Origin of the sequence: Mesorhizobium sp. M0854, from assembly GCF_040319815.1 — a bacterium.
GTDB lineage: Bacteria > Pseudomonadota > Alphaproteobacteria > Rhizobiales > Rhizobiaceae > Mesorhizobium.
The window spans coordinates 57,239-99,888 of the sequence record NZ_JAMYOL010000017.1 but is presented as its reverse complement, the minus strand read 5'-3'; the positions used below and the strand labels follow the sequence as shown (position 1 = coordinate 99,888).

The 42,650-nt window shown below is 61.0% G+C and carries 36 protein-coding genes and 8 pseudogenes; 7 read left to right on the top strand and 37 right to left on the bottom strand.

The window, feature by feature from the left end; translation table 11 throughout:
• Positions 1 to 277 precede the first annotated feature (277 nt).
• Positions 278 to 663: pseudogene (locus tag NKH99_RS23010) on the bottom strand (IS6 family transposase); the annotation flags it as partial.
• 417 nt (positions 664 to 1,080) lie between these two features.
• Between NKH99_RS23010 and NKH99_RS23005 the strand changes: the two are divergent.
• Together NKH99_RS23005 and NKH99_RS23000 are read left to right on the top strand one after the other, a co-directional pair.
• On the top strand, positions 1,081 to 2,376 hold the full coding sequence (locus NKH99_RS23005; RefSeq protein ID WP_353015716.1) for an ATP-grasp domain-containing protein: 1,296 nt from the start codon (positions 1,081 to 1,083) through the stop codon (positions 2,374 to 2,376).
• Positions 2,377 to 2,842: 466 nt separating this feature from the next.
• Entirely contained in the window at positions 2,843 to 3,688 is an 846-nt protein-coding gene (locus tag NKH99_RS23000; RefSeq protein WP_353015714.1) for a LuxR family transcriptional regulator, read from the top strand.
• Between the two features lie 502 nt (positions 3,689 to 4,190).
• On the opposite strand, the pseudogene NKH99_RS32790 reads toward NKH99_RS23000, so the two are convergent.
• Together NKH99_RS32790 and NKH99_RS32785 are read right to left on the bottom strand one after the other, a co-directional pair.
• Positions 4,191 to 4,321: pseudogene (locus NKH99_RS32790) on the bottom strand (DDE-type integrase/transposase/recombinase); the annotation flags it as partial.
• A gap of 4 nt (positions 4,322 to 4,325) precedes the next feature.
• A pseudogene (locus tag NKH99_RS32785) lies at positions 4,326 to 4,406 on the bottom strand (IS6 family transposase); the annotation flags it as partial.
• Between the two features lie 399 nt (positions 4,407 to 4,805).
• On the opposite strand from NKH99_RS32785, the gene NKH99_RS22990 reads away from it, so the two are divergent.
• A complete protein-coding gene (locus tag NKH99_RS22990) occupies positions 4,806 to 6,086 on the top strand; it encodes an ATP-grasp domain-containing protein (protein ID WP_353015712.1) in 1,281 nt (426 codons plus the stop codon).
• Positions 6,087 to 6,306: 220 nt separating this feature from the next.
• On the opposite strand, the gene NKH99_RS22985 is transcribed toward NKH99_RS22990, so the two are convergent.
• Positions 6,307 to 6,936: a transposase gene (locus NKH99_RS22985; RefSeq protein ID WP_353015710.1), complete on the bottom strand. Its 630-nt coding sequence runs from the start codon at positions 6,934 to 6,936 to the stop codon at positions 6,307 to 6,309.
• Entirely contained in the window at positions 6,927 to 7,130 is a 204-nt protein-coding gene (locus NKH99_RS22980) for a transposase (protein WP_353015708.1), read from the bottom strand. Before NKH99_RS22980 ends, NKH99_RS22985 begins: the two co-directional genes overlap by 10 nt.
• A gap of 327 nt (positions 7,131 to 7,457) precedes the next feature.
• On the opposite strand from NKH99_RS22980, the pseudogene NKH99_RS22975 reads away from it, so the two are divergent.
• Positions 7,458 to 7,858: pseudogene (locus tag NKH99_RS22975) on the top strand (transposase); the annotation flags it as partial.
• Between the two features lie 17 nt (positions 7,859 to 7,875).
• Here the strand turns inward: NKH99_RS22975 and NKH99_RS22970 are convergent.
• Both NKH99_RS22970 and ectB read right to left on the bottom strand, forming a co-directional pair.
• On the bottom strand, positions 7,876 to 8,718 hold the full coding sequence (locus NKH99_RS22970) for a 2OG-Fe(II)-dependent halogenase WelO5 family protein (RefSeq protein ID WP_353015705.1): 843 nt from the start codon (positions 8,716 to 8,718) through the stop codon (positions 7,876 to 7,878).
• A complete protein-coding gene (ectB, locus tag NKH99_RS22965; protein WP_353015702.1) occupies positions 8,708 to 9,967 on the bottom strand; it encodes a diaminobutyrate--2-oxoglutarate transaminase in 1,260 nt (419 codons plus the stop codon). The genes NKH99_RS22970 and ectB overlap by 11 nt, the downstream gene beginning before the upstream one ends.
• Positions 9,968 to 10,543: 576 nt before the next feature.
• Here ectB and NKH99_RS22960 point away from each other — a divergent pair.
• The 3 genes and pseudogenes from NKH99_RS22960 (at position 10,544) to NKH99_RS22950 (ending at position 11,716) form a co-directional block, all read left to right on the top strand.
• Complete coding sequence (locus tag NKH99_RS22960) at positions 10,544 to 10,711, top strand: hypothetical protein (protein ID WP_353015700.1); 168 nt, start codon at positions 10,544 to 10,546, stop codon at positions 10,709 to 10,711.
• A gap of 13 nt (positions 10,712 to 10,724) precedes the next feature.
• Positions 10,725 to 11,036 (top strand): annotated as a pseudogene (locus tag NKH99_RS22955) (IS110 family RNA-guided transposase); the annotation flags it as partial.
• A gap of 194 nt (positions 11,037 to 11,230) precedes the next feature.
• Positions 11,231 to 11,716, top strand: coding sequence for a transposase (locus NKH99_RS22950; RefSeq protein ID WP_353015697.1), 486 nt, complete (start codon positions 11,231 to 11,233; stop codon positions 11,714 to 11,716).
• 581 nt (positions 11,717 to 12,297) lie between these two features.
• Here NKH99_RS22950 and NKH99_RS22945 read toward each other — a convergent pair.
• The 30 genes and pseudogenes from NKH99_RS22945 to NKH99_RS22800 form a co-directional block, all read right to left on the bottom strand.
• A complete protein-coding gene (locus NKH99_RS22945; protein ID WP_353015695.1) occupies positions 12,298 to 13,143 on the bottom strand; it encodes a radical SAM/SPASM domain-containing protein in 846 nt (281 codons plus the stop codon).
• Positions 13,144 to 13,480: 337 nt separating this feature from the next.
• Positions 13,481 to 13,603 (bottom strand): hypothetical protein, encoded by a 123-nt coding sequence (locus NKH99_RS22940; protein WP_353015693.1) that lies wholly within the window; start codon positions 13,601 to 13,603, stop codon positions 13,481 to 13,483.
• A 29-nt stretch (positions 13,604 to 13,632) separates the two neighbouring features.
• Positions 13,633 to 14,400 (bottom strand): pyridoxal-phosphate dependent enzyme, encoded by a 768-nt coding sequence (locus NKH99_RS22935; RefSeq protein WP_353015691.1) that lies wholly within the window; start codon positions 14,398 to 14,400, stop codon positions 13,633 to 13,635.
• 418 nt (positions 14,401 to 14,818) lie between these two features.
• Positions 14,819 to 15,139 carry an exopolysaccharide production repressor protein gene (locus NKH99_RS22930; RefSeq protein ID WP_353015690.1) on the bottom strand — a complete coding sequence of 107 codons (321 nt, stop codon included), beginning with the start codon at positions 15,137 to 15,139 and terminating at the stop codon, positions 14,819 to 14,821.
• Positions 15,140 to 15,168: 29 nt separating this feature from the next.
• Positions 15,169 to 15,486: a ferredoxin III, nif-specific gene (gene fdxB, locus NKH99_RS22925; RefSeq protein ID WP_353015688.1), complete on the bottom strand. Its 318-nt coding sequence runs from the start codon at positions 15,484 to 15,486 to the stop codon at positions 15,169 to 15,171.
• Positions 15,483 to 15,686 carry a CCE_0567 family metalloprotein gene (locus NKH99_RS22920; RefSeq protein WP_352771788.1) on the bottom strand — a complete coding sequence of 68 codons (204 nt, stop codon included), beginning with the start codon at positions 15,684 to 15,686 and terminating at the stop codon, positions 15,483 to 15,485. The genes fdxB and NKH99_RS22920 overlap by 4 nt, the downstream gene beginning before the upstream one ends.
• Before the next feature lie 25 nt (positions 15,687 to 15,711).
• A pseudogene (locus NKH99_RS22915) lies at positions 15,712 to 16,181 on the bottom strand (NifX-associated nitrogen fixation protein).
• A gap of 332 nt (positions 16,182 to 16,513) precedes the next feature.
• Positions 16,514 to 17,683, bottom strand: a complete 1,170-nt coding sequence (locus tag NKH99_RS22910) for a TlpA disulfide reductase family protein (RefSeq protein WP_353015686.1) — start codon at positions 17,681 to 17,683, stop codon at positions 16,514 to 16,516.
• 1,332 nt (positions 17,684 to 19,015) lie between these two features.
• Positions 19,016 to 19,903, bottom strand: coding sequence for a universal stress protein (locus NKH99_RS22905; protein ID WP_353015683.1), 888 nt, complete (start codon positions 19,901 to 19,903; stop codon positions 19,016 to 19,018).
• 107 nt (positions 19,904 to 20,010) lie between these two features.
• Positions 20,011 to 20,796 (bottom strand): response regulator transcription factor, encoded by a 786-nt coding sequence (locus NKH99_RS22900; protein ID WP_353015681.1) that lies wholly within the window; start codon positions 20,794 to 20,796, stop codon positions 20,011 to 20,013.
• 27 nt (positions 20,797 to 20,823) lie between these two features.
• Positions 20,824 to 21,303 carry a NifX-associated nitrogen fixation protein gene (locus NKH99_RS22895; RefSeq protein WP_353015679.1) on the bottom strand — a complete coding sequence of 160 codons (480 nt, stop codon included), beginning with the start codon at positions 21,301 to 21,303 and terminating at the stop codon, positions 20,824 to 20,826.
• A 17-nt stretch (positions 21,304 to 21,320) separates the two neighbouring features.
• Positions 21,321 to 21,818: a nitrogen fixation protein NifX gene (gene nifX, locus NKH99_RS22890; RefSeq protein ID WP_352466632.1), complete on the bottom strand. Its 498-nt coding sequence runs from the start codon at positions 21,816 to 21,818 to the stop codon at positions 21,321 to 21,323.
• Positions 21,784 to 23,166 carry a nitrogenase iron-molybdenum cofactor biosynthesis protein NifN gene (nifN, locus tag NKH99_RS22885; protein WP_353015677.1) on the bottom strand — a complete coding sequence of 461 codons (1,383 nt, stop codon included), beginning with the start codon at positions 23,164 to 23,166 and terminating at the stop codon, positions 21,784 to 21,786. The genes nifX and nifN overlap by 35 nt, the downstream gene beginning before the upstream one ends.
• A gap of 8 nt (positions 23,167 to 23,174) precedes the next feature.
• A complete protein-coding gene (nifE, locus tag NKH99_RS22880) occupies positions 23,175 to 24,665 on the bottom strand; it encodes a nitrogenase iron-molybdenum cofactor biosynthesis protein NifE (RefSeq protein ID WP_353015675.1) in 1,491 nt (496 codons plus the stop codon).
• 56 nt (positions 24,666 to 24,721) lie between these two features.
• Positions 24,722 to 26,263, bottom strand: coding sequence for a nitrogenase molybdenum-iron protein subunit beta (gene nifK, locus NKH99_RS22875; RefSeq protein WP_353015673.1), 1,542 nt, complete (start codon positions 26,261 to 26,263; stop codon positions 24,722 to 24,724).
• Between the two features lie 126 nt (positions 26,264 to 26,389).
• Positions 26,390 to 27,892, bottom strand: coding sequence for a nitrogenase molybdenum-iron protein alpha chain (gene nifD, locus NKH99_RS22870; protein WP_353015671.1), 1,503 nt, complete (start codon positions 27,890 to 27,892; stop codon positions 26,390 to 26,392).
• Positions 27,893 to 27,990: 98 nt separating this feature from the next.
• A complete protein-coding gene (nifH, locus tag NKH99_RS22865; protein ID WP_352571098.1) occupies positions 27,991 to 28,884 on the bottom strand; it encodes a nitrogenase iron protein in 894 nt (297 codons plus the stop codon).
• A gap of 479 nt (positions 28,885 to 29,363) precedes the next feature.
• Positions 29,364 to 30,614: pseudogene (locus NKH99_RS22860) on the bottom strand (type II toxin-antitoxin system HipA family toxin).
• Positions 30,589 to 30,915, bottom strand: a complete 327-nt coding sequence (locus tag NKH99_RS22855; protein ID WP_352798341.1) for a helix-turn-helix domain-containing protein — start codon at positions 30,913 to 30,915, stop codon at positions 30,589 to 30,591. The pseudogene NKH99_RS22860 and the gene NKH99_RS22855 overlap by 26 nt, the downstream one beginning before the upstream one ends.
• 461 nt (positions 30,916 to 31,376) lie before the next feature.
• Positions 31,377 to 32,480, bottom strand: coding sequence for a type 2 isopentenyl-diphosphate Delta-isomerase (gene fni, locus NKH99_RS22850; protein ID WP_502900100.1), 1,104 nt, complete (start codon positions 32,478 to 32,480; stop codon positions 31,377 to 31,379).
• Positions 32,481 to 32,508: 28 nt separating this feature from the next.
• Positions 32,509 to 33,411, bottom strand: a complete 903-nt coding sequence (locus NKH99_RS22845) for a terpene synthase family protein (protein WP_353015670.1) — start codon at positions 33,409 to 33,411, stop codon at positions 32,509 to 32,511.
• A complete protein-coding gene (locus tag NKH99_RS22840; protein ID WP_353015669.1) occupies positions 33,408 to 34,958 on the bottom strand; it encodes a hypothetical protein in 1,551 nt (516 codons plus the stop codon). The genes NKH99_RS22845 and NKH99_RS22840 overlap by 4 nt, the downstream gene beginning before the upstream one ends.
• A gap of 148 nt (positions 34,959 to 35,106) precedes the next feature.
• The gene (locus NKH99_RS22835; protein ID WP_353015727.1) at positions 35,107 to 36,105 is read right to left on the bottom strand and encodes a polyprenyl synthetase family protein; all 999 of its coding nucleotides are present in this window, start codon (positions 36,103 to 36,105) and stop codon (positions 35,107 to 35,109) included.
• A 154-nt stretch (positions 36,106 to 36,259) separates the two neighbouring features.
• Positions 36,260 to 37,603 carry a cytochrome P450 gene (locus NKH99_RS22830; RefSeq protein ID WP_353015666.1) on the bottom strand — a complete coding sequence of 448 codons (1,344 nt, stop codon included), beginning with the start codon at positions 37,601 to 37,603 and terminating at the stop codon, positions 36,260 to 36,262.
• The gene (locus NKH99_RS22825) at positions 37,603 to 38,448 is read right to left on the bottom strand and encodes an SDR family oxidoreductase (protein ID WP_353015725.1); all 846 of its coding nucleotides are present in this window, start codon (positions 38,446 to 38,448) and stop codon (positions 37,603 to 37,605) included. The genes NKH99_RS22830 and NKH99_RS22825 overlap by 1 nt, the downstream gene beginning before the upstream one ends.
• Before the next feature lie 168 nt (positions 38,449 to 38,616).
• Positions 38,617 to 38,742 (bottom strand): annotated as a pseudogene (locus tag NKH99_RS32780) (ferredoxin); the annotation flags it as partial.
• A 1-nt stretch (position 38,743) separates the two neighbouring features.
• Positions 38,744 to 40,033 carry a cytochrome P450 gene (locus NKH99_RS22815; protein WP_353015664.1) on the bottom strand — a complete coding sequence of 430 codons (1,290 nt, stop codon included), beginning with the start codon at positions 40,031 to 40,033 and terminating at the stop codon, positions 38,744 to 38,746.
• Positions 40,034 to 40,126: 93 nt separating this feature from the next.
• Positions 40,127 to 41,329 carry a cytochrome P450 gene (locus NKH99_RS22810; RefSeq protein ID WP_353015661.1) on the bottom strand — a complete coding sequence of 401 codons (1,203 nt, stop codon included), beginning with the start codon at positions 41,327 to 41,329 and terminating at the stop codon, positions 40,127 to 40,129.
• A gap of 175 nt (positions 41,330 to 41,504) precedes the next feature.
• A complete protein-coding gene (locus NKH99_RS22805; protein ID WP_353015659.1) occupies positions 41,505 to 41,720 on the bottom strand; it encodes a hypothetical protein in 216 nt (71 codons plus the stop codon).
• A 389-nt stretch (positions 41,721 to 42,109) separates the two neighbouring features.
• Complete coding sequence (locus NKH99_RS22800) at positions 42,110 to 42,274, bottom strand: hypothetical protein (protein WP_352565982.1); 165 nt, start codon at positions 42,272 to 42,274, stop codon at positions 42,110 to 42,112.
• Between the last annotated feature and the right edge of the window lie 376 nt (positions 42,275 to 42,650).

The window sequence follows — 42,650 nt, the reverse complement described above, 5'->3', positions numbered from 1 at the left end:
CCGTCTCAAACCGAACCGTCGCGCGCTTCTGCGCCCTCAACTCCCGACGCCAATGCTGCACCCGAAGCTCCACCGAGCGAAGCCCAATGACGATCCCATGTTCGCTCGCCAGTTCCTCTCCCTGCATCGTTCTCGACAATGCAGGAATCGCCGAAATCTCAACCGTCATCCATGCCTCCTCTCATAACCGAGGGGGTCAGTTCTTCATTTCGTCAGGGGTTCAGTTTCTCAATTCGCCCGACACGTCGTAGGAGACGATGGCCTTCCGGTTTGTTTAACTGCCGTCAATGACGATGCGCTCCGGTCGGCCATGGCGCGCAAGCGCCTTCCGAAGAAAGCGCTTTGCTGCCGCTAGGTAAGGAGAAATTGACTTTGTCACCAACGCCGTCGATCGCATGGTACAGATAACCCCCTGGCCCCGGGACGTTGATATATAGGTCTCACCCATATGCCACCCGCCGCCGAGAGCCCGCTTGCGTCAGTTAAACCGCTTCGGCAGAAGCGCTGAGAAGTAAATGACCAGCGGTGGATTGACGAATGGTCAACGCTGACGCCGCGCTCGGCCATAATCTCCTTCAAATCCCCCAAGGCTCAGACGTAGCCAGATAGCAGCGCACGCAAAGCAGGATCACTGATCGTTTCGAAATGCCGTCCTTTGAACATGACGCAATCTCCAGAAGGCGGGGAACTCCTCATGCCCTCAACCCACTACCGGAAAGTTTGCACCGGAACCAGGAGAAGGGCTAGGTCGAGAACCAGATCGGGCTGATGCGCGAGTGCTTCTTCACGCCGGCTTCGTTTTAGCCTGTGACACCGCCTGTCAGATTAAGTCTAAATTTTTACAGGTCAAACCAGCGTCCCGGGAACATCGCACCCCTCCGACATTGGTTGAGACGCTCCGTTCACACCGCCGGCACTCAAAACGTTGCAACAGATCCTTCAAATAACTTTACAGAATCTTTGCGACCGCAAATCGCTGACGATGGTACCTTCACCGCAAAGCGTGACGCCAAGCACAGCTAAAAAGCTGCTGCCGATTCACGCTCGGATCCGCAGAGCCCGCAACGGAGGTCGATGCCAGTGGCAAGAAGAGCGCTCATCCTGGTTGAAGGTCATAGGGGTAATGGTCTGAGATACGTCCAAGCGATCCAGCGTCTTGGTCTCCAGCCAATTACCCTGTCGGCTAATCCAGCTCGCTACGACTATCTTGCGGCGGAAAGGCTTGAGGCAATCCGGGTCGATACGGACAATCTCGATGCGCTGATCCACGAATGTTCCCTGCTGCGTGCGAGCTATGACTTTGCTGGCATTACTGGCTTTACGGACGTCGACGAGTCGGTCTATGCAACAGTTGGCAAACTCTGCCAGCATTTCGATCTACCAGGACCGGACCCCGCATCGATCGAACGATGCTGCGACAAATTCAATCAGCGTCAGCTCCTCGCGGAGGCAGGCGTGCCAATACCTGCTTATCGTCTGGCAGCGAATGCGAGGGAGGTTGAAAGGTCTGCCGCGGAGATCGGCCTGCCAGTGATTCTTAAGCCAGCCGCAGGCAGCGGCAGCAGCGGTGTCCGATTGTGCCGCAACATCGATGAGTTGGCCGAACATACGACCTATCTGTTGGGCGAGAAGCACCTATGCCGGTCTTCGCCGAGGATACTGGTCGAAGAATTCGCACAAGGCCCATTCTATAGTGCTGACATAATGGGAAATGAAGTCGTTGGGATTGAGGCCGCTGACTTCGATCGCCCACCGCATTTTGTCTTTCGTGAATGCATCTTTCCGGCTCCGCTAACTGATGACGAGTACAAACACATCGCCGATGTTTCGCTGAGATGTTTGCAAGCTCTCGGCCTCGGCTGGGGGCCAACGAATATTGAATTCCGGTGGACGAAGCGTGGCCCGGTCGTCATTGAGGTGAATCCGCGTCTTCCGGGTGGGGCCAATCCCAAACTGGCTCGGCTGGCTTACGGTGTCGATCTTATCAACGAGCATATCAAGCTTGTCATCGGCGAGGAGTGGGACTTGCGCAGAAGGCAATCGCACGTTGCGGCCGCGCGGTTCCTAAATCCTGATCGCGACGGCATCCTAAATTGGATCGATGGCGACACTCGCGCGGCTGCCATACCAGGTGTCGCCGAGGTCAAAATTTATGTTGAACCCAAGACGCCGATCGTCAGAAAAGGCGATCACCGAGATACGATCGGACACGTCATCGCCGCTTCAGATAGCCAAGCTCAGACGGAGGCGATACTTCAGCGTGCCGTCGACTTAATCGCTTGGTCGATCACACCATTTTCGGCCCTTAGCGAACAGGGACAATCAGCGGCCCGCAATCTCCCCGCACCAGTGGAGGTGGCGCAAGATAAGGGATGATCGTCGCCGAAATTTGGTGCAATCGAGAGCAGGAGAGGGACGCAGGACGATGAGGGTGCTCTGGCGGTCCGTGAGGAATCTCGATCAGGCTGATTTTGGCTGAGGGATGGATGTTTTGGATGGCGAAGCCACCAACACTGCCCACTCGATGTGGGACCAGTCTGAGCGTCGACTTTTCTTGGAACAGGACGGTGGCACGTCGGTTAAGTGACGTAAGCTGGAGAACACGTACAGATATCCACATGATCAACGCAGCCAACTAACGACATTGTAAAATTTAGAAATGTACAATGTTACACGTTCAGAAGTTCTTGGCAACTTACACAACTTTATGCATTGCGGTTAAATGATGAAGCTTTGGCGATGCGGGTCCGCCGATGACCGCACGGAGAGTCTAGCACCCGCAGATCAGTGCATCAGTGTGACAGTGACAACATCCAGCCCAAATGGCTGCGGAGGAGACACTATGGAACGCCCGCGGATGACTGCGGTCTCTCAACTTCGAGGGCTGCCAACCAAAGTGTCCAACCAGTTTTCTTTGGGCCCGTCGATGCATTTCCCCGAGGCAGCCAGGGAGGCGTTTGCGGTCGAGTTCGGCCGATTTCTCGACCAGACCGTTGGCATTGCTCAATCCGAGCGGTTGTTCGACCTGTTATCTGCTTTTGCCCTGAACTTTGATTGCCCGTGGATAGCCTATGGATCCCTTGCACCCGGTCAAAGAGGTTTAAAGCTGATCCGACGCGATCCGGCGGTCATGCTGAATTGTCCTGATGGATGGCAGGAGCGCTATTTAGAAATGGGTTATGACAGGATAGACCCCATCATGAAGACGAGTCGAAAGCGAGCAGATGCCTTTCGATGGAGCGAGGTGTACAACGACGGAAGCACGACTGAAGACGAACGGCGCGTTTTCGACGAGGCCGCAACGTTCGGCTTAAGGTCAGGCATTAGCGTTCCATTGCACGGCCCCGAGGGCAGCTTTGCGATCATGAGCTTTGCTCGACCTTGGAACCGCGAATTTCAAAATCGAACAATCACATACTTGCAACTTGCCGCGTTACATTTCCATCTGAGGGTCGCGAAATTCGCGAATTCGGCTGGAATCGAGGGCGCTCCTAACCTTTCTCTAAGAGAAAAAGAGTGTATTCTGTGGACGGCGAGAGGGAAATCATCGTGGGAAATAGGAAAGATTCTAGGAATATCCCTAAATACGGTCAATTTTCATATAAAGAACGTGAAGCAAAAATTGGATGCCTCTAGCAGAACCCTCGCGGCTATAAAGGCAGTAAACTTCGGAATTATCGAGTTGTAACGAGCGTCATCAAAGAAGACAAGCCTAATTCACGGTCCGGGTGTTCCGACGAGGCAAGAGGAACGCACGTCTCAACATCGGTTGCGCTAAAGGTTTCCTTGAACCTGCGTCTTCGCGGCTTTGGCCGCATTATGGCTCCAGATCGGAAAGGTTGACGGCCAGCAGCGGTGCACACTAACACTGATACGTCCGATTGATCTGCAAAGAAATATAATTGCCTGCGATCTCCCGACGCTGTTCTTGCCGTGCCGCTTTCTTTCTCAAAATTCGCGATCGCGTAGCCGATGGTCTCCGAGAATGGAGGTCCGGCACAGGACAAGTCGCGAATGGCTCCCCGTGGATCTCGAATTGGGCGGGCATACCTCGCACAAATACTGGAGCAGAACGGTACATCGAGCAAATGTGCAGACGGCGTTCGTCATCAAGTAGGGTGAGGACAGCACACCGGTGGCTGCGCGCCTTTCGATCTCTCAGAAAATGCGCATGCCGGTAAAGGCCAGCAAGCCGCCCCGTTTGTCTGGCTGCCGTCAATGACGATGCGCTCCGGTCGGCCATAGCGCTTAAACGCCTTCCGAAGAAAGCACTTTGCTGCCGCTAGATCGTGGTGACGCCAAAGAAGAAGTCGACTGTGTCACTGTCGCAGGCGAAGACCGTAGGCCAGGTAGCCGCGCACCCAAAGCAGAATCACTGTCGTGCCGAAATGCCGTCCTTTGCGCATGACGCAATCTCCAGAAGTCGGAAAGCTCTCCTTATCCCCTCAACCTATTATCGAAAAGTATGCAAACGGAACCAGGAGAAGGGCTAAGTCGAGAACCAGGTCGGGCTGGCGCGCAAGCGCTTTTTCGCGCCCGGATTCGCTTTGGCCTATGACACCGTCTGTCAGATTAGGTTTAACCTTTACAGGTCACATTAGCGTCCCTTGAACATTGCACCCTCCGCAATTCGTCGAGACGCTCCGTGCCGCGCCGCGGGTAACAAAAACGTTGCAATAGATCCTTCAAATAACTTTACGAAATCTTTGCGCCCGCAGATCGCTGGCAATGGTAGGTCACCGCAAGGTCTGAGGTCAGGCACGACGCTCAGACCGCCGCACAGCACGCAACGGAGGTCGACGCCAATGGCAAAAAGAGCGCTTATCCTGGTTGAAGGTACAAGGGCCAATGGTCCGCGTTTCGTCAGAGCGGCTCGGCGTCTTGGTCTTCATCCAATTACCCTGTCGGCTGATCCAACTCGCTACGACTATCATGCGCCGGAAAGCATTGAGGCAATCCGGGTGGATACAGACAATCTCGATGCGCTGATCCACGAATGTTCCCGGCTGCGTGCGACCTATGACATTGCCGGCATTACGTCCCCCTGGGAGCCGGTCTATGCGACCGTTGGCAAGCTCTGCCGCTATTTCAATCTACCGGGACCGAACCCTGAATCCATTGAACGATGCTGCGACAAATTCACTCAACGTCAGCTCCTTGCGGAGGCCGGCGTTCCAATACCTGCTTATCGTCTGGCAGCGAATGCGAGGGAGGTTGAAAGCGCTGCCGCGGAGATCGGCCTGCCGGTGATTCTTAAGCCAGCCGTAGGCACCGGCAGCAGCGGTGTCCGATTGTGCCGCAACGCCGATGAGGTAGCCGAACATACGACCTATCTGTTGGGCGGGAAGCACATATGGCGGTCTTCGCCGAGGATACTGGTCGAAGAATTCGCACAAGGCCCTTATTATTGCGCCGAGATAATGGGAAATGAAGTCATTGGGATTGGTGCCGCCGAGTTCGGCCCCCTACCGCATTTCGTCGGTCGCGAGACCATCTTTCCGGCCCCACTGACTGATGACGAGCATGAACGTATCGCCGATGTTTCGCTGAGCTGTTTGCAGGCTCTCGGCCTTGGCTGGGGGCCTACATGCATTGAATTTCGGTGGACAAAGCGTGGCCCAGTCGTCATCGAAGTCAATCCGCGTCTTGCGGGTGGAACCAATCCTCGGCGGGTTCAGCTGGCTTACGGTATCGATCTCATCACCGAGCACATCAAGCTTGTCATCAGCGACAAATGCGATTTGCGCAGAAGGCATTCGCAGACTGCAATCGCGCGGCTCCTAGTTCCTGATCGCGATGGCATCCTCGACTGGATAGGTGGCGACAGTCGGGCCGCTGCCATATCAGGTGTCGCGGAGGTCAAGTTGTATGTTGAACCCAAGAGGCCGATCGTCAGGAAAGGCGATTACCGAGACTGCATCGGACATGTCATCGCCGTTTCACCCAGCTTTGCTCAGACCAAGGCCATACTCCAGCATGCTGTCGACTTAATCGATTGGTCGATCACACCATTTCCGCCCCCTGATGAGGAATGTTCTGCGGCCTTTACACCTGCACCAGCGCAGGTGGCGCCAGGTAAGAGGTGATCGTCGCTAAACACTGGTGCATCGAGAGGGATGGGTTTTTGATGGGATCGTCAGCCTGGACAAGATCAAGCCGCATTGTCCGCAAGCGGCCAACGACTATCTCACGGCGCGCGGCTATATTACGCAGCGCGTTGCACGTTGTCCCAATGCGCTGCGGAACCGAAGAATCCAGTCGCTGCGTAGTCGCCGCACTTACCCAATTCGTGAAAAGCTAGACTAGTCATGTCGAAACCCCCGTTTGAAAAGATCGCCTTGGTCGGCATCGGCCTGATCGGCTCTTCGCTGGCGGATCTGCCCATGCGCATCTGATCCCGAATTGCCCGCATGCCGACCTGGTTGGCGGCCGCGGGCGGACGAACTCCAGAGAATGGTGGATCAGGTGCACGATGCAGGTCTGCACCACGGTCTGGGGAAAGACGGCGCTGATCGCCTCGAGAAAGCCCTTCAGGCCATCGACGACGGCAATGAGGATGTCGCCGACGCCGCGGTTCTTCAATTCGTTCATGTAGACGGCTTTGTTGCGCACGAAGCCCTCGTCCCGGATTTTGACCCGGATCGCGTCGAAGAAGACGAGCGGATAGACCGCGTCGGGCGGCCTGTTCTGCCATTTCGCCACCTCCTCCAGGATCGCGTCGGTGACGGCCGAGATCAGGTCCGGCGACACGTCGATGCCGTAGAGCTCCTCACATGCCCGCGGATCTCGCGCACGCTCATCCCGCGCGCATACATGGAGATGACCTTGTCGTCGAAGTCTGCGGCGCTGGCATTTGGCGATCAGCTTCGGATCGAAGGTCCCGGCCCGGTCGCGCGGGATCGAAAGCGTCATCTTCGACGTGCCCGTCAGAACCAATTTCTTCGAATGGCCGTTGCGGCGATGGCAGCGCCGCCGGCGCGTTCGTCCTCGAGATGCTCGTCGAGTTCGGCGTCCAGAATGCGCTCCGAAAGCGCCTTCTTCAGGTCATCGAGTAGCCTGTCCTCGGCGAACACCTCGTCGGGATCGCGGCCGGCAAGCAGTTGGTCCAGAAGTTCCTTGTCGATAGCCATGTGAGATTCTCTCCTTTCCATCATCATGGCCTCAGGCACAGAATTCCTGACGGTCCCGCTCGGAACACGCGGAAAAGCCGGCTTCTTCAACAGCCCCCGAGTTCATTTCGCCCGCAACGTGCTGGCGCATGCCGGCAAGAGCGGCCGCCGCGTCGTCTCGGCCTACATCGCCACCACGCGCGCTATATCCAGTGATGCAGACGTAGCTCCGTATCACAGAGGACTACCAGCATTAGTAGGTTCGTTGTTCCCGTTATCTCGCGGGTACCGGGAAAATCGCCTTGCCGAGGCTTCGCAGCCGATGCCGAGATCGGCGCCGGCCGTCACACAGCATTGGCCGAACTGCGCAAGTTGCTGTCGTTCCCGCTCCTTGGCTTCGACACTGACAACGACAGCGTCTTCATGAACGAAAGCGTTCATGAGTATTGCTTGCGCGATAATATCGAACTCACCCGTTGCCGCATCAGGCATTTGTCGAGCAGAAGAATGGTGCGATCGTGCGTAAGATCGTTGGATACCGGCGCTTCGAGGGACTGCAGGCCGCATGGGAGCTGGCCAAGCTTTATTCATCAATGCGGTTGTTCATCAATTTCTTTCAACCGTCATTTAAGTTGAAAGAAAAGCATCGAGACGGAGCCAAGGTGATCAAGCGGCATCATCGCCCCGCGATACCCTATCAGCGGCTGCTTGACGATGCACGCACGCCGGGGGATTCGCGCCTTCGCCTCTAGGCAATGTACCAATTTCAGGTCCACCAGAGAACAAGATCTGGCCGCGCAAACCCGAAAAAGCTGTTCAGCACTAGGCGACGCTTTCCGTTGCCTGATTGACCGGTGACCCCGTGAACGAAACCGCCATCGATCAGGCCGATATCCCCCGCCCTGAGCTGGAAGTCGCGACAAGGAACGCCCTCGAGATAGGCTGCCGAATAGGGATATCCCGTGGTCTCCACACCTTGAGACTTTCGGTCGGTGACTGTCGGCTTGTGGCTCCAGAGCCGCAGATTGCCACCTTCCTCGGGCATGCTGGGATAGAAGTTGAGTGCTGCGACGGTGTTGTGCGCCACCGCAGAAAGCTCGTAATCGTTCCCAGCACATAACACTTGAGCGACGTCGTCGTGGGGGTCCAAGGAGAATGTGCCGCTGCCAGACCAGCTGAGAGCGCGACAAATATTAGCCTGACCGTGCTCCGAACGGGCCAGCCGCAATTCAATGCCCTGTTTGCGAAGCTCGCGCTTCAACGCGTCGAACAATGCTCGGACCGGATCAACCAGATTCTCAAAAAGGGCGTCCACGTACGGTCGCGCAGTTTCCGCCTCTGCGAAATAGGTGGCTGCATCCTTCCTGTAGTGGGATGCGCCGACATATTGTCCGGGGACGCCATCCTTACGCTCCTTGAGACCGGGACTGCCACTGAAGTTCGCGGTGATCTCCTCGGCTATTTCGGTGCTGAAAGCTTGCCTGATGTGCAGAGCGGTGATCTCACCTTTCAGGACTGAGATGATGTCCGCAGTGCTGATCGAGCCGGTTCGTTCTCTGATCGCAACAGGCGAGGTGGCTGGGGCTTGGGATACTTGATTAGTCTCCATTGGCTTGCTCCTTTAGTGCGTGATCAAGGATGGCGATGCCATGATCGAGTTCGTCATCGGTGATGGTTATCGGTGGGAGGACTTTGATGACGTCGCGATTTGGTCCTGAAGATTCGATCAGCAGGCCATTTTCGAAGGCGACATCGTGCACACGGCCGACAACAGCCTGTGATCGACACTTGAGACCGGCCATCAGACCGCGGCCGCGCTTTTGTTCGATGCAATTTGGAAATTTTGCAACGAGGTTATCAAGGTCTCTTTGCAGTTTGGCGGCCGTCCGCTCGACGCCAGCAGTAAACTGCCTGTCGGACCACATTTTGCACATGGCCCGTGCAGTCACAAAGGCGAGATTGTTGCCTCTGAAAGTCCCGCTATGTTCTCCGGGTTTCCATATGTCCAGGTCGGGGCGAATCAGAACAATGGAGAACGGACTACCTGAACCGCTTAGGGATTTCGAAAGGCATACGATATCGGGTTCGATTTTCGCGAATTCAAATGAGAAAAAATCGCCCGTTCGTCCCGCACCGGCCTGAATATCGTCAACGATCAAAACAACGCCGTGCTTGCGGCAAATCCGCTGAATTTCTGCCAGCCAAGCAGCAGATGCAGTGTTCATGCCGCCTTCTGCCTGGATGGTCTCCAGAATGATTGCGGCTGGCTTTTCTATGCCGCTCCCTGTGTCGCCCAATACGGTGTCGATGTAGTTCGCGGAATCGAAAGCTTGGGTAGGGTAGCCGTCGTAGGGGACACGGATCACATCGTGGCGGGCAACGCCGCCCAGTTCCCTTGTTGACGCCGAACCAGATACTGCCAGAGAGCCGAGCGACATCCCATGGAAGGCGTTTGTGAAGGCCATTACGCTCGAGCGGCCGGTATATTTTCGCGCGAGGGCCAACGCCGCTTCGTTTGCGTTTGTGCCGGTCGGCCCAGGAAATTGTATCTTATAAGAAAGGTCTCTGGGCTTCAGGATCGAATCTACAAACACCTCAATAAAGTCCCGCTTCGCCGCCGTATACATATCAAGCGACAGGAGAATGTTCTCGCCAACGAGATATTCGATTGCCGGTGCAATAATATTCGGGTTGTTGTGTCCGTAGTTGAGTGCGCCGGACCCCACAAGGAAATCGATATATGGCTTACCGGCCTCGTCCCAGATTGTCGCTCCAAGGGCCTTCGTAAAGACTGCGGGAAACGACGGCCCGTACCGACGAACGTTAGATTCATGAGCCGCAAAAACGTCGGTGTTCATTTCAGGATCCTCTGCATGTCGCGTCGCGTTCAACGAGAGAGTGATTAAATGCGTTTCGTTGGTCGCGCTTGTTCTTCAGTTTCAGTAGAAGATCGGAACGGTCCGGACGGAACTTTGGACGGTCGTGACCTCCCAGGAATGTGTTCGTAATGCCGACACGCTCCTCAAAAGGGTTCGCGACAAAAGGGAGACCGGACTCGCGCGGCAGCTCAACTGCTGCACTGACGCACTTCGGAACCTCTACCGTAGCCACGTTGCTCTGCACGGCGATATCTCTCGTCTATGCGTTGGAACGAACTCAGTTCTAGAGTTTTCGAGGAGGCGTCGATACTACGGCATTTGGTAGTTGACGCACCTGCTTGTACCCGGCGAAACGCCCTGCCAATCCTATCAAGCTCAGCGCTAGCACCGGCTCATGTGTGACAGGCGCTTCTGCCATGCAGCAGCATGCTTAAGGTGTTGCAGGCCGCTTCGGCAGCAACACGAACCATCGCCCCGGCTCGTAGATGCTATGGGGCGAGCGGCGAGGGTGTGGCATCCTTCGCTGTTTCAACCACCATCAGAAGGAGGCGTTCCATGTCGCAATCTTTTGAGACGAGCCGGTCTCTTACCGCTCTTGAACAGGATAACACGGTCATCGCCGTCATCGAAATGAGCAAGGCGAAATGGCTGATTGCCGCGCCGTACCGGGTCTCAAGCGCCAGCCCCTCAAGAAGATCGATGCTGACGCGCCAGCACTGTTGAAGCTGCTGCAGCGCTGGCGCGACGAAGCCGGCAGGCCGGGCACACGATCCAGCGGATCGCCGTCGCCTACGAGGCGGCCGGCGACGGCTTCTGGCTGGCGCGCTGGTTGCGGGCGCACGGCATCGAGGCCTATGCCATCCATCCCTCAAGCGTTCCGGTGTCGCGCGAGCACCGCCGCGCCAAGACCGATCGTCTCGACACCGAGCTTTTGATTGCGCGCTTTTCTCGGCTGGCTGCGGCGCGAGAAACGCCATTGCTCCATGGCTCCATGGCGGCGATCCCGACACTCGAAGAGGAGGACGCGCGGCGGCCGAACCGCGAGCGGGGGACCCTGGTCGGCGAGCAGACGCGGCTCATCAACCGCATCAAGGCGATCCTCGCCCGCTTCGGCGTCCGCAGCTTCCGGCTGAGCCTGCGCCAGGCGGCGGACAGGCTGGAGAGCATCCGAACGGCGGAGGGAACGCCGCTGCCGGACAACACCCGCGCCGAGCTCTACCGCTTCCTTGAGCGGCTCAACTCGTGCGCGCGCAGATCCGCGCCATCGAACAGGAGCGCCTGCGCCGGCTGGCGGCGGCTCCGGCTGCGGCGAACGGCCCGCACGCGATGGTTCGCCTGCTCGCGCGGATCATCGGCATCGGCGTCGAGACCGCCGACATGCTGGTCAACGAGATGCTGTCGCGCAAGCTGCGCGACCGCCGCGCCGTGGCGCGCTACGCCGGCCTCACGGGGTCGCCGGACGAGAGCGGCAAACGCCGCCGCGAGAAAGGGCTGGCGCGCGCCGGCAATGCCCGCGTGCGGCGCGGCATGATCCAGTTGGCCTGGCGCTTTCTCCTCTTCCAAAAGGACAGCGACCTCGCCCGATGGTTCCAGGCACGCACGACCGACGGCAGCAAAACCACGCGCAAGACAATGATCGTGGCGCTGGCGCGCAAGCTGCTGATTGCGCTGTGGCGTTTCGTCACCGCGGGCGAGGTGCCTGAGGGCGTCATCGTGCGTGCGCCGTGATGGAGGCACGTGGGAAGAGGTAGAACAAAGGCACACCCCAATTGGCAGGCCCGCAGCAGGGTCTGCCGATGACGATCCGAGGTGGCGGCAACCCGAAGCTACACATGGTCGTTCGGACCGCCGACGTAGAATGGGCCCCGCCGCCCCGGAGCTTTAGCTCGGCGGTAGCGAAGCCGCTCGCGAGCGCGCCTCAACAGCGCTGTAGAGAGCGAGCGGCGTAGCGGCGATGGTCGGCGTTCTTCGATGTAGGGACCGCTTTCGGACCGCTTCTGAAGCGTCTCGACCAACTCTGCCTGAATGAGGATCAGGGTCTCGAAAAGCCGACTCCGGAGGATATTACATTCTGTATGTGGGACCAGAGTAAGCCGGTTCTCCCGTTTTAGGCCAATAAAAGTTTACCAGACAGCTTTGTGCTGGGAGATGCGCCCGCAGGATCTGTCGAAGCCGCGTAAAAATAGGCGACTAGGCTCCACCGACCGGGGTTCACGCCAAACAGGTGGGGGAGGCGGCCCGCCTTATGCAGTCTCAAGAGGATCGACATTCGCTCCGGCCCCGCTTTCAGGCGGTTGGCCGGCCCCCAATCAGCAAGCGGACGCCTTTGCATGGGCATATTCGCACATCCTACAAAGCAGAATACCATCCGTCCCATTCATGCGGTCGACGATTTCACAAAAAACTGACCCTTCAAAGAGATCTTCGTATTTGTCGCGCAGAAGATTGCCCAATACGTGGCGCCGTTCAAAATCCATGCAGCAGAGCGTAACGTCACCGTTTGGGAGAAGAACATTCCGATACTGCCGTCCGTCAACACAGGTCAGCGCTCCGACGACTGGCTGCCGTGGTTCGACGATCTTCGGATCGACGCTTCCACCCCTGCTGCTCAGAGGCCGCGCGCGAACTAGCGCGTCGGCGGGGATTATCTCGACGATATCGGGATGGACCTCGCCCAGGACTATAAACCGAATTGAGGCAATGTCTGTGTCGACCACTTGACGAATCAAAGCGAGATAATTGTCTCCGACGAGACGGCTATTCATGTATGCGCCATCATCGAGAACATGGATCACGAATACCCTTGAGCGCAGCGCTTGCAAGCGGTGTAGATCCGGCCCCTTCATTCCTACAAGCGTCGTGAAAATCCGGATGCCATGGCCCCTGGCGTAAGCGTGCTCGACCATTTCGGTGCAATCCGGATTGAGCCAAGGCTCGGAGTACCCGGCGAAACTAATGTCGACGGAAGTGGGTACGCGCGCCAGACATCGCTTGAAATCTTCAAGACGAAGATACTTCACATGAGAAACCGCTCTTTGCCGATGGGCGAACTTGTCCTGCGGACAATAAGAACATCCGACGATGCAGCCGGTGGTCGTCGTTATTTCCAAAACCCTGCCGCCCGGGATGGCAGAGCCCAGTTCCTGTAATATCATCGGATATGCCTCCACTTTTCTGACGCTCTTTGCCAATGATTAACGTTCAAATAACAAGGTAACCTATTTATTCTGATGGAACGTTGTTTCTCCTTAAGTATTATCGAACTATGGCCATTAGGATATCTGCCTATCAACCAGATTCCAATATTTCAAGATAATACTTTTCGATTTCCTCAGCAAATATCCATCGATAAAAATTTTCCCAATGAACTCAGTCAGCTTCGCGTTGGGCGGCAATCAACCGCCGGCTCCCTCGGTTTGCTGGGCGGCCCGCGAACCAACTTTGGGCGCATCGCCGGCACGGCAGGACAGCGAAATCGCAATCTGTCGAGCGTCAGCCATTGCGGAAGGTGTAGCTGTACCCGTTGATGGCCGGCCCGCCGCCGAGATGCGCGTAGAGCACCCTCGATCCCTCTGGAAAGAAGCCTTTCTGGACGAGGTCGATCATCCCTTGCATGGATTTGCCCTCGTAGACGGGATCGGTAATTATACCTCGAGCCGCGCACACAGGCGGATGGCCTGCTTCGTTGCCTCGGACGGAAGGCCGTAACCGGGAGACGCGTACCCCTCGAGCAGCACCACGTCATCCTCGACGATTTCCATGCCAAACTTGACGAGCTTCGTAGTATCCCGGGCAATGTTTAGCACCTGCGCCTTGGCTTGGGCGGGGGTGGCGGAGGCATCGATACCGAGCACGTTGCGCTGTCGACCGTCCTTGGCGAATCCAACGAGCATGCCGGCATGCGTCGAGCCTGTGACCGTGGAAACGACGATGTAGTCGAAGCCAAACCCAAGCTGTTTCTCCTGGGCGCGCACCTCCTCCGCAAACCCGACGTACCCAAGCCCGCCATATTTGTGAACAGAGGCCCCGGCCGGTATCGCGTAGGGCCTGCCGCCCCTTGACTTGACCTCAGCGAGCGCGTTCCCAACCGCGGCGGATGCCGATATCGAAGCCCTCGTCGACAAGGCGCACCTCTGCTCCCATGATCGGCTCAAGAGAATGTTGTCGACCCCGTCGTAGAGGGCGTCCTCATGTGGTACCCAGCTCTCCTGAACCAGGAGACATTTCATGCCGATCTTGGCGGCGACCGCGGCGACAATCCGCGTGTGGTTGGACTGCACGCCGCCGATGGAGACAAGCGTATCAGCATTTGACGCGATCGCGTCGGGGATGATGTATTCGAGCTTGCGGAGCTTGTTTCCGCCGAACGCCAGACCGGAGTTGCAGTCCTCGCGTTTGGCGTAGATTTCCACCTTGCCCCCCCAGATGCTTGGAGAGGCGGTCGAGCTTCTCGATGGGCGTGGGTCCAAATGCGAGCGGATAGCGTTGGAACTTTTCCAGCATTTTCTCTCCGGCAACGATGGAGCTGAATGAGCCATTCACGATTCCTTCTGGAGGCGTCCTTGATTTGACGTCATCTGCGTTATCCGGCGCCAGGAGAGTCCCATATTTCCAGCGCCTCGCTCGTCATTGAGAGTTGCAACCGCACGCGGCGTGCGAGAGACTACCCCAATGCGTATGGCATTCAAGAACTGCATCTCCTGGATTAACTAGAATGACCGGATTGCGGTCACCATCGACTTCCGAGCACAGTATCCCACTAGTATATTCTCAATGTATATGGTTGGTCCAAAGCTGCACCAGCTTGAGCACTTACCTTGTCATGGTGCCTCAAGGCAGCAGCAGCGATATGGCCAGTATTTGATTGCTCTGGAGCAAATCTGCGGATTCATTCGTCACCTCATCAAGGTCTGGCTCGGATCCAACTTCCTTGCAACTGCCGAAATGCTCAGCCCTTTGGCCAGCTCGGCTGACGCAGCCGGACCGCCAGATCAGAAAGAGCACGCTTGCGAAATACGCCAGCTGAAGGAGCAGCGAACAAGCCAGCATCGTGACGACTACTGTGCCGACGGAATGAGAAGCGAAGTAGACAGTCAGTGCGGTGCTGCACAGCACCAGCCCCAGGACGCGACAAAAGATTCTAAAGGGCAACGCCGTTCTCCTGGTTTTGTCTCCTCAGATCATGCTTGGACCTGGTCGGCCGCAACATGGGTCTGGCAGTTCTTCGGGCAGACGCGGGCGCAGGCACCGCAGCCAATGCAGCGGCCGGCATGATCGACGACCATGATCATGCGATTGAGCTCGCCATCGAAATCGTCATCCTCGTCGTCGCAGGCGCCGAGCATTTCACCCGCGTCATCGACGCCGTAAAGATGCATGACCTCGCGCGAGCAGACTTTGAAACAGCGCCCGCAGCCGATGCAGGTCGTGCGGTCTATAGCGGTGAGATATTCCGGCATCCATCCGGAGCCGTCGCGGGTGATGAATGTGCTCGTCATCGTAACTTCTTCATTGCAGCGAGCTCTCTCTTGGCACCATCCAACTCGGCAAAAACGGCGGACGTTTCCTCAGCAACTTCCTCTATCTCCCTCCATTTTCTCGGGAGATCCTCTGCAAGGCCGCGCAATCTCATCTTGGCAACTGCCGCGCGCAGCTGAAGCTTTCGAACTTTCTTCCCCATCTCATCTAGGTTTGACATAAATCGTTCCTCGAAATCGGTTTCTTCACGCCCGTGCCACGTCGGGATAGGCTTCAATGGCTGCTGTCGCATCGTCGACCAAGTTCGTACCGGCCTCTGCGAGCTTCCTGAACGTCTCGAAGCCGAACCGGTGGATGTCTCGACAGAGCGACCAAGCGCCCGGCCGTGAAAAGCAATCGTCCGAAGCCCTCATGGGTTTCATCTCCATCGTTGGCGATATCATCGGGCCGGAGCGTTCCTCGATCCTAAGCCCGACGGCCGTGTAGAAATATTGAGCCTCCACAGCACGTCCGGATCGGGATCGCCGATGATGGGGATCGCATGGCGCTGTTTTCTGGTGATGATGAAGTCGCCCAGCAGTTCGGCGTCCGATTTGCCTTCCAGTGACCCGGAGGCATCCTGAGCACGGATCAGCCGCACGAGGCATCTGACAAAAGGCATGGCAAGGGCCGCCTCGTCCTCGTTGACAGCCGGGCTGACCGCAGCACTAGACATTTCGCCTTCTCCTCATTTCAGTCCTCTTCGTCGAAGCACGATGTCTGTTTTCTGGGATGCCTACTTCGGGCACACTTGCGCAGCCGACGCCCGGCTCGGCGCGGCTGATGCCACGCAATTGATATCCCTCTGGCCGACCTTGCACACGTCCTTGACTGCGAAGTCTTCAACGTGAATTCGCGTCGAACATCACTTCCGCCGCAATGCGGCCGGAGGCCATGAAGTTTCGAGCCCCGATCCTGCTGCAGACGATCGATCAAGTCCTGCATGGACCTCCTGCTGCGGTCACGCCAGGGAAATGGACGAATTGCCCAGTAAGCCATTTCGACCAATTACCCTTTTTTATCTTTCCTCCTCGGCCGACCGCGCTTTGGCACCTTCGGGAAATGGTTTTGCGGAGCCGCACAGAGTGCGCCGCAACAAACCTTCCCACCCCTGTACTTGGCGAGGGCCTGCAGCAAATCCGGCAGATGCTGCTCTTTCAATTCGGCCGGGATAGGCTCCGGACCGTCCAGCGACGTCAGTGCCAGTTCGACCAACTCGATCGCGCGATCATCGTTGCCGTTCTCGTGATAGTACCGGGCGACCGCGGGATAGGACCGGAACTTAGGGCTGTCGCCTTGCGGGGGATTCAGCGCCAGGATGTGTTCGGACAGCTCCTTGCCCATCGCGAAGCGCTCAGCAGGGGGAAGGCGCGAATGGTCATTCGCCGGATGGAAAAGTTGGTCTAGCGCCGAAACCATCCAGTCCTCAGAGTTTTTGTCGATCGCGTCGCGAACCAATTGGCTCATCACGGGCAAGCCGGTCCACATGTCTTGAATTTTGTGAAGCAACAGATGCGAATGAGCCAGACGGAAATTGATGTCGTCCGGCATCAAGGCGATGCCTTCTTCGATCGCCCAGAGCGCCGTCTTCCAATCTTCTAACTTCACCGCCGCCCAGAATCTGTCATCGATCGGCTTCTTCAACGCTTGTTGGCGCGCCATGGGTTCGCTTGTGGCGATCCGCTCCGTATCGGCGGCTTTCGCTTTGTCGCTGGTGCGCCAGCTGCCGTTGAGCACTTCCGGCAAAACCTCATCGAGTTCGCTTGGATGACCGATAAAGGCGATCTGGCCGTCTCGGTCGACCACGTACGAAGTCGGAATCCCGGCGGAAAAGCTGGGTTTCATCCAAAGCTTGTTCATTTCACCTGTGTGGTCGAACGCGATCCGATAGCTCAGATGCGGGCACTTTTCGGTCAACCACGCGTCCAACTTGGTGCGAGCCTCAACGGCCATTGGAGCGTCTTCATTAGCCGCGACGCCGACGACCTCAAGTCCGCTGTCCCTGTATTTTTCCTGGAGCCGCATCAGATCGAGCATCTCCGCCATGCATAGTTCGCACCAAGTTGCCCAAAATTCGACGATATAGACTTTGCCGGGCTGGAAGTTCGCAAGGGGCTCGCCACGCAGCCAGTCCTCCACTTTGATCGAAGGAGCCGGTGACCCAAGCTGCACTACCATGTTGCTCTCCAAAGCTGTTGCCAAAGGTTGGGTGACCTTATGCGCGAGCTTGTTGCCCCTTTGAGACGGTGCACGAGGGTTCAAGGAAGGGAGAGCATCGCTCGTCTTACGCATCTGCGTGCAGTCAGCCTTCACTCAGTGTTGCTGACTCTCAAATCGCAAAGGCCGTGCCAACGCGCTAAGCGCGCAGTAAATGCTTGATTCCGCGTTAAAAACCGTCCGGGTGCCCAAGATAGCCGGTTGTATTGGACGCGACATGTTTTCTGCCGCTGTCAGGTTTTCGACAAGCATCACGCGCTTCGCGTCGGCAGAAAAGCGTGACCCGGACGACTCAATATGCATTCGGGCCGAGGGACGAGGCTGATGGACATCATGACAGCGTTGGCTATCGTCAGGCCCGTCACCATCGTCCGCTTCACGCCACCGGCTTGAGCGTTTTGCCGTTCCAGTCCTTCGGGGGGTAGCGGATCTCGTCATTTGCGATTGCAGGGAGGCGCTCCATCCCGACCGAGCGCCGCCTGCGCCCTGCCCCCTTGCGCGTTGCGATTGAATTCCTAGCTGGCTTCATGGGAGTTCTTCACGACCGAAGCCGGTCCAGCTGTAGCTCGCCAATACCGCCATCGTCAGATCGCGATAATGTCGTGGCGAAAAACGCCAAGCCGAGTGCCGGCATGTGCCGGCCGTTGAACTCTCCGGTATCCTGCTTTGTGCCGATATTTTCTGTATTCCCTGTGCTCAGGCGCTACAGGGACCGCCTGGTTCGAATTTGAGCGTTGTCGGAATTTGACCAGCCCCAAAGACCGCTCGGTCGTCACGCGGGTCCGGCCGGACGGACTGAAAACACTGAAGACGCGGCCGTCCTCGCCGCTACCCGGCTACCATCCCACACGATGACAATGTGGTTGATACGATCGATTCCTGCCGAACCCGGCAAGAGCCCGACCGTCCCGACTCGAAATTGAGGGGCGTCGGCCTCAGCCCGGTCATCGCGTTGTTCAGCTCCCGGCCAGTAGTCAGGAGAGATCATGATACCGCCCGTACGATGCCGCTACGGATCGGGAACTCGGCCTGCCGCGCTGAACGACTCTCTTTGACCTGACGCCGACCTGCGAGCCGTGATCTGGTGTTGGTCTCCGCGTTATGGATCATCTCGGGCGAGCAGAACCCCGAAGCGAGACGTCCGCGATGTTCTCGGCGACGGCGATTGCAGATTGGCTCGAGGAGGCGCGCGAAACTGGGCGCGTTTGCCGCGACCTTTCTCTAACTTGGCATCCGGATAGGTGACCCAGGGGAGTAGAGCTTCGGACAGCGTCGGTGCTGCTTTGGAACCCGTCAGCGAGCCAAAAACAACGGCAATGACGGCTTCCCAACTATCCATCTCGTCACGCCGCCGAAGAGTCGCTCACGTAGCCTGCGGTTGCCATAAGCGCCCATGACTATCATGTCGGCAGACGTGTCGATTGCGTGCTGCGCGAGCACCATAGCCACCGGTTTGCCGGCGCTCGCCAGCCGGTCAACCGACACCCGAGCACCGTGCCGAGTGAGATAGGCAGCGATGTCGGCTCCCGGCTCGGCGCCGTTTCCGGTGCAGGTCGCCTCCGGATCGACTAGTGCGACACGAACTTCCTCAGCACCGGCTAGCAGATCCAGCGCTTCCCGAACCGAACGGGACGCCTCGACTCGCGAATCCCAGCCGACCAGCACGCGCCGTGGCGATAGAGTCGCCTCAGCGCCCTCCGGCACGACAAGCACCGGCTTTCCGGTATCGAACAGGCTGCCGTTGACAACAAGGGGTCCGAGGTTAATGTCGTTGAGAAGTGCGGGGCCGACGATTGTCAGGTCGTTGCAGAGCGCCCGCTGTCGCACCGCGTCACCGACGCTGGCCTGATCGCAGTTCGCAATATCGACATCATAGCACCGCCACGTGGCTCTCAGCAGTTTGTGAATTTCCCTGGATATCTTTTCCAGCTTGGCTATGTCCTGTGAAAATCTTTCGATATCCCTAAACCGTTTGTCCAGTCTGGCGATGGCCTGTGCGCGTTGTCCAGGCCACTCAGGGATGCCATCGCCGAGCAGCGGAGAAGGCATAATGAGCGGCGGAGGCGACATCACCAGTACGGAAAGATACGCGCCGACTTCGGCACACAAGCTGGCAGCTGTCCTGACATCCTGATCGGAGTGGTCAGCTCCCGTCACACTGAGTACGCTTCTGAAAGCCATTTGACTGCTTCTTTCTGAATATGTCGTACCTGCCGGCGCGTTTCGAAGCCGCAAGACTTGCCCTCAGCACGGCGGAAATGCGGAGTGGCACCACATCGGCTATCTATTCACCCGTCCGGCCACTCGAGTGAGTAGCCGGCAGACCTGACGGTACGAATGACGCTGGAGGGGGAGGCCGCCTTCAGCGCCCTTCTGAGCCGGCTGATATGGACATCCACGGTGCGTACACCGACATGAATATTGGGCGGCCAGGCCGCGCTGATCAGCTCGTCTCTGGTGAAGACCTTGCCGGGAGTCTCAAGCAAAAGCCGCAGCAGGTTGAACTCGATCGGCCCAAGGTGGACTTCGTGGCCATTACCCCGAACGCGGTGGGCATCGAGCCTTATCTCAAGGTCGCCACAGGAGATCCAGCCGCCGTTTTCAATCCCGTTCGAACCCGGCTTTGGCAGCGCCAGCTTCGTCCGTAGACAGTCGAGCAGCTTGGCCGGCGCGAAGGGCCGCACAAAGCTCTCGTCAATACCTGCCTTCAAGAGATCGAGGTGCTGGTTCTCGGCGCCGGGCGCGATCAGCGCAATTACGGGCAGGCCGCCGGTCCGGGGCTCCCCCTTGAACTGGGCGCAGATTGTGGAGCCTGTCGCGCTTGCCGGCCCGCAGTCCAGTACTACCGCCTGGAGCTCACGTTCGTCGGCCAATGCAAGTGCTTCCTTCACGCCGCCCGCCGGCTCACTCGTGAAGCCGTCCACCCCCAGAATGTGGCTGAGGAACAGATACAACTCCGCATCTTGCGAACAGATCAGGACCAATGGCTTCATCAGCGCTACCCCAAGAACCACATCGGCCTCGACCGCCTCGATTGAGAGGGCTGGCCATCGCATGTCCTCAAGGCCTGACATGATCCTCTTGATCGAAAATTGGTTCCATCACGCCCGCGCCACCTCCGGATGAGCCTCAATGGCTGCGGTGGCATCGCCGGCCAGTTTGGTACCGGCCGCGGCGAGTTTCCAGAACGTCTCGAAGCCGAACCCGTGGACGTCGCGCAGGGTCTTCGACAGAACGACCAACCGCCCGGCCGTGAGAAGCACGCGCCCGAAGCCCTCATGGCTCATCTCCATCATCGGCGATGCCATCAGGCCGGAGCGCTCCTCGATCGCAAGCCCGACGGCGGTGTAAAACATCTCGAGCCTCCACAGCACGTCCGGATCGGGATCGCCGATGATCGGGATCGCACGGCGCTGTTCCCTGGTGACGATGAAGTCGCCCAGCAGCTCGGCGTCCGATTTGCCTTCCCAAGACCCGTGGGAATCATGAGCCCGGACCAGCCGCACGAGGCATTTGACGAACGGGGTGGCAAGGGCCGCCTCGTTCTCGTTGACGGCGGAGGTAACCGTGGCATCAGACATTTCGTTTCCTCCTCATTTCAGTCCTCCTCCTCGAAGGACGGTTTCTGTTCGGCGACACCTGCCTGCGCCAGCACCTTGCGCAGCCAGGGGGGAGGACACGTCCTGAGCATCATCTGCGTGCGCAACAGCACCTCTTGGATGGTTTCGGGCTGCGGCACTTTGATCGGATGAATTTTTGCCGAAACAACCTTGGCTGCCGAAGGTCCGCCGATCGCCAGACAAAACAGGAGATGACATCCCTTCAGCGCCTCCACCTTCGGGGTGATGCGGTCATCGCCCTCAGTTGGGTGCTTCCCGCTCTCGTCCGAAACGTCATCGAAGGCCACGGCCTCGACGAGCTTCCACTCCTCGCGCATCACGTCGTAGACAGCAAAGCGCCTGGCCGAACCGAAATGGGCGTTGAGGTTCTTCATGTCCTGCGTGGCGATCGCCACCCGCAATGCGCCGGCTTGGCGTTCCGGCGTCGGTGCGTGAACCTCGTCAGTGACGAGCGAGAGGCGACGAACGGAGCTCATCTGGGATTTCTCGCTTACGGAGTGGATCAAGCGCCTCAGGCGTCGGCGCGTGCCGGTTGGCTTCAAAAATGTTGGCAACCTCGAAGATCATGTCGCGGGTCCCCTGGTAGAGGATTGTGAGCTTGTGCTGGATGCCGAGGCGGTCGAAGATCGGGAAGCCAACCCGCATGAGCGGAATGCCGAGGCGCTGCGCCGCCTGGCGGCCGTGGGAATGGGTGACGAGAAGATCAGCGCTGGCGCCAAGAGCTTCCAAATCGCCGAGATCGCCGATTTGAACCGACTGCGCCGGTACTTCCTCCAAAATTTTCGACATGTCGGTCGTGGTGACCGCCGCCGCGATTTCGGAGCCCATGCCGATGAAGAAGCTCGCGAGTTGGTAGAGTTGGTCTGGTTCAGCAGCGATCGCAATTTTCTTGCCTCCCAAGTGGAAATGTCCGTCGAGCAACGCGTCCTGCAACTGCGCCCGGCGACGGCGCACCCCAGCCGGCGCCGCCGCGCCCGAAACCGCGGACAGCAGAGAGACGAACCGGTCGGCGTCCTTCAATCCAGTCAGCGACCGGAACAGCACGTAAGGCACGCCGGTCAACCTCTGAAGCAGCTCGGCCGGGCGGCGCATATGCTCACCGATGACGATGCATTGCTCGGCCGTGCCAAGCTCGCGGATATCCTCGATGCTGGTGCCGCCGTAGGTGGTCGTGATCCAGCGGTCGGGCACCGTACCGTCGAGCGAGCCGGAGACGTCCGGCAGAATCACCGCCTTGAGTCCAAAGCTTTCAATCATTTCACGCAAATGCTCGATATCAGCCACAGTGAGGTTCCAGCCAGGCAGGATCACGATCTTCTTCGACTGCCGCGCCTGCTCGCCGGGCCGCGTAATCCTTTCGATCATCGCGGTGACAGCCTTGGCCCAGCCCTCTTCGATCGCGCCGCCGAAATCCGGTGTGTTGGCTAGCACCACCTCCGTACCCGCGAGTTCTTCCGTGCGATTCAGCCTGATATTGGCGATATCTCCTGCGCAGTCTTCGCCCCTAGTTTCCACCAGCGCCGTCGTGCAGACCCCGATCAGCGTTGGCCTTGTGCGGGCCTTGAGGTTGAGTATCGCCTCTTCCAGATGGTCTGCCCCGCCGAGGATCGTCGCCACCTCGTCCATCGCCGTTGTCTGCAAGGGGATGGCTTCCTTGAAATGCCGCACGAAGAGCACGAGCGCGAAGCTGGTGCACCCCTGGCTGCCGTGGAACAACGGCATCGCGCCGTCGACGCCAAGAAAGGCCAAGGCGGCACCCAGCGGCTGCGATGACTTCAGCGGATTGACCGCCGCCGCTTTGGTCTGGGGAAGGATGCGGACCATCGGCTTTCTCAACACTCGCCGAAATCGTCGGCCGTCGTGCCGGCGAATTCCTGGACAGCATGCAAGGTCGCGGTCTCGCTTTTCGTGCGCGGCAGTTCCTCCCTCACCGCAGGCTGGCAATCCCATGGTGCCGGCTCCCGCACCTGGCACCAGATCGGGTTGTGAACGGCGAGGTCGATCTGGCGTACGAGTTCCACCATGCCGTCATAGCCGGCATAAGGGTGTTGGCGCTCCTGGTTGATATCGAGCCAGGGTGTCTTGGCCTTCAGCGCGATGAATTGCGTGCGCCCGCCCGACAGCATGATATCGGCCTTGTGTTCTGAGAGCATGGCGTAAAGCTCGCGCGCTGCCATCTGCTCGAACATGTGGTTGTCGTCCTTGAGTATCTGCTTGATACGCTCCTTGTCTTCGACGGTCGACTTCTTGACCGAGGTGCCGACGATCTCGATGCCGATCTCCATCAGCGCATGGACGACGGACCAGGACTTCACACCGCCGGTGTTGAGCAGCACGCGCTTGCCTTCGAGCCTCGGCCGGTAGGCCGCGAGCTTCTTCCAAGCAACCGCCTCCTCCTCTGCAATCAATGCCTCGGTGCGGCCGAGGATCTCCGGATCCGCACCCTTCTTCACGAGCAGTTGAGAGATCTGTCGGAGCGCTTCCGAGGTGTCGGTGATGCCGTAGAAGGAGCCCTCGAAGAACGGGATGTCCCAGCGCTGCTCCATCTTGCGGGCGAGATTGATGAGCGCGGTCGAGCACGCCATCATAGCCGCCCGGGCGCGGTGCGCGCAGGCAATGTCGAAATAACGCGCGTCGCCCGGAATGCAGGCGCGCACCCGGATGCCGAGCCGATCCAGCAGCGGCTTCACCAGCCAGAATTCGCCCGAGAGGTTGAATTCGCCAAGAATGTTGATGTCGTAAGGGCCGGCATCGTCGGGCTCCACCGTGCCGATGACATGCTCGAGCAACGCCTCGCCGGCAAGCTTGTTGCCAAGATTCTTGGAGCCGACGAAGCCCGGCGCATTGACGGGCACCACCGGTAGACCGAACTTTTCCGCCGCGCGCTTGCAGACGGCCTCGATGTCGTCGCCGATCAGCGCGGTAACACAGGTCGGATAGACGAAGATCGCCGGCGGCCCATACGCTTCCTTGATCTCGCGGATCGCTTTGAAAAGCTTCCGCTCGCCCAGCCCCATCACCACGTCGAGTTCGGTGAGGTCGGTCGTGAAGCTCGTGCGCCACAGCGTTGGCCCGGACGAAGCCGCACCGCGGTTGTCCCAGGAATTGCCCTCGCAGGCGAGCGGCGCATGGATCAAATGCGCAACGTCGGTGATCGGCTGCAGCACGATCTTGGCGCCATCGAAGGCACAGCCGCCGGCCGCCGCCCCGGGGGTCAATGGCTTCGAACAGCCCTTTTTGCGCGCCTTGGCATCCTTGCCGCGGTTCTTCTCGCAGGAAGGCTCGTTGAAGACATCCTGGATTTTGGCTCTGAGCAAGGACATTGCGTCGGTCTCCAAAGTCCCTCGGGAAGACGAACGGCCAAAGCCGACCGTCACGCTTAGCGGGTGAGGTCATACGAATAGTCCGTCTCGCCCGTCTCGCTTGTCTCGCGATCGAGCTTGTCGAAGATCTTGTCGAGGATCGTCGTCAGTACGCGCAACCCGCCTTGGTAGCCCATGAGCGCAAAACGATGGTGATGGTGGCGGTCGAAGATCGGAAACGTCAGCCGGATCAGCGGCGTGCCGGTGTCGCGCTCCAGATACTTGCCATAGGAGTTGCCGATCAGCAGGTCCACCGGCTCGGTGAAGAGCAGCGAGCGCATCGCCCAGAGGTCCTTGCCCGCCCAGACTTGAGCATCCTTGCCGAAGGGGGACGATGCAAGCAGTTCCTTTAACTCCGTTTCCCATACCGAGGTGCCGTTAGTGGCGAGGCAATGGGTCGGCTCGCCGCCCGTCTCCATGATGAAGCGGGCCATGCCGTAGACAAAGTCCGGATCGCCGTAGATGGCGTATTTCTTACCGTGCAGCCAGGATTGGCTGTCCGCCATGGCGTCAACAAGTCGGCCGCGCTCCAGGCGGATTGCCTCGGGGATTTGCTTGCGGCAAATCGCGGAGACCTCCATCAGGAAGTCGTCGGTTGCCTGGACTCCGAGAGGGTAATGGAACGAGGCAGTCGCCTGCCCTACCCCCTCGCAATACTCCAGTGTTTTTCGGGTGTTGTAATGCTGTAGCGAAAGTGTCGCCTCGGCGTTGAGTGCCTTCCTCACGTCTTCGATCTTCGTGCCGCCGTCATACATGCGGTATTCGCCGTCCGACGGCGTGTCGAACTGATCAGAGGCGTCTTGGATGAAGGTATAGGATACGCCTATCAGATCGAGCAGGCGCTTAAGTTCCCGGTTGTTGCCAACGCAAAAGCCGTCGAAACCCGGAATGATGTTGATGATTCCCTCGGCTTCCGTTCGCTCCTCGCCTTTCCAGAAGTGCTCCAAAATGCCCTTGACCGTAACGTCATAGCCGTCGACATGGCTACCGACGAAGGCGGGCGTGTGGGCGAAGGGCACGTCGAAGTCGCGCGGGACCGAGCCTTCGTCCTTGGCGTTCTCGATGAAGCTATGCAGGTCGTCGCCAATGACCTCTGCCATACAAGTGGTCGAGACGGCGATCATCTTCGGGTCGTAGAGTTGGTACGTGTTGGCGAGCCCGTCGACCATGTTCTTCAGACCACCGAACACTGCCGCGTCCTCGGTCATCGAAGAGGAAACTGCCGAAGCAGGCTCCTTGAAATGGCGCGACAGGTGCGAGCGGTAATAGGCCACGCAGCCCTGGCTGCCGTGGACGAAGGACATGGTTCGCTCGAAGCCTGCGGCCGCGAACACCGCGCCGAGCGGCTGGCAGGCCTTGGCGGGGTTCACGACAAGCGCTTCGCGAGCAAGGTTCTTTTCGCGGTATTCCCACGTCTTGGTGAATTCGCGTTGGTCGGTAACGACCTGGTCCGGGTGCGGACATTCGAAATTCAGCCTCTTCTCGGCGAGCATCTGCCTGTATTCCGGCTCGCGGAACAGGGGAGCGTGGTCGAGAACTTTTTCAGCCGACTGCGGCATGGGTGGTTACCTCTTTCCATCTGGCCCGCCATACGGCGGCACAGGGACGTCGAAACGTTTCAGGTCTCCCGCGGACAAAGGCCACAGGGGTTCAACGGCCTCCCGGCTTCCGGGAGGCCAGGCTTCTCATTCGGCTGCGATCGCCGCCGACGGCTCGGCTTTTTTCTTCCAGGGGGCGTCGTAGAGGTTCCAGACCGGGTTGTTGATGGCCAGATCCATGTCGCGGGCGAAGATGGCGAAGCCGTCGTAGCCGTGATACGGGCCGGAATAATCCCAGGAATGCATTTGACGGAACGGTATGCCCATCTTCTGGACCGGGTACTTTTCTTTGATGCCGGAGCCAACGAGATCAGGACGGATCCCCTCGATGAACTTCTCCAGCTCGTAACCAGTCACATCGTCATAGATCAGCGTGCCCTTCTTCACGTAGTGGCCGGTGCGCTGATAATCGTCGTTATGGCCAAATTCATAGCCAGTGCCGACGATCACCATGCCCAGATCCTCATATGCCGTGACGACGTGACGGGGGCGCAGCCCGCCGACATAGAGCATCACCGTCCTGCCTTCGAGGCGCGGCCGGTACTTGGCGATGACGGCATCGACCAGCGGCCGGTATTTGGCGATGACCGCCTCGGCCTTGGCCTCGATGTCCGGCCCGAAATGCTTGGCTATCTTGCGCAGAGAGGCTTCGGTCTGGGAGGGGCCGAAGAAATTGTACTCCATCCAGGCGATGCCATACTTTTCCTCCATGTGCCGGCAGATGTAGTTCATCGACCTGTAGCAATGGATGAGATTTAGCTTCGCCTTTGGCGCACGCTCTATTTCGGCCAGCGTAGCGTCGCCCGACCAGTTGCCGACCACGCGCAGGCCCATCTCCTCGAGCAGGATGCGCGAAGCCCAGGCGTCGCCGCCGATATTATAGTCGCCGATCACATTGACATCGTACGGGCCGGCCTCGAACTCGACGTCCTTCTTCTCGAACACCCAGTCGCGGATCGCGTCGTTGGCGATGTGGTGGCCGAGGGATTGCGAAACGCCGCGGAAGCCCTCGCAGCGCACCGGCACGATTGTCTTTTCGTGCTCCTTGGCCTTGTTGCGGGACACAGCTTCGGTGTCGTCGCCAATCAGGCCGATCGGGCATTCGGATTGCACAGTCATGCCCTTGTTCAGCGGAAACAGTTCCTCGATCTCGTCGATGATCCGTTCCAGCTTCTTGTCGCCGCCGAAAACAATGTCCTTCTCCTGGAAATCGGAGGTGAACTGCATCGTCACGAACGTGTCGATGCCGGTCGTGCCGACGTAGTAGTTGCGGCGTTGCGACCAGGAATATTGCCCGCAGCCGACCGGGCCGTGCGAGATATGGACCATATCCTTGACTGGACCCCAGACCACGCCTTTCGAGCCGGCATAGGCGCAGCCGCGAATCGTCATCACTCCGGGGATGGACTTGATATTCGATTTGACCTCGCATTCGGAAAGGACCTCGCTTTCCTCGCCAGCCTCGTCGCCGCTCTTTGCGACGCTGAGGTGCTTTTTGCGGCGCTTCGCCGCCTTGTCAGGATATTGCGACAGCACCTCCTCGATAAGCTTCGCATGTAGGGCGCCGTCATTCTCGTATTCCAGGCTCATGAGACCCCTTTCAAGGTTCAGGGTGACGCCTCACCAACGAGGCGCCGTTCTTTGAAAGGCGCGCCACGTCAGGCCGCGCCACCAGTCAGTAGCGGTCGTTACTGTGCGGCCGCCTTCGCCGCTTCCTTGACCTGAAGCTCGGCAAGCATCTGCTCGTCGGTCTTCATGATGCCGAAGTCGAGCAGCATGTCCTCGAGCTCCTCCATGGTGATCGGGGTGGGGATGGTGCCCTGGCCCGAATTGTTATGGATCTTCTCGGCCAGCGCCCTGTATTCCCCGGCCTGCTTGGAGTCCGGCGCATACTGGATCACAGACATCTTCCTGAGCTCGGCGTGCTGGACGATGTTGTCGCGCGGCACGAAGTGGATGAGCTTGGAATTGAGCCTGGAAGCCAGCGCTTCGGCGAGGTCGAGCTCGCGGTCGGTTTGGCGCTCGTTGCAGATCAGGCCGCCGAGCCGCACGCCACCCGAATGAGCGTATTTCAGGATACCCTTGGCAATGTTGTTGGCGGCATAGAGCGCCATCATCTCGCCGGACATGACGATGTAGATTTCCTGAGCCTTGTTCTCGCGGATCGGCATCGCGAAACCGCCGCACACTACATCCCCGAGCACGTCGTAGGAGACATAGTCGACATCGTCATAGGCGCCGTTCTCCTCGAGGAAGTTGATCGAGGTGATCACGCCGCGACCGGCGCAGCCGACACCCGGCTCGGGGCCGCCCGACTCCACGCATTTGATGCCTTTGTAGCCGACCTTGAGCACATCCTGGAGTTCGAGGTCTTCCACCGAACCTTCCTCTGCCGCGAGGTGCAGGACCGTATCCTGCGCCTTCGCGTTCAGGATCAGGCGGGTGGAGTCGGCTTTGGGGTCGCAGCCGACGATGAGGATTCTCTGCCCGAGGTCGACAAGGGCGGCGAGGGTATTTTGGGAGGTGGTGGACTTGCCGATGCCGCCCTTGCCGTAAAAGGCGATCTGACGCAAACCTGACATGTAGCTTTCCTTCCTTCGTTCCATTCATCGCGGCTGCCGCGACACGAATGCCGGTCGGGCAGCTGTCGCCGCCTCGCACTCAAGGTCTCAAGACTCGTGCCAATTTGGCTCGTCGAATCGAAGAATAAATTTGTGGTTGTTTTTCAGGTATTTAGCTTGAAGCCGCAGAAAGGATCGTCGGAACAAGCCGTGTAGCGGACCCGACAATGGCGACACAAAGCGTCGGATCGCGATCCCCAGTCACGCATTCGTTCGAACCGCATCATTGTGTTGAGGTGGGCGAACAGCATCTCGACCCTCTTGCGTTTTTGCGGGATGCTGCAAACTCTCCTGTTCCGGCGAGCTGACGTGCTTGGTCTCGCGTGCCCTCATCGACACTGCGCGGAATCTTGCGCCACGCTGGCATACCTGCGAGCCACCGCCATCAATTCGGGGCTGCGGGCGATCATCCGCAATATCATCAACCCAAGAGGCTCGGCTCACTTATTGGCGCAGGAGTTCAGTATCGGCGTCATCGCCTTCACATGTTCGTCGATCCGCTCGAGCACTTTCGCCGCGACAACGTCGCGCTCAGGCAGATGCAGTGCTCGTTGACGAGTTCGACGGTCTCGACCACTGCCTTCAGGACTGCCGGCTCCGGAAGCCTTGCACGGTTCGCGAATGCTTTCCATCGCGGTGCTGCTAGCGCCTTGAACGAGCGCTCCCCTCCAAGCGAAAGCGCCATGGCGTCGGCGGGAATATATGGCACGGTCGACAGAACGTCGTAGATCGGTGCAAGCACCGGCTTGTCGCCGTTGCCGGGATAAATCAAAGACCAGTTCTTCAGGTGCATGTCGCCATGGCCGGTGATGACCGTCAGCACCAGGCGGCGGACGCATTCGAGAGCCGCCGTAGGCGAGACGGCTACGCCAAGGGCCAAGGCTATGTCGTGATAAGCGGCCCCCTCATTTTTGCGCGAGGATAGACACCGAAGACCTGAGCGAAATCCTCGATGTGTATCCTCTCGCCATCGGCGCCGCGATCGAAGCGTTTGACGAGAAGGACCTTGCCCTCCGACAGCGTGTTGAATTCTTCGGGAACGCCCTCAAAATCGGACTTCTCGACCAGTTCGCATTCAGGAACCTCCATGCCGATCGCTGCAGCCAGCGCCAGGTTGGCGAATTCGTTCTCGGAAACGCCCGGAAACGCCGCCGAAGGGAACTTGGCGATGTACCGGCCCTGCTCGTCGTCCATCGGCAAGGTAAGGCCACCGCCTTTTCCAGTGTTCTTCATGACCGACAGCTTCATCTGCACGCCGGCAAGTGAGAACGTGCCTTGGGCTTATCTTTTGAAGCATCCTGCGAAAGCGCTATCGCGCCGTCACTGGGCAACGCCCGTACGGCTCCCGGCAGATCGGCGCCCAGCGCCGCTAAAAGATCGAAATCATTGCCTGGCCGGACATTGCCTTGGTGGTGCTTTTCCATCGCCTCGCGCAATTTCTCCTCCGGCAGGAGGTTCGCGAAGAAAGCGGGCAAGGCGCCCGCCAGAGGCTTCGGATCTTTCCGCAACCCCCCCGTCGCTGCCCGGAACGACAGGCTGAAAACCGGAAAGCCGCCCGTCGCGCGGTAGGCCTCATCGAAGTTGAATGCATTGAAATCGCCCGGCGTCCTAACGATTGTGCCGACCTTCAGTGCGTTCAAGAGCACGTCCAGCGACGGGATCGTCTTAGGTGCGCGAAAAACTGGAGCCATGATCGTCATCGTCAGGTTGAGGAACAAAAGCGGGTCGATCGTCATCATCATTCGGACGCAATAGAGCCTGGACAGCCGGCACCATGACTTGCGGAACCATCATCATTTCCAGACCGAGTGCGCGAGCGATATTCATGAGCGTCGTCGCACGCGCCGCTGCGGCTCCCTTTTCGATGTCGCGATAGCGGGGACGGGATATACCCGCCAAATCAGCGACCTGCTCCTGCGTCATGGCAGCGGCCAGCCTCGCCTGCCTGAAAAGCCGACCGATTTCGCGCAGAATTTCCGATTCAGATGCCATCATGATACCTATACGATCTATTCCAATGCGCGATGATACGCAAAGGTATCTCATTGCTCCGGTGAGTGCGATATGAGCCCAAGGAACCGGTGCGACCTGGGAGAGCAACTCGGCGGGAATATCGATGCCCTGGCTTCGGACATAATCGACAGCGCAGCTGAGATAGACGGTAAAGCGCGTAGGCTGTTGGCGGCCCGTTCAGTTCTGGCTGTCGGAAAGGCGCCCGAAGCCGGTTGCGAAGTTCGCCCTTGATCTCCGCCGCCCGGAGCTGCACGAGCATATGCGCACCGTGAAGTGACCAGCGCATCTGCTGCTTCTTGACCATACGTTTCCCGACGACTGAGTTCACCGCCGACTCGGCGAGAGTGGTGGCGACGGCGAAGCCCAGCCCGGTAGCGCTTTCCATCCTTTCTGACTCAGTAAGACTAGGCGCCCGCCGCCACGTGCGGGCGACGCCGGCATCAACCGACGGGCAGACGCGCTGAGGGCAACAAGCGCGCCTGACGCAACGCCGCCAGATCAGCCGAGCCGGTGCAGAAGCAGGCGACGGCCAACTGGCGGATGACGATCTCGAAATGCGCGACAACCGCCTCGGTGGATACCGTAGCCGCGCGCAGCACGCCGGCCGCCTGCCCGGCGATGTCCGCGCCCAGGCGGATGGCCTTGGCCACGTCGACGCCGTCGCGGATCCCGCCCGACGCGATCAGCTTCACCGTTGGCAGCGCCCGACGTACCGCCTGCACGCTGGCCGGGGTCGGAATCCCCCAATCGGCGAACGCCATCGCCACTGCACGGTCGGCGGCATCGCGGGCGCGCTCGCCCTCCACCGCGGCCCAACTGGTGCCGCCGGCGCCGGCGACATCGATCACCGCCACGCCCGCCTCGACGAGCGCACAGGCCACAGAGGCGGACAGGCCCGAGCCCACTTCCTTCGCCACGACCGGCACGCCCACGCTGCGTGCGGCGCGAGCGATCTGCGCCAGGACGCCGCGCCAGTCGCGGTCGCCCTCCGGCTGTACTGCTTCGTGCAGCGGATTGAGATGGACGATGAGTCCATCGGCCTCCAGCGCATCCACCGCCCGGCGCGCGAGGTCCAGGCCGTCGGCCTCGCACAGTTGCGCGGCGCCGATGTTGGCCAGCAAGGGAATGTCTGGGGCCAGGCGGCGCAGCGCGCGCGTCAGCCCCTGGGAGTTGCGGGATTGCAGGCTCACGCGTTGCGAACCGACACACATGGCGATCCCCAAGGCTTGCGCTGCCTCGCTCAGATGGCGGTTAATGGCCTCGGCGCGTGGCATGCCGCCGGTCATGGAGCTGATCAGCAGCGGCGCGCGCATGGTCTTGCCCAGCAGCGAGGCGCTGAGGTCGATCTGCGTCAGGTCCAACTCGGGCAATGCGCAGTGTTCGAAACGGATGTACTCCCAGCCGGCGGCCTTGGCCGGCGCCGTTCGCCGATCCAGCACGATGTCCAGGTGGTCGTCCTTGCGCCGGCTCAAGTTGGTGTCGCTGATGCTCGCTCCATCCGTCGCATTGGGCGACGGCGTTGCGTCGGATCGGACCGACGGCAGCGGGCGCAGGCCGCCGCCTCCCGCGCGTTCAGGCCGGCGCACGCTGGGCTCCCCCCGCAGCGTCGCTGCGGTAGCGGCTGGTTGAGGTCTGGTAGTAGTGCGCGCGGATGGCCAACATGGCCTCGATCAACGGTCCCCACGGCGCGGGAAAGCGTTCTTCCGCCATCACCCGGTGCAGCATGCGCGTATGGCCGGCCAGTTCGTCGTTGAGGAACTCCAGCACAGGCATAGCCGGATAGAGCTGCAGCAGCAGGATCGCCGCGTTGTCGGCCTCGCCGGCCGATCTATCCTTTTCGCGTCCATGCAGATCGTTCTGCAAGCGCCCTATCGCGGAGATGAGCCGCAGGACCTGGCGAAACGCCGGACCCGCGCGCAAGGTCGCCATGTCCAGTCCCCACAGCAACGACAGGCAACAGAACACGTTCGTGTAGGCGATCGAATCGATGCCGTTGTGCAGGTACTCGGCGTAGGACCAGCGTTCCGCCCCTGCCGCCTGCGCGTGTCCGGCGCGCAGCGCCGCGCAGTAGCACCGGGTATCGTCGAGAAGCTGAGCATAGTCGCGACGATCGTAGGCGAGCGCGGCCAGCGAAGCGCGCAGCACAGCGCAGCCCTCGAATCCGGGGAGCGCGCACGGCACGCCCTGCCCCAACGCCTGCTCCACCGCGGCGAGCTGCTCCGGCGCGATCAGGCCAAGGTCATTGCAATCGTCGAGCCAGAACAGCAGCGCCAGTTCGCGATAGAACGCCACGATCAGCGTTTCGTCCTGCGGATCGCGGCCGGTGCGGGCGCTGGTGTCGCGCAGGCTCGGGTGGATGCGCTGCAGGATGTACTGGCCGCCCCTGACCGCTTCCACGGCATGCTCGTCGGCGAACCCGGTCAGGGAACGCCCCCAGTCCAGCACCTGCTGCAGCGCGCGTTCGGTCTGGTTCATGGCGCCGCTCCTGCTCGCTCGGCCAGGACGCGCCGCCCCCAACGAAGCGCCAGCCACAACCCGGCGAGTTCGGCCACGCGCACCACCCGGGTGGGGCAATACAGTTCCTTGCCGATCCACAGCGGCGTCTGCGGCAATGCATGCGTCGCATGGCGGGCGAGCATCCACTCCAGCGCACGCGCCACCGCCTGCGCGATGCACCGGCGCCCTGTCGGCTCTTCGCTCCCGTCCATCACGTGCAACGCGAACAGCGCATAGGCGGTTTCCTCGAATGTGGACGCGCGACCGGCGCCCCAGCCGCCGTCGTCGCGCTGCGCCTGCATGAGCGCCGCCAGCGCGCGCTCGTCGCGCCACTGGGGCTTGCCTTGCGCCAGCGCAGCGACCGCATGCGCGGTGGGATACAGCCACGAAACGTGCCATTTTTCGTTGTCCCATAGACCGTGCGGGTTGCGATTGGCCTCGACGTAGGCGCTGGTGCCGGCGGCGGGCTTTCCCAATAGTCGCAACGCATGCAGGGCATGGATGTTGGTCGACACCGAGGCATTGCGCTCGCCGGGGAAGGTGACGAACAGCTCGCCGATTTCGAAATGGCGCAACGCATCGACGGCCGGGTCGCGGCCTGCAAGGCGCAGGACGCACATCGCAACGGCGGTATCGTCCGCATCGGCCGCGAAGTGCAAGGCCGGGCCCAGACCGCGCACGCCGAGGCGGGCGTCGAGCTGCGCGACGATCACTTGCACCGCCTCGGCGAGCGCGGGATGCGCGAACAGACCGGCCAGATGCAGGGTGTACAGCGACCAGCATGGCTCGAATACATTGATCGGCCAGACGTTGGGAAAGACACCTTCGATGCCGCTGCGCGTCGCCCGCGATGCCGCCTCCAAATACGCGTCGGCGCGCCCGACCTGCGGCGTGCTCCCCTGTGTCACGGCGTGCGCACGCCACGCGGCGGTGGCCGCCGGACTGATGCCGATGCTGCCGTCGTCATCCGGGCATGCGGTGGTCGGCGACGTCCCCCAGGCCTCCCAGGAGTGCAGCAACGGATGGCCGCTCGGCAACGTCGCCACCGCCCCCAGCTTGACAAGGCACGCTTGCCGCAACGGCAACAGCGCCGGGTGGCGCGGAAACGCCACGCCGCCCAGCAAGGATGCGGCCTCGCCGCACAACTGCGGCAGTATCAGCTCCGCGCCGATCGGCGCGTCTTCCGGCACCGCATGCGCGTAGGGATCGGGCTGGCGCTCGAGGAACCGGGTTGCAGCCTGGACTGCGTCGGCAGCGCCGGGAAGAGGATCGGCACGCTGCAATGCCAGCAACGCCGCCCACGTGGGCGCATGGCGGAACAGCGGGAAGTCCGCACTTCCCCATCCGCCATCGGCCTCTTGCTGCGCGATGAGCCACGCGTATGCGTCCTGCCGACCGGTGACGTTGCCGTGGAACTGCAGAGCTCGCGCCGTGTCGTAGACGGACGGACCGACGCTGCCGCCGTCGCTCATCTCGCTCAGCAGGTGGCGCAATTCGGAAAGGATCTGTTCGGACAGCGCGTTCACGCGGGATGTTCCTTCTGCAGACGGTTGACGAGAACCAGGATCGGCAGACGCCGCGCACATCGCCGCGGACTCGGGCACAGTGCAGCATGCACCGCTGCCGCCGGCCGATCGCAGCGGCACAGGGGCAACTCCATGTGGACGGGCGTGCTCATGCGCATGGCGCGTGCTTGAACAGATACCCGTTGGCCCGCTGCAGTATCTGCGCCAACCGCTCCGCACGCGGCCCCAACGGGGCGATGGCTTCCCCGGCGTCGCGCAACAAATCCAGCGCGAACTGGCGCGCTGCCTGCAGCCCCATGATCGACGCGCAGGTCGGCTTCTGCGCCGCCGCGTCCTTGCCGGGGGTCTTGCCCAGCGTCGCGGTATCCGCTGTCGCGTCGAGAATGTCGTCGACCACCTGCAACGCCAGGCCGAAACAGGCGGTGTAGCGATCGAGCGCACAGTACAGCCCAGCGTGCGCGGCATCCTCCGCGATGGCGCATAGCGCGCCCATGCGAACGGACGCGCGCACTAGCGCTCCGCTCTTCATCCGGTGCATCGCCACGATCCTGTCCAGCTCGACGTGCTTTCCGACCAGCGACAGATCCATGGCCTGCCCGCCTGCGGCACCCTCGGCGGACACGGCCTGCGCCAGTTCGCGCACGAGCGCGATACGGTTGTCGCCCGGCGCATCGAGGCTCGCCAGGGTCAGGAAGGCGTGCGCCTGCAGCGCATCGCCGACCAGGATCGCAGTGGCTTCGCCGAACTTGACGTGCACGGTCGGAAGGCCGCGGCGAAGCACGTCGTCGTCCATCGCGGGCAGGTCGTCGTGGACCAGGGTACAGGCGTGCATCATCTCGATGGCGGCGCCGACGTCGTCGAGCATGTGCGCCGGCGTGTCGGCCAGTGCGCCGGCAGCCAGACAGAGCAAGGCGCGGGTGCGCTTCCCGCCATGCAAGGTGGCGTAGCGCATCGCCGCCATCAGCTCTGTCTCACCGTCGTCTTCGGCGCAGAGAAGACGCGCCAGCGCCTGTTCGACCCGCTTTGCGCCGTCCTGCATCCAGATCTCCGGCAGCAGCCTGCCGGATGCGCCGCGCGCCTGCGCGCCCAATCCGCCGAGCGCGGAAACGCCAGTTCGGTCGTCGTGTAGCGTGGAACCGGTCTGCATGTTGTTCATGTCCTTGTACCTGACACGAGATGGCCACGGCGAGCGCCAAGCCGCCGCGGTGTTGCCGGCGTCGCACCGAGCGCGCGCGCCGAGTGCAGCAATGCCGCGCGTCGCCGGCGCCGCTGCCTCGCCACACGGGGCGTGCGATGCCAGCTCATGAGAAGCCTATGCGGATTGCCATGGACGGATGTGCGGTCGGGTAATAGCGCCGGCCTTTTTCGACGCCGCTCAGCAACCGCGGCCGCACCCCGGCCTTGTGCATGGTCAGCGCCAAGGCGATGCAGAACTGCACCATTTCCAGCCATACCAGGTGGTAGCCGATGCAGACGTGTGGGCCGGTACCGAACTGCAGCATGTCCACCGGCCGGATCGGCTCCGTGCGTTGCAGCCACCGCGCCAGGCGGAACTGATCAGGCGCCTCGTGCAGCAGCGCCGAGGTGGAGAAATGCAGCAGCGGGATGCACAGATGGGTGCCTGCTGGAATGCGCCGTTGGCCGAGTTGCAATTCCTGCAGGGCGCGACGCGGCAGGAGCGTGGTCGCCGGATGCAGGCGCAGCGTCTCGCGGAACAGCGCCTCGGCGACCGGACACTCCGCCAGGTCCGCGTGACGGGTCGGCACCGCGCCCACGCGTTGCGCCTCCTCGACCAGGGCGTCCCACATCACAGGCTGCCGCGCCAGCTCGATCACCATCCAGGCCATCGTCGAGGCAGTGGTGTCGTGACCGGCAAGCAGCAGCAAGCGGATATTGGCGACCAGGACGTCATCGGAAAGCGCATCGTCGCTGCGGTCGAAGGCGCTCACCATGTCGTTGATCAACCCAGTGCGCGCGGCATGCGCGCGCGCGTCGCGGACGAACTGGCGCAACTGCGCGTCGATCCAGTCGCGGGCGGCGCGGCCTCGCCGCAAGGGCAGTCCGGGCAGGTCGACCGGGGGCGCGACGATCAACTGCAGCAGTTGCCGGTATTTGCGATGCCATCCCGGCAGGTCCTGCGCGGGGATTCCCATGAGGCTGAAGATGAGCTTGAGCATCAGGTCGCCGGTTTCGCGCAGGATGGTTACCTCGCCGCAGTCGCGCCACGCCTGCACCCGCGCCCAGATGACGGGCGCGAACAGGTCGCCGATGCCGGCCTCGGTCAGCCCCTTGGGCAGGAACGCCGCCTTGATCGCATCGCGCGCCTGCCGGTGCGCGCCGCCGTCCTGGGCAACCAACGTTCCGCCAAGCAATTCGGGCGCGATCTCTTCGATCAGCGCCGAGGACACGTCCTTGTGCCGGAGCAGTGCGAACGCATCCGGATGCACGCAGGTCATCAGGTGTCCGGCAGGGCCGAAATCCAGCCAGAAGTGGCTGCCCAGCGTCCGTTCCGCGCGCCGCAGCAGGCGCGGCAGGTCGCAGACGATGGCGGGAAGATGCCCGACCAGGGGGAAAGCGCCGGGCATGACCGGGATGTCGTATCGCAGCCGGTGCCGACGGTTGAGCGGGTTGAGCAGCATGTCCATCAGCAGCGCGCCGCCGCGGCCGCTTCGGCGGTGTCGCCGGCAGGCCGCGCGGTGCAGCTGTTGCCACCGTCGGCGTACGTCGGCACATGCGCCAGCATGCCGCCGTCGATGCACACGACCTGGCCAGTGATGAACGCAGCATCGTCGGAGAGCAGGAACGCCACGAGCGCGGCCACGTCCTCGGGGCGGCCGACGCGCTGCAGGAGCTGGTGCCGGCGCAGATGCCGTTGCGTGCACTCGTCCAGCTTGGCGAGGAGACGCTCCGTCATGATAAGACCCGGCGCAACCGCGTTGCAGCGGATCTGCGCGTGACCGTACTGGGTGGCGAGCGAGGCCGACAGCATGTTCATCGCCGCCTTCGACGCGGCGTAGGACGTCTGCGCGGTGTCACCGCTGAGCCCCTGGCACGACGACATGTTGACGATCGCGCCACCGCCGCGGGCGATCATCCGTGGGATGGCCTGCCGGCAGCAGAGCAGCGTGCCGCGCAGATTCGTCGCCATGGTCTGGTCCCAGACTGCCAGGTCCAGGTCGAGGATCGCGCGGTCGCGCGGGGTCAGATGCATGGCGCTCGCATTGTTCACCAGCAGGTCGACCCCCCCGAAGTGCCGCTCCGCCGTCTCGAACAGCGCTGCCACCGCCTGGTCATCGGCGATATCCATGGCTATGGGCAGCGCGTGGCCTGCTTCGGCCGCGATCTGCGCGGTGCAGGCGATGGCCGCCGAGCCATCAATGTCGGCCACCACCACTCTGCCGCCCCCGCGCGCGATGGCGAGAGCGCATGCCTTGCCGATGCCGGCGCCGGCGCCGGTCACCACGGCCACCTTGCCTTCAAACTGTCCCATCGTGCCTCCTGAATTGCATTGGTCTTTCGCGGCATGCCGCTGGGCCTGCGCCGGAGAAGGCGCAGGGTCGGCGCTGGCGCGCTCGTTATGGCCGGCGTCGCTTTCGATGACCCGAATGGCGGCGACCGGGCACTGGTTGGCCGCAAGCCGCACGGCGGCGTGCAGCGCCTGCGGGACCGTCGCCACGCACACTTCGGCCACGCCGTCCGGTTCGCGCTGGCGAAAGGTGCCCGGCAGCGTCAGCACGCACTGCCCGGTAGTTCCGCACAGATCCTGATCGACCACGACGCGCATCTCAGCCCTCCTGCCCATGCAGCCGCACCGGCAGCGCGCGGAACGTCCTAAGGAACGCGGAGGGCTCCCGGGTCGGCTGCTCGGCCAATGCCAGCGTGGGGAAGCGCGCCTGGATCCGCGGCAGACTTTCGGCCAACTGCACCCGGGCCAGTTGCGCACCAAGGCAGAAGTGGATGCCGTGGCCGAAGGTCAGCATGATCTTCCCGTCGATCGACATGCCAGGACTGGTGCCGTAGAACCGCACGGGATCGAAGCGATCGGGATCGGCGAAGGCGTCCGGGTCGCGATTGCCGGCCGCGATGAGCACGCGCACGTCCGCGTTCTTCGGGATCACCACGCCGCCCAGTTCGATGTCGCGCTGGGCGATACGCGGAATGGAGCTGAACATGGCGGGCGCGTCGTAGCGCAGGGCTTCTTCGACGAATGCCTTCACCCCCACGGCATCTCCCTTCAGCCAGTGCCGCTGTTCGGGATATGCCAGCATCGCCAGGACCGCATGGTCGATGGCCGCGGCAGTGGTGGCGAAGCCGCCCAGCAGCATGCCCCACAGCATGCTGATCAACTCCGCATCCGACAGCATGTCGGCATCGTCGTCGTGTGCGCCGACCAGCATTGACACGATGTCGTGGCGGGAATCGGTGCGCTTGCGCTGTATGAGGTCGCCGAAGTAGGCCTGCACCCTGGCGCTGGCCGCGTCCGCCGCGGCGAGCTGGGGATCGCTGGCGTGCGGGCTCAGGCCTTCCAGAATGGCGCTGATGCCGGCGACGAGCCCGAACATGTCGTCCTGGGGCATGCCGAACAGTTCGCCGAAAACCAGCATGGGCAAGGCCAGCGCGAATTCCCGATGCAGGTCCACCGCCTCCCCGCGCTCCAGCGCGGGCGCCATGCCGTCCAGGCGCGCTGCGACGATGCGAGCGATGGTCGGCCTCAGGCTGTCGATCTGGCCCATGGTGAAATCGCGCGAGATCAGCCGGCGCAGACGCGTATGCGTCGGTGGTTCCTTCATCGCTAGCGTGGACGCCAGCAGATTGAGTGACAGGCTGGTCGCCGCACGCGGGAAATAGCGCGCCAGTTCGCCTGGTGCCGGCCCCCGAAAAGCATCGCCCGTTGCCTTGAGCGCCGAGTAGATGTCGGCGTGGCGGCTCAACAGAAAGAGGCCCGACGCCGCGCGATGTACCGGATCGTGCTCGCGCAACCACCGCATGAATGGGTACGGATCCTGAATGCACCCTGGCGACGCCAGTTCGGCGAAGGCGTCCCGGCATGCTGCCGTGGTTTCTTGCACGTCCATCTTGGTCACCTGTTGGCTGGCTGATCTGATCGGCGCGCGGCAGGCGCGCCGGCAAATTCGGAGAACATCGCGATTCCTGGTGGCATCCGCGCATCACCAGAGCACCGGGAACTCCTCGAACCCGCCAGTGATGATCTCCTTGCGCAACTTCAGTTCTTCGGGCGCCACGGCCAGGCGCAGCGCGGGAAAGCGCTGGAAGATCGAACCGAACACCGCCTTGAGTTCCAGCCTGGCCAGCGCCAAGCCCACGCAGTTGTGGGGCCCGTAGGAGAACGCAAGGTGCGGATTTTCGTCACGTCCGATGTCGAAGATTTCCGGGTCGTCGAAATGGCGCGGATCGAAGGACGTCGCCGGCAGGCCGACCAGCACCTTGCTCTCCGCGGGAACATGCACGCCCGCGATGGTCACGTCGGTCCTCGGATAGCGCATGATGCCGTCCCAGCCCGCGCCCGGCGGGTACATGCGCAGGATTTCCTCCACCGCCTTATCCACCAGGGATGGATCGCCGACCAGGCGTTCGCGCTGTTGCGGATGGCGGAACATGGCCAGCAGGCCGAATTCGATCTGCGCGACGGTGCTCTCGTGCCCCGCCACCAGCATGCCCGCCGCCAGGCCGATCGCCTCTTCCTCGGTCGCCTTGCCCTGGTCGACCGCCGCGAGCAGATCCGTCAGCAGGTTGTCGCCCGGATCCTGGCGCTTGTCCCGCATCTTGCCGCGAATGTAGGCGCGCAGTTCTTCCCAGGCCAGGCGCGACGCGCTGCGCGGGCCGCTTTCATGCTGGTGCGTCATCACTTCGTCGGACAGCCCGGCGAAAAAGGCGTGATCCTCGTAGAGCACGCCCATCAGCGCGCTGATGACCATGGCCGGAAGTGGAAAGGAGAGGTGGCGCCGCAGGTCGGCGGGCTGGGGCTGGGCCGCCAGTGTCTCGAACAACTGCGCGGCGATCACCTCGACTTGCTGCGCGAGCAGCTTCACCCTGCGGTTGCTGAAGGCCGGCGCCACGATCGTGCGTAACCGGGCATGCTCGCCCCCCTCGTGCGAGACCAACCACCCCGGCGATCCGAGAATCACCGAATCCGGGGTGAATGTCGCCGGCGGCATTCCCGAGGGCCGGAACGCCGCGTCGGACAGCACCGCCTTGGCTTCATCGTAGCCTGTCACCCACCAGCCTTCGTGCCCGGACGGGAAGCGCACGCGGTGGATCGGACCGTTGGCGCGTTGCGCCAACATCTCGGGCGAGGGCTCGATGTGATCGACGCGCCACATCGGCAGCGTCGGCAAGGGTTGTTCGGACATGGTGGCACTTGATCTCTAAGCGATGGAAGGGCGGGAGGTGACCGGCAGGCGCTGCGGGCAGCGAATGGCTTAGGAAGGCATGTAGACGACGTCCTCCGCAGCGTAGCCCGATTCGATTATCAAGGTCGGCCAACGTGTAACTGCCTAGGCATACCGCGGGGCGAGATGCAGAACGTTATCCTGCGCCTTCGAGTTCAGGATAAAGGCGAGTGTGGCGGGCCTTTGAGTCGCAGCCGGCCATCAAGATTTCCTGCGCAAGGGTCGACAAGGGCGGCGAGCCTGTTTGGTAGGGGGCGGTTTCGCCGAGGCCCCCTTCCCATAGAATGCTATCTGATGCGGATTTGACATTTTGCTTTTCTTTCTTCGTTCCATCGATCGCGGTGCCATCCACGAAAGGAAGGTCGGTCGGCAGCTCCCGGCCCGCAACGAAGGAGCTTCAAAACTCGTGCCAATTTGGCCGACCCAGCAGAAGAAAAAAATTGTGATTGCTTTTCACCGGGTTAGCCTGAGGCCAGACAAGAGCTCGGCAAAATAGGCCGGTGTCGCGGGCCAACAAAGGGGACAGAACCGTGTCGGATAGTACGCCTCGGCGACCTTTAGGTCGGGCTTGCGACATTCTGGTCCAGTTTCGAACATAAGAGGGTGGCAAATAGACACGATTGGGGAATTCGATCCTCACGGAGTCAGGCGCTTGCCGAAGCGCGCGCTCATGGTTGCTGCGACAGGCGCATGTTCGCGAAAGCCGAGCCTGCGCACGCAGGAACACGTTTGCGGCAGACGCTACGAAATCGCTGCAGTGCTCGCCGGTGTGAGGTAGGGCATCGGCTCGGCTTTCGGTTCGTCTTTGTCCAGCCGGTGCGGAAGCGCCGCATATCCGCACCATACAGCACCCTTGTCGAGCGTGCTGACGAGGCGGTTATAGGGCGCGCCCGGTCTTGAAGACACGGTCCTCCCAAGAAAAAGGATCGCTCCAAAAGCATCTCTATTTGAAATGGCACGCCGCTTGCGGCTCCTGGTCAGAGCCCATCAAAACACGATGAAAGCGACTTGCGCCATGCCCGACACGCGAAGCTCTAGACCGTGGCCTGAGGAGACGGTGCCTGTTCCCGCTGAACATCGGTACATCATCTCCTTCGGAGGTCCCTCCTCGGTAGCCGCTTTGCGCACGGCTGGTCCGATGCCGGCACGCCAACACATGGCGCTCGCGCAATTGCCGTCTACCGGTTCTGATCAGCATGTGAGTGCCCAACAGCCCCATCAAAGAGCCACCGAAGCCAAGGTCGGCGGGTCACTGGCAAACTTCGACAATACGCCGAACCAG

What these genes read in the sequence shown, in the direction of transcription:
- NKH99_RS23000 (WP_353015714.1), top strand. Translation starts at nt 2,843, where the DNA reads ATGGAACGCCCGCGGATGACTGCGGTCTCTCAACTTCGAGGGCTGCCA.
- NKH99_RS22990 (WP_353015712.1), top strand. Translation starts at nt 4,806, where the DNA reads ATGGCAAAAAGAGCGCTTATCCTGGTTGAAGGTACAAGGGCCAATGGT.
- NKH99_RS22980 (WP_353015708.1), bottom strand. Translation starts at nt 7,130, where the DNA reads ATGGCTATCGACAAGGAACTTCTGGACCAACTGCTTGCCGGCCGCGAT.
- NKH99_RS22970 (WP_353015705.1), bottom strand. Translation starts at nt 8,718, where the DNA reads ATGGAGACTAATCAAGTATCCCAAGCCCCAGCCACCTCGCCTGTTGCG.
- ectB (WP_353015702.1), bottom strand. Translation starts at nt 9,967, where the DNA reads ATGAACACCGACGTTTTTGCGGCTCATGAATCTAACGTTCGTCGGTAC.
- NKH99_RS22960 (WP_353015700.1), top strand. Translation starts at nt 10,544, where the DNA reads ATGTCGCAATCTTTTGAGACGAGCCGGTCTCTTACCGCTCTTGAACAG.
- NKH99_RS22945 (WP_353015695.1), bottom strand. Translation starts at nt 13,143, where the DNA reads ATGATATTACAGGAACTGGGCTCTGCCATCCCGGGCGGCAGGGTTTTG.
- NKH99_RS22940 (WP_353015693.1), bottom strand. Translation starts at nt 13,603, where the DNA reads ATGCAAGGGATGATCGACCTCGTCCAGAAAGGCTTCTTTCCAGAGGGA.
- fdxB (WP_353015688.1), bottom strand. Translation starts at nt 15,486, where the DNA reads ATGACGAGCACATTCATCACCCGCGACGGCTCCGGATGGATGCCGGAA.
- NKH99_RS22920 (WP_352771788.1), bottom strand. Translation starts at nt 15,686, where the DNA reads ATGTCAAACCTAGATGAGATGGGGAAGAAAGTTCGAAAGCTTCAGCTG.
- NKH99_RS22910 (WP_353015686.1), bottom strand. Translation starts at nt 17,683, where the DNA reads ATGGTAGTGCAGCTTGGGTCACCGGCTCCTTCGATCAAAGTGGAGGAC.
- NKH99_RS22905 (WP_353015683.1), bottom strand. Translation starts at nt 19,903, where the DNA reads ATGGCTTTCAGAAGCGTACTCAGTGTGACGGGAGCTGACCACTCCGAT.
- NKH99_RS22900 (WP_353015681.1), bottom strand. Translation starts at nt 20,796, where the DNA reads ATGTCAGGCCTTGAGGACATGCGATGGCCAGCCCTCTCAATCGAGGCG.
- NKH99_RS22895 (WP_353015679.1), bottom strand. Translation starts at nt 21,303, where the DNA reads ATGTCTGATGCCACGGTTACCTCCGCCGTCAACGAGAACGAGGCGGCC.
- nifX (WP_352466632.1), bottom strand. Translation starts at nt 21,818, where the DNA reads ATGAGCTCCGTTCGTCGCCTCTCGCTCGTCACTGACGAGGTTCACGCA.
- nifN (WP_353015677.1), bottom strand. Translation starts at nt 23,166, where the DNA reads ATGGTCCGCATCCTTCCCCAGACCAAAGCGGCGGCGGTCAATCCGCTG.
- nifE (WP_353015675.1), bottom strand. Translation starts at nt 24,665, where the DNA reads ATGTCCTTGCTCAGAGCCAAAATCCAGGATGTCTTCAACGAGCCTTCC.
- nifK (WP_353015673.1), bottom strand. Translation starts at nt 26,263, where the DNA reads ATGCCGCAGTCGGCTGAAAAAGTTCTCGACCACGCTCCCCTGTTCCGC.
- nifD (WP_353015671.1), bottom strand. Translation starts at nt 27,892, where the DNA reads ATGAGCCTGGAATACGAGAATGACGGCGCCCTACATGCGAAGCTTATC.
- nifH (WP_352571098.1), bottom strand. Translation starts at nt 28,884, where the DNA reads ATGTCAGGTTTGCGTCAGATCGCCTTTTACGGCAAGGGCGGCATCGGC.
- NKH99_RS22855 (WP_352798341.1), bottom strand. Translation starts at nt 30,915, where the DNA reads ATGGCATCTGAATCGGAAATTCTGCGCGAAATCGGTCGGCTTTTCAGG.
- NKH99_RS22845 (WP_353015670.1), bottom strand. Translation starts at nt 33,411, where the DNA reads ATGAACCAGACCGAACGCGCGCTGCAGCAGGTGCTGGACTGGGGGCGT.
- NKH99_RS22835 (WP_353015727.1), bottom strand. Translation starts at nt 36,105, where the DNA reads ATGCAGACCGGTTCCACGCTACACGACGACCGAACTGGCGTTTCCGCG.
- NKH99_RS22830 (WP_353015666.1), bottom strand. Translation starts at nt 37,603, where the DNA reads ATGGACATGCTGCTCAACCCGCTCAACCGTCGGCACCGGCTGCGATAC.
- NKH99_RS22825 (WP_353015725.1), bottom strand. Translation starts at nt 38,448, where the DNA reads ATGGGACAGTTTGAAGGCAAGGTGGCCGTGGTGACCGGCGCCGGCGCC.
- NKH99_RS22815 (WP_353015664.1), bottom strand. Translation starts at nt 40,033, where the DNA reads ATGGACGTGCAAGAAACCACGGCAGCATGCCGGGACGCCTTCGCCGAA.
- NKH99_RS22810 (WP_353015661.1), bottom strand. Translation starts at nt 41,329, where the DNA reads ATGTCCGAACAACCCTTGCCGACGCTGCCGATGTGGCGCGTCGATCAC.